This window comes from Candidatus Poriferisodalis sp. (genome assembly GCF_965208925.1).
Classification (GTDB): domain Bacteria; phylum Actinomycetota; class Acidimicrobiia; order Acidimicrobiales; family Poriferisodalaceae; genus Poriferisodalis.
Genome location: NZ_OZ242364.1, coordinates 1,206,661 through 1,263,191, shown reverse-complemented (window position 1 = coordinate 1,263,191; position 56,531 = coordinate 1,206,661). Strand labels below are relative to the sequence as shown.

Annotated in this window: 59 protein-coding genes, 2 tRNA genes and 1 pseudogene (1 of these 62 running past the window's edge); 23 read left to right on the top strand and 39 right to left on the bottom strand. The window is 67.4% G+C overall.

Translation table 11 applies throughout. The annotated features are described in order from the left end of the window. The 16 genes and pseudogenes from nuoI to ACOGI5_RS05510 all read right to left on the bottom strand — a co-directional run. Window positions 1–65, bottom strand: partial view of an NADH-quinone oxidoreductase subunit NuoI gene (gene nuoI, locus ACOGI5_RS05585; RefSeq protein ID WP_419863458.1) — the 5' end (the start) only. 619 nt of this gene lie to the left of the window's left edge; only the first 65 of its 684 coding nucleotides appear in the window; it begins with the start codon at window positions 63–65; its stop codon lies off the left edge, out of view. Further along, complete coding sequence (gene nuoH, locus ACOGI5_RS05580) at window positions 65–1,378, bottom strand: NADH-quinone oxidoreductase subunit NuoH (RefSeq protein WP_419863457.1); 1,314 nt, start codon at window positions 1,376–1,378, stop codon at window positions 65–67. The genes nuoI and nuoH overlap by 1 nt, the downstream gene beginning before the upstream one ends. Beyond that, window positions 1,375–3,864, bottom strand: a complete 2,490-nt coding sequence (nuoG, locus tag ACOGI5_RS05575) for an NADH-quinone oxidoreductase subunit NuoG (RefSeq protein WP_419863456.1) — start codon at window positions 3,862–3,864, stop codon at window positions 1,375–1,377. The genes nuoH and nuoG overlap by 4 nt, the downstream gene beginning before the upstream one ends. After that, entirely contained in the window at window positions 3,857–5,323 is a 1,467-nt protein-coding gene (gene nuoF, locus ACOGI5_RS05570; protein ID WP_419863455.1) for an NADH-quinone oxidoreductase subunit NuoF, read from the bottom strand. The genes nuoG and nuoF overlap by 8 nt, the downstream gene beginning before the upstream one ends. Before the next feature lie 70 nt (window positions 5,324–5,393). Then, window positions 5,394–6,023: an NADH-quinone oxidoreductase subunit NuoE gene (gene nuoE, locus ACOGI5_RS05565; RefSeq protein WP_419863454.1), complete on the bottom strand. Its 630-nt coding sequence runs from the start codon at window positions 6,021–6,023 to the stop codon at window positions 5,394–5,396. Further along, window positions 6,020–7,309, bottom strand: coding sequence for an NADH-quinone oxidoreductase subunit D (locus tag ACOGI5_RS05560; protein WP_419863453.1), 1,290 nt, complete (start codon window positions 7,307–7,309; stop codon window positions 6,020–6,022). Before ACOGI5_RS05560 ends, nuoE begins: the two co-directional genes overlap by 4 nt. Continuing rightward, the gene (locus ACOGI5_RS05555) at window positions 7,306–7,836 is read right to left on the bottom strand and encodes an NADH-quinone oxidoreductase subunit C (RefSeq protein WP_419863452.1); all 531 of its coding nucleotides are present in this window, start codon (window positions 7,834–7,836) and stop codon (window positions 7,306–7,308) included. Before ACOGI5_RS05555 ends, ACOGI5_RS05560 begins: the two co-directional genes overlap by 4 nt. A 151-nt stretch (window positions 7,837–7,987) precedes the next feature. Beyond that, window positions 7,988–8,450 (bottom strand): annotated as a pseudogene (locus ACOGI5_RS05550) (NADH-quinone oxidoreductase subunit B); the annotation flags it as partial. Window positions 8,451–8,485: 35 nt separating this feature from the next. Continuing rightward, window positions 8,486–9,058 carry an NADH-quinone oxidoreductase subunit A gene (locus tag ACOGI5_RS05545; RefSeq protein ID WP_419863451.1) on the bottom strand — a complete coding sequence of 191 codons (573 nt, stop codon included), beginning with the start codon at window positions 9,056–9,058 and terminating at the stop codon, window positions 8,486–8,488. Window positions 9,059–9,127: 69 nt separating this feature from the next. Continuing rightward, entirely contained in the window at window positions 9,128–10,024 is an 897-nt protein-coding gene (locus ACOGI5_RS05540) for a hypothetical protein (RefSeq protein ID WP_419863450.1), read from the bottom strand. Continuing rightward, window positions 10,021–11,160, bottom strand: coding sequence for a c-type cytochrome (locus tag ACOGI5_RS05535; protein ID WP_419863449.1), 1,140 nt, complete (start codon window positions 11,158–11,160; stop codon window positions 10,021–10,023). Before ACOGI5_RS05535 ends, ACOGI5_RS05540 begins: the two co-directional genes overlap by 4 nt. Continuing rightward, window positions 11,153–12,043, bottom strand: coding sequence for a ubiquinol-cytochrome c reductase iron-sulfur subunit (locus ACOGI5_RS05530; protein WP_419863448.1), 891 nt, complete (start codon window positions 12,041–12,043; stop codon window positions 11,153–11,155). The genes ACOGI5_RS05535 and ACOGI5_RS05530 overlap by 8 nt, the downstream gene beginning before the upstream one ends. A 12-nt stretch (window positions 12,044–12,055) precedes the next feature. Continuing rightward, window positions 12,056–12,823 carry a menaquinol-cytochrome c reductase cytochrome b subunit gene (locus ACOGI5_RS05525; protein WP_419863447.1) on the bottom strand — a complete coding sequence of 256 codons (768 nt, stop codon included), beginning with the start codon at window positions 12,821–12,823 and terminating at the stop codon, window positions 12,056–12,058. 27 nt (window positions 12,824–12,850) lie between these two features. Then, complete coding sequence (gene extP, locus ACOGI5_RS05520; RefSeq protein ID WP_416246634.1) at window positions 12,851–13,567, bottom strand: selenite/tellurite reduction operon b-type cytochrome ExtP; 717 nt, start codon at window positions 13,565–13,567, stop codon at window positions 12,851–12,853. A gap of 147 nt (window positions 13,568–13,714) precedes the next feature. Beyond that, window positions 13,715–14,131: a 4Fe-4S dicluster domain-containing protein gene (locus ACOGI5_RS05515; RefSeq protein ID WP_419863446.1), complete on the bottom strand. Its 417-nt coding sequence runs from the start codon at window positions 14,129–14,131 to the stop codon at window positions 13,715–13,717. Between the two features lie 11 nt (window positions 14,132–14,142). Continuing rightward, window positions 14,143–14,577 (bottom strand): hypothetical protein, encoded by a 435-nt coding sequence (locus ACOGI5_RS05510; protein ID WP_419863445.1) that lies wholly within the window; start codon window positions 14,575–14,577, stop codon window positions 14,143–14,145. Window positions 14,578–14,883: 306 nt separating this feature from the next. On the opposite strand from ACOGI5_RS05510, the gene ACOGI5_RS05505 reads away from it, so the two are divergent. Together ACOGI5_RS05505 and ACOGI5_RS05500 are read left to right on the top strand one after the other, a co-directional pair. Continuing rightward, the gene (locus tag ACOGI5_RS05505) at window positions 14,884–15,663 is read left to right on the top strand and encodes a c-type cytochrome (RefSeq protein ID WP_419863444.1); all 780 of its coding nucleotides are present in this window, start codon (window positions 14,884–14,886) and stop codon (window positions 15,661–15,663) included. Between the two features lie 9 nt (window positions 15,664–15,672). Next, entirely contained in the window at window positions 15,673–16,938 is a 1,266-nt protein-coding gene (locus ACOGI5_RS05500) for a geranylgeranyl reductase family protein (RefSeq protein WP_419863443.1), read from the top strand. 12 nt (window positions 16,939–16,950) lie between these two features. Here the strand turns inward: ACOGI5_RS05500 and ACOGI5_RS05495 are convergent, their stop codons facing one another. The 10 genes from ACOGI5_RS05495 to ACOGI5_RS05450 all read right to left on the bottom strand — a co-directional run bounded on the left by ACOGI5_RS05495 (window position 16,951) and on the right by ACOGI5_RS05450 (window position 26,420). Continuing rightward, window positions 16,951–18,237 (bottom strand): glutamate-1-semialdehyde 2,1-aminomutase, encoded by a 1,287-nt coding sequence (locus ACOGI5_RS05495; protein ID WP_419865440.1) that lies wholly within the window; start codon window positions 18,235–18,237, stop codon window positions 16,951–16,953. Between the two features lie 116 nt (window positions 18,238–18,353). Then, on the bottom strand, window positions 18,354–19,121 hold the full coding sequence (locus ACOGI5_RS05490; protein WP_419863442.1) for a uroporphyrinogen-III synthase: 768 nt from the start codon (window positions 19,119–19,121) through the stop codon (window positions 18,354–18,356). After that, a complete protein-coding gene (gene hemC / locus ACOGI5_RS05485) occupies window positions 19,114–20,028 on the bottom strand; it encodes a hydroxymethylbilane synthase (protein WP_419863441.1) in 915 nt (304 codons plus the stop codon). The genes ACOGI5_RS05490 and hemC overlap by 8 nt, the downstream gene beginning before the upstream one ends. Window positions 20,029–20,039: 11 nt before the next feature. Beyond that, window positions 20,040–21,299, bottom strand: a complete 1,260-nt coding sequence (locus ACOGI5_RS05480) for a glutamyl-tRNA reductase (protein WP_419863440.1) — start codon at window positions 21,297–21,299, stop codon at window positions 20,040–20,042. Between the two features lie 207 nt (window positions 21,300–21,506). Continuing rightward, complete coding sequence (locus tag ACOGI5_RS05475; RefSeq protein ID WP_419863439.1) at window positions 21,507–22,331, bottom strand: SAM-dependent chlorinase/fluorinase; 825 nt, start codon at window positions 22,329–22,331, stop codon at window positions 21,507–21,509. A gap of 31 nt (window positions 22,332–22,362) precedes the next feature. Next, window positions 22,363–23,154, bottom strand: a complete 792-nt coding sequence (gene proC, locus ACOGI5_RS05470; protein WP_419863438.1) for a pyrroline-5-carboxylate reductase — start codon at window positions 23,152–23,154, stop codon at window positions 22,363–22,365. A gap of 154 nt (window positions 23,155–23,308) precedes the next feature. Beyond that, window positions 23,309–23,794: a YbjN domain-containing protein gene (locus ACOGI5_RS05465; protein ID WP_419863437.1), complete on the bottom strand. Its 486-nt coding sequence runs from the start codon at window positions 23,792–23,794 to the stop codon at window positions 23,309–23,311. Further along, window positions 23,791–25,053: a glycosyltransferase gene (locus ACOGI5_RS05460; protein ID WP_419863436.1), complete on the bottom strand. Its 1,263-nt coding sequence runs from the start codon at window positions 25,051–25,053 to the stop codon at window positions 23,791–23,793. The genes ACOGI5_RS05465 and ACOGI5_RS05460 overlap by 4 nt, the downstream gene beginning before the upstream one ends. 72 nt (window positions 25,054–25,125) lie before the next feature. Continuing rightward, on the bottom strand, window positions 25,126–26,142 hold the full coding sequence (locus ACOGI5_RS05455) for a hypothetical protein (RefSeq protein WP_419863435.1): 1,017 nt from the start codon (window positions 26,140–26,142) through the stop codon (window positions 25,126–25,128). Between the two features lie 14 nt (window positions 26,143–26,156). Further along, window positions 26,157–26,420, bottom strand: coding sequence for a MoaD/ThiS family protein (locus tag ACOGI5_RS05450; protein WP_419863434.1), 264 nt, complete (start codon window positions 26,418–26,420; stop codon window positions 26,157–26,159). 73 nt (window positions 26,421–26,493) lie between these two features. Between ACOGI5_RS05450 and ACOGI5_RS05445 the strand changes: the two genes are divergently transcribed. Next, complete coding sequence (locus tag ACOGI5_RS05445) at window positions 26,494–27,198, top strand: histidine phosphatase family protein (protein WP_419863433.1); 705 nt, start codon at window positions 26,494–26,496, stop codon at window positions 27,196–27,198. Between the two features lie 53 nt (window positions 27,199–27,251). On the opposite strand, the gene ACOGI5_RS05440 is transcribed toward ACOGI5_RS05445, so the two are convergent. Continuing rightward, window positions 27,252–27,446, bottom strand: a complete 195-nt coding sequence (locus ACOGI5_RS05440) for a hypothetical protein (RefSeq protein ID WP_419863432.1) — start codon at window positions 27,444–27,446, stop codon at window positions 27,252–27,254. Between the two features lie 79 nt (window positions 27,447–27,525). On the opposite strand from ACOGI5_RS05440, the gene ACOGI5_RS05435 reads away from it, so the two are divergent. The 3 genes from ACOGI5_RS05435 (at window position 27,526) to ACOGI5_RS05425 (ending at window position 28,430) form a co-directional block, all read left to right on the top strand. Then, window positions 27,526–27,598, top strand: a tRNA-Lys gene (locus ACOGI5_RS05435). Between the two features lie 60 nt (window positions 27,599–27,658). Continuing rightward, a complete protein-coding gene (gene dut / locus ACOGI5_RS05430) occupies window positions 27,659–28,093 on the top strand; it encodes a dUTP diphosphatase (protein ID WP_419865439.1) in 435 nt (144 codons plus the stop codon). Window positions 28,094–28,145: 52 nt separating this feature from the next. Further along, a complete protein-coding gene (locus ACOGI5_RS05425) occupies window positions 28,146–28,430 on the top strand; it encodes a hypothetical protein (RefSeq protein ID WP_419863431.1) in 285 nt (94 codons plus the stop codon). A gap of 15 nt (window positions 28,431–28,445) precedes the next feature. Here the strand turns inward: ACOGI5_RS05425 and ACOGI5_RS05420 are convergent, their stop codons facing one another. Then, complete coding sequence (locus ACOGI5_RS05420) at window positions 28,446–29,285, bottom strand: potassium channel family protein (protein WP_419863430.1); 840 nt, start codon at window positions 29,283–29,285, stop codon at window positions 28,446–28,448. A 156-nt stretch (window positions 29,286–29,441) separates the two neighbouring features. Here ACOGI5_RS05420 and orn point away from each other — a divergent pair, with 156 nt between their 5' ends. From orn to ACOGI5_RS05375, 9 genes are all read left to right on the top strand, one after another. Then, the gene (gene orn, locus ACOGI5_RS05415; RefSeq protein WP_419865438.1) at window positions 29,442–30,050 is read left to right on the top strand and encodes an oligoribonuclease; all 609 of its coding nucleotides are present in this window, start codon (window positions 29,442–29,444) and stop codon (window positions 30,048–30,050) included. Window positions 30,051–30,081: 31 nt separating this feature from the next. Continuing rightward, on the top strand, window positions 30,082–31,170 hold the full coding sequence (locus tag ACOGI5_RS05410) for an MBL fold metallo-hydrolase (protein ID WP_419863429.1): 1,089 nt from the start codon (window positions 30,082–30,084) through the stop codon (window positions 31,168–31,170). A 112-nt stretch (window positions 31,171–31,282) separates the two neighbouring features. After that, on the top strand, window positions 31,283–31,525 hold the full coding sequence (locus ACOGI5_RS05405) for a hypothetical protein (protein WP_419863428.1): 243 nt from the start codon (window positions 31,283–31,285) through the stop codon (window positions 31,523–31,525). 129 nt (window positions 31,526–31,654) lie between these two features. Continuing rightward, entirely contained in the window at window positions 31,655–32,008 is a 354-nt protein-coding gene (locus tag ACOGI5_RS05400) for a WhiB family transcriptional regulator (RefSeq protein ID WP_419863427.1), read from the top strand. A 197-nt stretch (window positions 32,009–32,205) separates the two neighbouring features. Then, entirely contained in the window at window positions 32,206–32,946 is a 741-nt protein-coding gene (locus ACOGI5_RS05395) for a TlpA family protein disulfide reductase (protein ID WP_419863426.1), read from the top strand. A gap of 54 nt (window positions 32,947–33,000) precedes the next feature. Further along, window positions 33,001–33,915: a cytochrome c biogenesis CcdA family protein gene (locus ACOGI5_RS05390; RefSeq protein WP_419863425.1), complete on the top strand. Its 915-nt coding sequence runs from the start codon at window positions 33,001–33,003 to the stop codon at window positions 33,913–33,915. Between the two features lie 6 nt (window positions 33,916–33,921). After that, a complete protein-coding gene (locus tag ACOGI5_RS05385) occupies window positions 33,922–34,620 on the top strand; it encodes a poly-gamma-glutamate hydrolase family protein (protein WP_419863424.1) in 699 nt (232 codons plus the stop codon). 19 nt (window positions 34,621–34,639) lie between these two features. Further along, the gene (locus ACOGI5_RS05380) at window positions 34,640–35,059 is read left to right on the top strand and encodes a fluoride efflux transporter FluC (RefSeq protein ID WP_419863423.1); all 420 of its coding nucleotides are present in this window, start codon (window positions 34,640–34,642) and stop codon (window positions 35,057–35,059) included. Continuing rightward, on the top strand, window positions 35,056–35,385 hold the full coding sequence (locus ACOGI5_RS05375) for a CrcB family protein (RefSeq protein ID WP_419863422.1): 330 nt from the start codon (window positions 35,056–35,058) through the stop codon (window positions 35,383–35,385). The genes ACOGI5_RS05380 and ACOGI5_RS05375 overlap by 4 nt, the downstream gene beginning before the upstream one ends. Window positions 35,386–35,420: 35 nt before the next feature. Here the strand turns inward: ACOGI5_RS05375 and serS are convergent, their stop codons facing one another. Further along, the gene (gene serS, locus ACOGI5_RS05370; RefSeq protein ID WP_419863421.1) at window positions 35,421–36,674 is read right to left on the bottom strand and encodes a serine--tRNA ligase; all 1,254 of its coding nucleotides are present in this window, start codon (window positions 36,672–36,674) and stop codon (window positions 35,421–35,423) included. An 82-nt stretch (window positions 36,675–36,756) separates the two neighbouring features. Here serS and ACOGI5_RS05365 point away from each other — a divergent pair, with 82 nt between their 5' ends. Then, entirely contained in the window at window positions 36,757–38,511 is a 1,755-nt protein-coding gene (locus ACOGI5_RS05365) for a uracil-xanthine permease family protein (protein WP_419863420.1), read from the top strand. Window positions 38,512–38,516: 5 nt separating this feature from the next. Continuing rightward, the gene (locus tag ACOGI5_RS05360) at window positions 38,517–40,265 is read left to right on the top strand and encodes a UGSC family (seleno)protein (protein WP_419863419.1); all 1,749 of its coding nucleotides are present in this window, start codon (window positions 38,517–38,519) and stop codon (window positions 40,263–40,265) included. A 36-nt stretch (window positions 40,266–40,301) separates the two neighbouring features. On the opposite strand, the gene ACOGI5_RS05355 is transcribed toward ACOGI5_RS05360, so the two are convergent. The 8 genes from ACOGI5_RS05355 to ACOGI5_RS05320 form a co-directional block, all read right to left on the bottom strand. Next, window positions 40,302–40,685 (bottom strand): cytochrome C oxidase subunit IV family protein, encoded by a 384-nt coding sequence (locus ACOGI5_RS05355; RefSeq protein WP_419863418.1) that lies wholly within the window; start codon window positions 40,683–40,685, stop codon window positions 40,302–40,304. A gap of 11 nt (window positions 40,686–40,696) precedes the next feature. Beyond that, a complete protein-coding gene (locus ACOGI5_RS05350; RefSeq protein WP_419863417.1) occupies window positions 40,697–41,380 on the bottom strand; it encodes a cytochrome c oxidase subunit 3 in 684 nt (227 codons plus the stop codon). Further along, window positions 41,373–43,475: a cytochrome c oxidase subunit 4 gene (locus ACOGI5_RS05345; protein ID WP_419863416.1), complete on the bottom strand. Its 2,103-nt coding sequence runs from the start codon at window positions 43,473–43,475 to the stop codon at window positions 41,373–41,375. The genes ACOGI5_RS05350 and ACOGI5_RS05345 overlap by 8 nt, the downstream gene beginning before the upstream one ends. 13 nt (window positions 43,476–43,488) lie before the next feature. Further along, window positions 43,489–44,640, bottom strand: coding sequence for a cytochrome c oxidase subunit II (gene coxB, locus ACOGI5_RS05340; protein ID WP_419863415.1), 1,152 nt, complete (start codon window positions 44,638–44,640; stop codon window positions 43,489–43,491). Window positions 44,641–44,669: 29 nt separating this feature from the next. Next, a complete protein-coding gene (locus tag ACOGI5_RS05335; RefSeq protein ID WP_419863414.1) occupies window positions 44,670–45,458 on the bottom strand; it encodes a hypothetical protein in 789 nt (262 codons plus the stop codon). A gap of 7 nt (window positions 45,459–45,465) precedes the next feature. Next, window positions 45,466–46,086, bottom strand: a complete 621-nt coding sequence (locus tag ACOGI5_RS05330) for a cytochrome c oxidase subunit 3 (RefSeq protein WP_419863413.1) — start codon at window positions 46,084–46,086, stop codon at window positions 45,466–45,468. After that, window positions 46,086–47,852 carry a cbb3-type cytochrome c oxidase subunit I gene (locus ACOGI5_RS05325; protein ID WP_419863412.1) on the bottom strand — a complete coding sequence of 589 codons (1,767 nt, stop codon included), beginning with the start codon at window positions 47,850–47,852 and terminating at the stop codon, window positions 46,086–46,088. Before ACOGI5_RS05325 ends, ACOGI5_RS05330 begins: the two co-directional genes overlap by 1 nt. 181 nt (window positions 47,853–48,033) lie before the next feature. After that, a complete protein-coding gene (locus ACOGI5_RS05320; protein ID WP_419863411.1) occupies window positions 48,034–48,933 on the bottom strand; it encodes a heme o synthase in 900 nt (299 codons plus the stop codon). Window positions 48,934–48,969: 36 nt separating this feature from the next. On the opposite strand from ACOGI5_RS05320, the gene ACOGI5_RS05315 reads away from it, so the two are divergent. From ACOGI5_RS05315 to ACOGI5_RS05290, 6 genes are all read left to right on the top strand, one after another. Continuing rightward, window positions 48,970–49,995: a COX15/CtaA family protein gene (locus ACOGI5_RS05315; protein WP_419863410.1), complete on the top strand. Its 1,026-nt coding sequence runs from the start codon at window positions 48,970–48,972 to the stop codon at window positions 49,993–49,995. A 115-nt stretch (window positions 49,996–50,110) separates the two neighbouring features. After that, window positions 50,111–50,428, top strand: coding sequence for an ATP-dependent Clp protease adapter ClpS (gene clpS, locus ACOGI5_RS05310; protein ID WP_419865437.1), 318 nt, complete (start codon window positions 50,111–50,113; stop codon window positions 50,426–50,428). Between the two features lie 59 nt (window positions 50,429–50,487). Continuing rightward, window positions 50,488–50,976 (top strand): DUF2017 family protein, encoded by a 489-nt coding sequence (locus ACOGI5_RS05305; protein ID WP_419863409.1) that lies wholly within the window; start codon window positions 50,488–50,490, stop codon window positions 50,974–50,976. A 215-nt stretch (window positions 50,977–51,191) separates the two neighbouring features. Then, the gene (locus tag ACOGI5_RS05300; protein WP_419863408.1) at window positions 51,192–52,490 is read left to right on the top strand and encodes an ATP-binding protein; all 1,299 of its coding nucleotides are present in this window, start codon (window positions 51,192–51,194) and stop codon (window positions 52,488–52,490) included. A 58-nt stretch (window positions 52,491–52,548) separates the two neighbouring features. Further along, a tRNA-Glu gene (locus ACOGI5_RS05295) sits at window positions 52,549–52,621 on the top strand. Between the two features lie 170 nt (window positions 52,622–52,791). Next, complete coding sequence (locus ACOGI5_RS05290) at window positions 52,792–53,454, top strand: recombinase family protein (RefSeq protein ID WP_419863407.1); 663 nt, start codon at window positions 52,792–52,794, stop codon at window positions 53,452–53,454. 884 nt (window positions 53,455–54,338) lie between these two features. Here the strand turns inward: ACOGI5_RS05290 and ACOGI5_RS05285 are convergent. Beyond that, window positions 54,339–54,749 (bottom strand): hypothetical protein, encoded by a 411-nt coding sequence (locus tag ACOGI5_RS05285; RefSeq protein ID WP_419863406.1) that lies wholly within the window; start codon window positions 54,747–54,749, stop codon window positions 54,339–54,341. Between the two features lie 207 nt (window positions 54,750–54,956). After that, window positions 54,957–56,192, bottom strand: coding sequence for a hypothetical protein (locus tag ACOGI5_RS05280; protein WP_419863405.1), 1,236 nt, complete (start codon window positions 56,190–56,192; stop codon window positions 54,957–54,959). Between the last annotated feature and the right edge of the window lie 339 nt (window positions 56,193–56,531).

The following is a 56,531-nucleotide window of genomic DNA, read 5'->3' as shown; positions in this document are numbered from 1 at the left end:
TCGGTGGTGACCCGCTCGCCGAAGAGCTTGCCGAACGTGACCTTGAAGCCGTCGAGGTAGCCCATCAGCCTCCCCCTGCTGTGTTGCTGGGCGTGCCGCGGGGCGGCGCCGAGCCGGCGGGCGTGCGGTCCGGGGGCGCAGCGCCGGCGTCGAAGTCTTCGTCGATGTCGTCAACTCGACGCTTGGCAGCCCGCAGTGCTGCTGCCAGCAGCGCCCATCCCAGCGCGAACGCTGCGGCGCTCACCGCCAGCGTCACCACCAGCTGTTGCGCCAGGTTCCAGCCCTCCTGGTCGGATACCAGCTGCCGCAGACCCAGGAACATCAGCCAGAACAGCATCACCGGGATGAGGACCTTCCATCCCAGCGACATCAGCTGGTCGTAGCGCAGCCGAGGCAGCGTGGCCCGGAACCACACGAACACGAACAGGAAGGCGAGCACCTTGACCAGGAACCAGACGGTGGGCCACAGCCACGTCAGGCCGAAGAAGATGGGTCCTGCCGGACCGCCAAAGAACAGCGTGACCATGATCGCCGACATCGTGATGACATTCATGAACTCGGCCAGGAAGAACAGCGCGAAGCGGATCGAGGAGTACTCGGTGTGGAAACCGCCTACGAGCTCCTGCTCGGCCTCGACGAGATCGAACGGCGGGCGGTTCAGCTCAGCAGTTGCAGAGATGAGGAAGACGACGAACGGCACGATGCCAGTCGTCAGGATCAGCCAATTGCCGATGCCGCCCGCTTGGTCCGCCACGATGTGCTGGGTGGACAGGGAGCCAGTCACGATCACCGCCGCGACCACGGCCATGCCCAGCGCGGCTTCGTACGAGATGGCCTGTGCCGAGGCCCGTACCGATCCGATGAGCGGGTATTTCGATCCCGAAGACCAGCCCGCCAGCATCACGCCGTAGACGGCCACTGAAGACATCGCGAGCAGCAGCAGAATGCCGACCGGCGGATCGGCCACCTGCAGGATGGTCTCCTTGCCGAAGAGCGTGACCGTGCCGCTGCGAATTCCCGTGGGAGCCGACGCCGGGTTGGTGAAGACGCCGCCGATCGGCACGATCGCGAAAGCGACGAACGCGGTGACCGCCGAGATGTAGGGCGCCAGCCGGAAGACGAGGGGGTCGGCATTGGCGGGGCGGAGGTCTTCCTTGAAGAAGAACTTCACGCCGTCGGCGAAGGCCTGCAGCAGGCCCCACGGTCCGGCCACGTTGGGACCGATGCGGTGCTGCATGTCCGAGATCAGCTTGCGCTCGAACCAGATCATGAACATGGTGGCGACCAGCAGTGCAGCGAACGCCACGAGCACCTTGATGCCCATGATGCCGATGTCGCCCCAGTCGACCCCATCGGCAAACAGCGGATCCCCAGTCATCTCGACGCCTCGCCGGCGCGGGTCTCGATCCGCACGTCGGTGACTGGGGCCGTCACGTCGATCAATGCCCCCACATCGATGTGAGGCGAGGGGAACAGCACAGCGACGTTGCCGCGGGCGATGCCGGCGTCGGCCACGATCGGCAGCCGCAGCGCGCCGCGGTCGGAATGCACCTCGACTTCGGTGCCCGATTCGACACCCACTCGCTCCAGGTCAACCGGGTGCACGCGCATCACCGTTTCGGCGGCCAGCGACGCCAGCGCCGGCGTCTGGCCGACCGTCACGCCACCGTCGTACAGCTTGCGGCTGCAGACCAGGCGGAGGCCGTAGGCGTCTCGCGCTGGCGCCACGTGTTCGGGCGGGAACTCGGGCTCGAAGGCCGCTCCCGGCGCCACCACGCCGTCAGCGGCAAGGGCCGGGCCGGTCACCCCAGCATGCGTGGTGCATACAGTCGCGATCTCTGCAGTTATCTCTTCGACCGACAGGAAGCCGAGGTCGCCGCCGCACAGCGCGGCCAGCTCGGCAGCGATCATCCAGTCGGGACGCGCTGAGCCCGGCGCCGTCACCAACTCGCCGACGGCCGAGACGCGTCCCTCCAGGTTGGTCGTGGTGCCCGATTTCTCCCCGAACACGGCGGCAGGCAGCACGATGTCGGCTTCCGCCACCGATTGGCTCACGAACGAGTCCACCGCCACCACCGTGCCCGCGCCCGACACGCCGAGGCGCGCCAGCATGCTGTCGGGGAAGTCAGTCAGGGGATCAGCGCCGAGCAGGAAGAGCACGTCGATCTCGCCGGAGGCGGCTGCGGTGAGGATTCCCGTGGCGTCGTGCCCGCGTTCGCCAGGCAGTTCTCCCCACGCCGTCGCGAGCTCCGGCGGCGGGCTGGCGCTCAGTGCCCGCCCCGGGAGCATCCCGGGCGCCAAGCCCATGTCGAGCGCGCCGCGGACGTTGCCGCGGCGTGCGGCGACGAGGAAACGGGCGTGGGGGACGCGGGCGCTGATCACCGAGGCCACCTCGGCCGTCGCCTCGGCCGACTCCGACACCGACGAGCGGCCCAGCACCACGACGACCGATCCAGATGCCAGCTCGCCGACCAGCGGGTCGTCGCCGTCGAGCAGGTTCCGCAGCACCGACGCCGCCTCGCCGCCTCGGCACTGCTCGGCACGAACTGCGTTTCGCGTCAGACCAGTGGTGGCCGGAGCAATCTCGACCAAGCGGGTGGTGCCCGCTCGCGCCGCGCCGCGCAGGCGCAGGTGCAGCACCGGCAGCTCCTCGCGGAGGTCTCCGCATACCAGCAGCGTCGTGTCGGCGTTGCACGCCTCATCGATCGTCGCTGCCGGCAGGCCCACCGCCAGCTCTGCGGGCAGCCCATCGCCGAGCTGCGCATCCACGTGGTCGGTACGCAGCACCGTGCGGGCCAGTTTCGACCAGGCGTAGGCGTCCTCGTTGGTGCCGCGGGCACCGCCGAGCACGGCGATCGCGCCGGGTCGGGCCGCCCTGATCGCAGCAGCCACCGCACCGAGGGCATTCGCCCAGTCGGTCGGTTGGAAGCGTCGCAGCGGCTCATCGTCGGAGAGGTCCGAGGTGGTGCCCGACGGCGCGCGGGCCTGCAGCGGCGTCGTCACCCGGTTGGGGCTCGCCACTGAGCCGAAGGCAAAGCGACCCTTGTCGCACAGCCAGCCATGGTTGACCGGGTCGATGTCGACACCGAGATAGCGCACCAACTCGTTGCGAGACGACTGCACTGCGATCCGGCAGCCCACTGAGCACGTCGTGCAGGTGGACTCGGTCTCGACGAGATCCCACGGCCGCGCTTTGAAGCGGTAGGGCGCTGCGGTGAGCGCACCGACCGGGCAGATCTGGACCGTGTTGCCCGAGAAATACGACGAGAAGGGCTCGCCGGGGAAGGTGAGCACCTGGGTCTCGTTGCCGCGCTCGGTGAAGTCGATGAGCGGATCGCCGGCGATCTCATCCGCAAACCGGGTGCAGCGGTCGCACAGGATGCAGCGCTCACGGTCGAGGTGCACCAGCTCGGAGATGGGGATCGGCTTTTCGAAGTGCCGTTTCTCCTCGACGAACCTGGACTCGCCCGGGCCGTAGGCCATGGTCTGGTCCTGCAGCGGACACTCGCCGCCCTTGTCGCAGACCGGGCAGTCCAGCGGATGGTTGATGAGCAGCAGCTCGAGCACGCCTTCCTGTGCTCGCTGCGTGCGCTCGCTGGCGGTGTCAACCACCATCTGCGGCGAGACCGGGACCATGCAGGATGCCTGCAGCTGAGGCCCGCGGCCGGTGTCGATCTCGACGAGGCACATGCGGCACATGCCGACCGAGCTCATCCGCTCGTGGTAACAGAAGCGCGGGATGTGCACTCCGGCACGCTCCGCCGCTGCGATGACGAGTTCGCCCGGTCGCGCATCGACGGCGACTCCGTTGATCGTCACCTCGACGGTGCTTGGTGCAGCGTCGGCAGCCGCTGTGTCAGACACGGATGGACACCTCCGACACTGAACCGGATGCCGAGCTGCCAAGCAGGCCAGTGCTTGATGCCGAGCCGTGAGACGGCCCGGTCTCAAGATGCGCGTTCGGGGCCACCAGAGCCTCGAACTCCTCGGGGAACAGCGTCATGGCCGAGTGCAGCGGCGCGAATGCCGACGGACCTACGAAGCAGATGGTGGTCATCTGGTACGGGAACGGTTTCGCCTCGAGGCCTCGTTCGGGAACCGCGGCGTGAGGGAAGTCTCCCGGGCTGATCGAAGCGCCGACCTCGAGCAGCACCTCGAGATCGCGTGGTGTGCCCGTGCCGTCGCACACGCGCCGCAGCACCCGCTCCAGCCAGGTGGCCCCTTCCCGGCACGGCACGCACTTGCCGCATGACTCGTGCGCGTAGAACTTGGTCAACGTCAGCGCCGCGGCGGGGATGTCGGTGGTGTCGTCCATCACCATCACCGCGCCCGAGCCCAGCATCGAGCCCTGCGGGCCCACTTCGGAGGCCTCGAAGGGAAGGTCGAGCTGTGCCGGCGTGAACCACGGGGCTGAGCCGCCGCCGGGCACGAACGCCTTCAGCTCCCGGCCGGGACGCAGGCCTCCGCAGTAGTCCTCGCCGTAGATGAGGTCACGGAACGTGGTGGTGCCGTTGGTGATCTCGTACACGCCGGGGCGCTGAACGTGACCGCTGACAGCGATCATGCGCGTGCCCGGCGAGGTGGGCGTGCCGATGGCCGTGAATGCCGCAGCGCCGTTGCGCATGATCCACGGCAGGTTCGCCAAGGTCTCCACGTTGTTGACGATGGTCGGCTGGCCGTACAGCCCGATGGCTGCCGGGAAGTAGGGGGGCTTGAGCCGCGGCATGCCGCGGTTGCCTTCCAGGCTCTCGATGAGGGCCGTTTCCTCTCCCACCACATAGGCGCCAGCACCCCAGTGCAGCACGATGTCGACCGAGAAGTCGGTGCCGCAGATGTTGCGGCCTACCCAGCCGGCCTCGTAAGCCTCATTGAGGGCCTGCGCGACACGCTCCTGCGCGACGGCCATCTCGCCGCGTATGTACAGGAAGCACTGCGACAGCCCGACCGCATAGCAAGCAATGAGGCATCCCTCGATGAGCTGATGCGGATCCAGCTCCATCAGCAGGCGGTCCTTGTAGGTGCCCGGCTCGGACTCATCACCGTTCACGACGAGGTAGCGGGGCCACACCCCTGGCGGGCAGAAACCCCACTTCACGCCTGCAGGAAAGCCAGCGCCGCCGCGCCCGAGCAGGGTCGCGCTGCGAACCTCGCCGTGGACGTCATCGGGTGTGCGCCCCAAGGCGGCACGCAATCCCTCGTAACCGCCGGTAGCCAGGTAGCGCTCGAGCGTGTAGCTGTCGGGATGGTCGAATCGCTCGGTGACGATGCGGGGCGCGTCGTTGGCTACGAAACCAGGCGCGTGGGGAATCGTGTACGACGCCATCAGCTGAGTCTTCCGCTGAGTATGTCGCCGTCGGACGCGAAGCGGCCACCAACGCGGCGGCGGTCACTGTTCATCGCTCGGCCTCGCCGTTGCCTGCTGTTGCTGCCAGCCACACAGGCTCTTCGTTCACGTCTTCGGGAGGCACGGCGCCGACCGCTCGGCTGGCCGGGATGTGCTGCCGCACACGAGCAGTGACCCCGTGCGGCGGGATCTCTTCGTCCAGCGTGCCCGCAGCAAGGTCGTCAATGAGCTGGTCGAACCCGTCGGCGTCCACCCGGTAGCGGTAGCGATAGTTCACCTGCAGGCAGGGCGCCTCGGTGCAGGCGGCCTGGCACTCCGCGGATGCCAGCGTGAACAGGCCGTCGGGAGTGGTGCCGCCGGCGCGCACGCCCAGCCGCTCCTCGGCGTGTTCCATGAGCTCGGCGGCGCCGGCCAGCGCGCACGACATGGTGGCGCAGATGTTGACGAGGTACTTGCCCACGGGCTCCCGCTTGAACATCTCGTAGAACGAGCAAGTGCCAAGCACCTCGGCGGACGTGGCGTCGACGAGCTCGGCGATCTCCACCATCGCCTCGGGGGTGACCCAGCCGGCTTGTGCCTGTGCGACATGCAACAGCGGGATCATCGCCGACCGGCGCTTCGGGTAGCGGCCGATGATCTCGCGTGCCAGCGTGCGGTTCTCCTCAGTAAAGAAAGTCATCGATCTACCTCGCCCATGATCGGGTCGACGGAGGAGATGATGGCGATGGCGTCGGCCAGCAGGCCTCCGTACATCAGATGAGGCAGGCTCTGCAGGTTCACGAACGAAGGCGCCCGGATGTGCACCCGCTGGGGCTTGGGCCCGCCGTCGGAGACCAAGTAGCAACCCAGCTCGCCGCGCGGCGACTCGACCGCCACGTACGTCTCGCCGGGCGGCACCCGGAAGCCCTCGGTGAAGATCTTGAAGTGGTGGATCAGCGCTTCCATCGACTCGTCGATGCGAGCCCGCGGGGGCGGCGTGACCTTGCGATCCTCGGTGCGGTAGGGGCCCTTCGGCATCTTGTCCAAGCACTGCTCCACGATGCGCATCGACTCGCGGATCTCGTTCAGGCGGATGGAGTACCGATCGAAGGTGTCGCCGTAGGCACCCACCACGACGTCGAAGTCCACCTCGTCGTAAGCCAGGTACGGCATGGTGCGGCGCAGGTCCCAGGCCTCGCCGGTGCTGCGCAGCAGCGGCCCAGTGGCCGACATGGCGATGGCCTCGTCGGCAGTGATGACGCCGACGCCTTGAGTGCGGTCTCGCCAGATCGGCTGACCGGTCATCAAGGTGTCGAACTGCTCGAGCCGCTCGGGCAGCACCGCCAAGATGTGCTCCACGTCGTCTTGCCAGCCGTCGGGCAGATCGGCTGCCACGCCGCCGGGACGGATGTAGTTGTGGTTCATCCGCAAGCCGGTGACGCTCTCGAAGAACCGCAGGATCTCCTCGCGTTCACGCCAGCCGTAGAGCATCATTCCGACTGCGCCGAGGTCCATGCCGTTGGTCGCGAGAAACAGCAGATGGGAGCTCATCCGGTTCAGCTCGCACATCAGCATGCGGATCCACGTGGCTCGCGGCGGGATCTCCGTTCCCAGCAGATCCTCGACCGCGAGGCAGAACACCAACTCGGTGAACAGCGGCGAGGCGTAGTCCATGCGGGTGACGTTCGTTGGCCCTTGCAGGAACGTGAGATCTTCGGCGGTCTTCTCCATCCCGGTGTGCAGGTATCCGATGATCGGCTTGGATCGCAGCACCGTCTCGCCCTGGAGCTCCATCGCGATGCGCAGCACGCCGTGGGTGGACGGGTGCTGCGGGCCCATGTTGATGAGCATCGGCCCGTCGCCGGGCTCAGATGCGATCGCCGCTGCGTCATCGTCGACAACCGCTGCATCCAGCGCAGCCTCTTCGGAGATGCGCAGCACGGCATCCGTCGGTCGGCGGATGGCGGCAGCCGTTGCAGTGCTCATCGGCCTTCCACCGCCTTGAACTGCACCGGGATCGCGCCGATGGCGTAGTCCTTGCGCAGCGGGTGACCTTCCCAGTCGGGCGGCATGAGAATGCGGCTCGGATCGGGGTGATCGCTGAAGCTGATGCCGAACAGGTCAGCCGCTTCACGCTCGGGTGCCTCGGCACCCGGGTACAGGCCGACTGCGGAGGGCACCTGCGGATCGTCGGCCGGCACCTGGGTGCGGATGCGCAGCCGGCGCCGACCACGGAGATCCAGCAGATTCACCACCACTTCGAAGCGCTCCGGCTCGATGCCGGGCGGCACCGTACGACTGCGATTGGTGAGACCGTCCACGGCACACACGTCCACGCACAGCTCGAAGCCATCGGCAGCGGCCATGCCCAGCACATCGAGATACTCGTCGCGGCTCGGATGCAGCACGTGCTGTCCACGCTCATCAGTGCACGGCACGCCGAACATCATCGGACCCTCAGCGGCTTCCGCCGCTGGCGCGTCGGTGTCGGCTGCTGCAGCTTCATCTGCCATCAGCGCGCCGCCGGGCTTGACTGCGGCACCCCATGTGCCGCCGGGTTCGACTGCGGCACTCCATGTGCCGCTGTGCCTGACTGCGGCACTCCATGTGCCGCCAGTTCCACAGCAGCGCCGCCGCCGCGCTCGGCCCGGCGCTGGGTCAGCTCGCCGGTGCGGATCTTCTCGTGCAGCGCAAGGATCGCATGCAGCAGCGTCTCAGGTCCCGGCGGGCAACCGGGTGCATACATGTCGACCGGGACGACCTGGTCGACGCCCTGCACGATGGCGTAGTTGTTGAACATCCCGCCGCTGGACGCGCACACACCCATCGACAGCACCCACTTGGGCTCCATCATCTGGTCGTAGATCTGGCGCAACACGGGGGCCATCTTCTGGCTCACGCGGCCCGCCACGATCATCAGATCGGCTTGACGGGGCGATGCGCGGAACGTCTCCATGCCGAAGCGGGCCAAGTCGTAGTGAGCCGTGCCCGTCGCCATCATCTCGATGGCGCAGCAGGCGAGCCCGAAGGTGGCCGGCATCAGGCTGCGTCGACGTGCCCACTTCACCAACTCCTCGACCGGCGCGGTGAAGACGTTGTGCCCGAGCCCGGCGAGACCGTCGTCGATGCCGAGTCGCGACTTGAGGTCGTCGATCCCTGCCATCAGCCTGCCGCCGTCCCGCTGCTGGGTTGGCCGGCGCCACTCCATGCGGCATCGTGCTGGCCTGCACTGATCAATGCAGTGCTGTGCTGATCTGCGCCGCTCCATGCGGCGCTCGGGACATGTTCGCGACCGGTCAGCCCGACCGTGCGCACGCCCTGGACTCCGCTGCGGCTGGCCGGCGGCAGCGGGAGAACGCGGCGCTTGCGCGGGCCCCACTCCAGCCCGCCCATCGCCAGCTCATAGACGAACGACAGGAAGAAGATCACGACGAAGATCAGCATCGCCATGAATCCGAAGAGGCCAAGCTGGCCGTTCGCGACCGCCCACGGGTACAAGAAGACGATCTCGATGTCGAACATGATGAACAGCATCGCCACGAGGTAGAAGCGCACCGGGAATCGCTCGGGAATGGCGGCCTGGTCGACGATGCCGCACTCGTACGACGCCAGCTTGGCATTCGTGCTGCGCTGGGGTGCCAGCAGCCGCGATGCGATGATGCTCACCAGCACGAACAGCACAGCGAGCACGCCGAGCACCAACACCGGCAGGTATTCCGCCAAGCCGCTGTTCATGCCCGGGACCCCCTCGGCGCGTCGGTGATCAGATGCCGGCCCCAGTCTGGCCCAAGAATGGGCAACTGTTCACTGGCCCGCAGCTTCGCGCACCGCCCAGATCGCCTGATCCCGTCGATGCAGGTGGTAGCAGCCCAGGCCGAACAGCAGGGCGGAGAAGATCGTGAGCAAAGCCGGGCGAAGCCGCACGCTGCCGTGGTCACGCACCAGCACCACCGAATACACCGGCTCGTTCTCGTCGATCTGGGGCTCAGGCACCACGATCTTTCCGTCGTCGCCGAACAGGTTCGGATCGATCTCGACTCTCGGCTGGTATGGCTGGATCTGCACGACGGCGTAATGCGGCTTGCCTCTGCTCGGCAGGAAATACTGCGTGACGACGTTGTCGGGGATGCTGAGAGGCCGGTATCTCTCGCCGCCCCGGATCAGCACCCGGTACGTCTTGTATTGGTCCGCGGCCGAGAACAGGCACGAATTCACCGCCAGCAACCGGCGCGGGTCGGCACCGCCGCAGACGACATGTCCATCGGCTGCCGAGCGGGCGTCGGCTGCGAACGCCTGAGCCTGGACAATTTCGGGATCGACGACCTCGGTGGCATCGTCATCTGATGCGTCCTCGACGGCGATCTCGATCCAGCCGCGGGGCGGCCGATCGACCGGGACGCCCTCGAGCTGCTGCACTTCGTCGACCAGCACCGTCGCGGGATTGGAGGTGACCTGCAGCACGTTCCAGCCGGGCTGGCTGCCGATCCATCCGATGCCGAACACCCACCACACAATGGACATCAGCAGCATCCAGCCCCACAGCCCGGTCCATGCAACCAAGAAGCCGAGTCGCACCCCGAGATTGGTGGCCAGCAGCAAGTACACCGATCCGCACAGCACGGCGATGCCGATGATGACGGCCAAGTATCCGGTGAGAACCGGATCCCAGCTGACGATGCTGAGAAGGTACGAGGCGGTCATCCGTCGTCTCCCGCTCCGTGCAGCAGATCGAAGCCGACTGCGGCCTGGCGCTGCGGGTCAAGGTTGCGTTCGTAGGCGGCAATCGCGCGGATCTCGCGCTCGCTGAGCACCCGTCCAAAGCCGGGCATGCCGTAGTTGCCGAGACGTGCGAACTGACCGTAGGCCACGTTGTCCGCGGCGCCATCGGAGATGAACGAGACGTGGTCTGCCATGTCCGGGAACAGCCTCCGGAGGCTCACGCTGTTGAGCGCCGGTCCGTAGCGTCCGGCGCCGTCGGGACCGGGAAGCACCTCAATCGCTCCGCCATTATTGGGCAGCTGGGCGCCGCCGCGGCCGGGCCAGCGCGGCGTGTGGCACCGGGCGCAGTGGAGGTCGAACAGGACCTCGCCCTGCGTCACTGCCGGATTCGTCTCACGCTGAGCCGCAAACTCCGTTTCGTAGCGGGCCGCAGCCCGTGCCTGTGCCTCCTCGTCGGTGATCCTGTTGTCCCACAGCCATGCCACGAGGTCGTCGATCTGCTGGTCGTTGTACGGACCACCACCGTCGAGACCCCACGCCGGCATCACGCCTCGGCCGAACACCAGGATCTGCCGCACCTCGCTGACCTCGTCCAGATTCTCGGCATCGGTGTCGAAACGCGTGAACACGTCGTCGAGCGACGGTGCCTCCCACGTCGTGTTGATGACGAATGACTCCTTGTCGGAAAACTGGTGGCCGATGTCGAGCACCACTGGCGCAAAACGCGCGCCGCCGAGATCAGCGCCATGGCAGTCGAAGCACTCCGCTGCCGTTGCAACGGCCTCACCGCGGCTCACGGCCGCTTCGGAGAACGACGTCTCCGCACCTGAACGACGCCCGCCTTCGAGCATCCAGTAGACGGGCAGCACGAGCGCCATGATCAGCAGCATCAGAACGCCGAATGCCTGGACCTTCTCCAGCCGGCGTCCCTCGAGTTCCTCGTCGTCGGGCAGGTTGCCGCGGTTGGGCGCAAGCTCGATCTCGCTGCCCGCCTCGGCCTTCGCCTGGCGAATGTTGACAAAGACGTAGATCGCCCAGCCGACCACGACCACCGCCAACAGCACGATCGCGATCGAACGCTCCGTGCTGACGGCCAGCATGTGGCTCAACTCAGGCACAGTGCGGCCCCTCGAGGCCCTGGCCCGTGGAGTCGGTTCCGATCGCCGGTCCCTGTGACACAGTGCCCGTGTCGACGAAGACGTTGCCGCCCTCGATGGTCACCGGGAAGCGATCCATGCCGCGAGGTGCCGGACCGGACTTCTTCTCGCCCACGCGGTTGTACTTCGAGCCGTGGCATGGGCACTCGAACCACTGCGAGCTGCCGCACACCGGCACCTTGCAGCCCAGGTGCGGGCAGACCTGCCACAGCGCGACGTAGCCCAGCCGCATGCCGTCGAGAATCGCACCGCCGTACACCGTCTCGGCGTTCGACAGCGTCGCGGAATCGGTCGGGTAGGGCTGGATGTAGCTCTGCGCCTCGGAGAAGTACGAGAAATTCTCGGCCGGCGTGGACGACGAGATCGCCTCGTCGACCGATGCGACCGTGCCGATCTTGATCTTCGAGCCGAACCCGCCTGTCGGGCGCGGCCAGAGGAAGGCGAGCATGGCGGCATTGAAGGTGCCCAGACCGGTCGCCATCAGCATCACCGAGGACCGGTTCAGGAACTGCCGGCGGGTGACACCCACCTCGTCGGAAGGCGGCGGCGCCCAGTCCTGCGGCAGCTCCGGCTCGGCGGTGGCGACAGGCGACGGCCGGCGCTCGGCGGCCACTGCGCGTTCCAGCTCTTGTGCTTCGGCGCTCACACCGAACGCACCGGCGTCGTCGCCAGCAGCGGCATCGTCGCCGGCGGCGCTGGCTGCCAATTCGTCCCGCCGGCGGGTCTCGCGGGACAGGTGCCCCAGGCCGGTGGCATCCCGGCGCCGCAAGGAGACGAACGCGACCACGGCACCCAGCACGACGATGACCGGGATGGCAATCGCGAGAATCGTTCCGGTGGACATGCCGACGTGCTCCTACAGGTGGAAGATGCCGTGCAGACCGGTGTCCCACGGGTAGGTGAAGTTGAAGCCTTGCCCCCGGAAGAACGAGCCGATGATCACCAGCACTGCCCAGAACATGAGGTGGATCGTCTGGACGGAGATGGCGAACTTGCGGTCTTCGGGGCGCAGAGACGGGTTCTTGTCGACGTAGGGGGCGAAGGCCAGCAGTATCAGCGCGACGCCAGGGATCGTGACGCCGGCGATCATCGGGTCGAACATGGTGAGCAGTTCCTGCAGGCCCAGGAAGTACCACGGCGCTTTGGACGGGTTGGGCGTCTCGTTGTGGTTGGCGAGCTCCAGCAGCGGTGCGTTGATGAACAGCGAGAAGACCAGCGTGAAGGCCGTGATGAACAGCGCCGCGGTGAATTCGGCAGCCAGCAAGTGCGGCCACACGTGGACCTTGTCGCCGGGGCTGGCCTTGACGTCCTGGATCGAGCCTGACTTGACGACCGTCAGCAGCCGGTGAGTGTTGCCTGCGGGCCCTCCCATGAGCGGCGGCAAGGCGGTGGCCACTCCGCCACCTGCAGCTGCAGGGCCGCCCGCCGGGGCCATGCCCGCCACCGCGGGCGCACCGCCGGGTTGCTGGCTGGCTTCCAGCAGTGATCGGGGGATCGTGACACCGTCATCGTCGTCGGGCTGCGCGGCAGCCGGCGCTTCGCCCTCGCCGCCCGCGGGCGCGCCGGTTGCGCGGGCCCTCGCTTCGGCGCTCCGGCGCAGGAGGTGTTCGGGGATCTCAGTCATGCTGATGGCTCGGGACGTTCAGGCTTCCTACAGCGGCCCCGAAATGCCTCCGTCCTTTCTCACTCTCCAGAAATGGATCGCCATGAAGATGACGATGACGAAGGGGAGCATCAAGACGTGCAGCACATACCAGCGCAGGAGTGTCTCTGCTCCGATCTGCTGGCCGCCTAGTAGTACGAAGCGGACTTGTTCGCCGAAGACCGGCGTGAAGCCCATCATGTTCGTGCCCACCGTGACCGCCCACAGCGCGAGCTGATCCCACGGGAGCAGATAGCCGGTGAAGGCGAGCAGCAAGGTGAGCTGCAGCAGCATGACACCGACGACCCAGTTGAACTCTCGCGGCGCCTTGTAGGCACCGTGGTAAAAGACGCGGGCCATGTGCAGGAACACCGTGATCACCATGAGGTGCGCGGCCCATCGGTGCATGTTGCGCACGAGCAGGCCAAACGCCACCTGCGTGTGGAGGCTCTCGATGTCTGCCCACGCCGCCGTGTCGGTCGGCCGGTAGAAGAACATCAGGAAGATGCCCGTGATCGTCAGCAGGATGAACAGGAAGAAGCTCAGACCGCCCAGGCACAGCGTGTAACTCACCTTCACGGCGTGCCGCTTCACCTTCACCGGGTGAAGGTGGTACAGGACGCTGTTCATGATGACGTAGGACCGGTTCCGGGGGCTGTCGGTGTAGCCCTTGCGGAAGATCGACCCGGGCCGGAAGATCGACGTCCAGAACTGGCTGTCCTGCATCCAATCGGCCGCCTGCTGCTGCGCGTTCTGGAGACGCTGCGGCAGCTTCGGCTTGGTATCGGGGGACTCGAGCGTGTTCGCCATATCTCTTCGATCTAGGTGGACCGTGTCCTTCGCAGTCTCGGCTGTACGAGCATTCCCGCCGGCCTACAGGCGCATTCCGTACGCATAGCCGTGGGTGTGGGTCCGGCCGTGGACGTCGCCCTCCGGCGGCGGATTGTTGCTGACTCGCCCGAGCGTGATCACACCGGTCGGGCAGCGGTCGACGCACAGCGCGCAGCGGGTGCACACGTCGTCGTCGATGATGAAGATGGCGTTGTCCGTGGGATCCAGACCCGGCAGGTCCACGCCGACGGCCTCGTCGACTGCCTCAGTGGACACGTACCAGATGCACTTCCACGGGCAGATATCCACGCAGCCCTCGCATTGGATGCACTCGGACTGGTCGATGTTGATGAACTGCTTCGGCTTGACGGCCGCATCGAGGTACGAGGCGTCTACCTGCTGCAGCAGGTAGTCGTCCCGGAACTTGGGCATCGGCGGGTTCGCGTCGTTCGCAGCCATTCGTCGCGCTCTCAGTTGCCCTTGACCAGGGGACGGCCGTAGTCGGAGATCGGCTCGGCAGCGGGTTCGGCCTTGTCGCGTTTCTGCCACCACATCGCCAGCACCGGCAATCCGATGAACGCGATCAGGTGCTCGATGACCACCACGATGTCGCTGACCTTCTTGAGGTCGATGCGCGTCGGCGGGAACGTGATCGGCGAGGTCATGAACTGGCCTTCGGTGACCAGGAAACGCTCCACCGACCAGCCCCACTCGTTATCCGTCAGACGGATCCAGCGGTCGGGCACGATGCCGAACACCAGCAGCATCAGCATGAAGACGTAGGCGGCTCCGAGCATGGCCTCGCCCCAGGTAGTGGGACGGTCAGTCGGGCGGCGCTTGCCGTACCACACCAGCAGGTAGACCATCAGCGCGGTGACGAGGATCGATGTGACGAGTGCAACCACTCGGTGTTCCTCCCGCGTTCTCCCGTCGGCGTGTCAGGACTGTTGCGAACCGGCCCAATCGATGATGCATCGAGTGCGTCAGCCGCAGCGAGACCGGGGCAAAGATTACCGGCGCCCCGGCCATGGCGCGTGATGTTCTAGCACGACAGCCAGCACTCGCCACAATCGGGGTCGAGTGGTTGCTGCGCTACCGGCGCGGCTGCATGGCAGACTTGCGCCTCGGTGCGTTCGGGCGCGTATCGTGCCCTGCGAACTTGGCACTGCCGCTGTGCCAGAACCCCTGGGGGCAACCCCGCGGAGGATCCTGTGACCGAAGTTCCCGAGTACCTGCTGGAGCGCTCGCGACAGCGTCGCATCGCGCTGGGGGTCCTCGAAGACGACGGCAGCGGTGGCGGCGGTGCTGCGAGCGCAGCGGCACCCGAACCCGGAGCAGCTGCGGCCACCGGCCCGACCCAGGCCGAGATGATTGCCGCCGCGCGCGAGGCGGCACAGCTCGAAGTCGAACCTGAAGCTCCGCCCGATCCGTCATGGGTGCTCGCAGCCCAGACGCGCCATCGGATTCCGATCTGGGTGCTGCCCGTGCTGTTCTGCCTGCCGCTGTGGGCGTTTGTGTACGTGAAGCTGACCGAGCCGCCTCCCGAACCGATCACCGCCATCAACGAGGGCGCGACCACCTACGCAGTGCGGTGCTCGAGCTGTCACGGCGGCGACGGTGCTGGTTCCGATGGGGGCTTGGTGGGGCGCCCGCTGTGGAACGGCGAGGTGCTGCTGACCTTCCCGAACCTGGACGACTCATTCATCGAGTGGATCTCGGTGGGCTCCGAAGGCATCGGGCTCGGGCAGGTCTACGGCGACCCCAACCGGCCCGGCGGCGCACACATCTCCGGCGGCAGCGACAACGCGGCGGCCATGCCTGCGTTCGGAGATGTGCTCAACGAGCATCAGCTCTATTCGGTCGCGCGCTATGTACGCGAGGTGATCGGCGGTGAAGCGATCAGCGACGAAGTGGCAGCCGAGCGCGATGCCGAGTGGGAGCATCTCGGCGGCGGCGCCCTGTCCGGCGGCGGGGGTGGCGGCGGCCACTAGCGCCATGCCTTGAGGGAGACGCTCGATTGCGACGCGCTCGTCGTCGGTGGCGGGCCGGCGGGTTGTGCGGCCGCGTACTGGCTCGCGCAGGCGGGACGAGACGTGCTGCTCATCGAGCGGTCGACCCATCCGCGCGAACGCGTCTGCGGCGACGCGCTCACACCGGTCGCTGTGGCCGAACTCATCGACATGGGCTGCGATCCGAGCGTTGCGCGCTGGCATCGGCATCACGGGCTGCGGATCACCGCCCACGGGCAGAGCCTCGAGGTGTCGTGGCCCCAGGGCGAGAGGTGGCCCGGCTATGGCGTCGTGGTGCGGCGGGCGCGCCTCGACGCGCTGATGTTCGCCAGAGCACAGTCGGCGGGCGCGCGCGTGCTCGCCGGCACGGAGGTCACGGCTCCGCTGATCACCGACGGTCACCTGCGTGGCTGCATGGCTCGGGGTGGCAGCGGAGCGCCGCATGAGGACGTGATTGCGCGCGCTCGCTATGTCGTCATCGCCGACGGTCCGCGTTCGAACTTCGGCCGGGCGCTCGGCACCGTACGCACCCGGACTTACGCGCAAGGACTGGCGATGCGGGCTTACTACCCCACCCCGCGCCACGCTGAACCGTGGATCGAATCGGTCTTTGCGTTGGCCGATCGCGCCGGGAGCCAGCTGCCGGGTTATGGCTGGGTGTTCCCGGTCGGAGATGGCACCGCCAATGTAGGAGTGGGCCTGCTCAGCCATCACTACGGGAACGAGGCCATCTCCCTGGAGCACCTCTTTGAACAGTGGACCCGGCAGATACCGGAACACTGGGAGATCGATCCCGCCGGGCCGCGCAGTGAGCCCGCAGGCGGCCGATTGCCGATGGGAGGATCGGTACGCCCGCGCTCGGGACCGAATTGGGTTGTGGTCGGCGACGCAGCAGGCAGCGTCAATCCCTGGAACGGCGATGGCGTCGGCCCGGCACTCGCAACCGGCCGGCTGGCAGCCGAGGTCATCGGGCGAGCGCTCGACGCCGACGACGGACTCGAGCTGCGGCGTTACGAGGCTGTGCTCGCCGCGCGCTGGGAGCGGTACCACCACCTCGGTCGGCTGACTACCCGCGCGCTGGGCCGGCCCGGGCTGATGAGGAAGCTGACACAGCTTGCGATCCGCTCCCCCCGCATGGGGAACCTAGCCATGCGCGTCTCGACAGATCTGCTGCAGGGCCGAGCCGGTCCGCTCGGCTCCCGCGGCATCTACCGGGCGGCTGCCTGGATGGCGCGGCTCTGGCGGGACCGCACCTGAGCGCTGGCTGCGTCAGGCCTGCGACGCGGCTGCAGCGGCGTCGGCGATCCGAACGAGGGCTTCGTCGATGATGTCGGGCGAGTGGGCGAGGCTGACGAAGATCGCCTCGTAGGCACCGGGCGCGAATGCCACGCCGCGCTTCAACAGCTCGGCATGCAGGCGGGCGTAGGCCTGCTCATCGGTAGTACGGGCATCGTCGTAGTCGACCGGAATCCAGCCGGGCTCGACGGCCGAGCCGCAGTACAGGCCTACAAGCGTGCCGACCTGGACGACGGCGGCGTCGAAACCTGATCGTGTCAGCGCAGCGCGCAAGCCGTCGGCGAACTGACCGGCGCGGGCCTCCAACTCGGCATAGGCCGCCGGCGTCAGCAGGTCCAGCGCCGCGAGGCCGGCTGCGGTCGCGAGCGGGTTTCCCGACAGCGTCCCTGCCTGGTACACCGCGCCGGTGGGCGCCAGAGTCTCCATGATCTCGGAACGGGCGCCGAGGGCGCCGATGGGCAGGCCGCCGCCGATGACCTTGCCGAAGCACGAGATGTCGGGCGTCACACCAAATCGCTCGGCGGCACCGCCGCGGCCCAGGCGGAAGCCGGTGATGACCTCATCGAAGATCAGCAGTGCACCTGCGTCATCGCAGGCTGCACGCAAGCCCTCCAAGAAACCGGGCGCCGGCGGCACCAGGCCCATGTTCGCCGCCACGGGCTCCACCACGACCGCAGCCACCCGGTCGTCGAGCTCAGGCACCTCGTTGTACGGCGCGACGACCGTGTCGGCAACGGCACTCGGTGGCACGCCGGCCGAGCCCGACAGGCCCAGCGTGGCAACACCGCTGCCGCCTGCAGCCAGCAGCGCGTCGGCGTGGCCGTGGTAGCAGCCAGCGAATTTGACGATGCGGGGCCGGCCTGTGCATCCCCGTGCCAGCCGCACCGCGGTCATGGTGGCCTCGGTGCCGCTGCTCACCAAACGCACCTGCTGCACGCCGGGCGCGGCCTCTGCGATCAACTCAGCAAGCAGCACCTCTCGCTGCGTCGGTGCGCCGTACGACGTGCCGTCGGCCGCCGCCTTGGCGACGGCATCGGTGACCGCCGGGTGGGCGTGACCCAGGATGATCGCCCCGTAGGACTGCACGAAGTCGAGATGCCGGCGGCCTTCGACATCGATGACGTACGGCCCTTCGGCTCGCGCAACGAAGTACGGCATGCCGCCGACCGACCCGAACGCCCGCACTGGCGAATTCACGCCGCCGGGAATCACACGTTGAGCAGCCTCGAACAGGTCGGCGTTCGTCGAACGCGGCTCGATCACGGCCTCGCAGCGTAGGCCACGCCCCTGCCTGCAGTCGCTGTCGAAATACGGGCCGAGCCGCGAACCGAAGCGGGACCCAAGCGAACCATGACCACCGTTGCACCGCGGCTGTATCAGCGATGCGCCGCGGCAACGACGGCTTCTACGAGACCGTCATCGGTGGGACGTGCAGCCACTGCTGCTACGCGCAGGTCGGCTTCGGCACATGCAGCTGCTGTCGTGCTGCCGATGCAGACCACTTGACCGGTGACCGCGTCGCTGCCGATCTGCGACATGTGGCCGCGCACGGCCGACGGCGAGGCGAACACCACGGCATCTGCGCCGGACACATCGGCGACCAGATGATCAGACAGCGTGGGCGTCACGATGCGGTATGCGCTCACGGCATCGACGTTCCAGCCACGGGCACGCAGCCCATCGACCAGCTCCGGCCGGGCCTGTGCCGACTGGGGCACGAAGCACCAGTCGTCCGCGCGGGGTTCAGGAAAGGCCCCAGCGAGTCCGGCAGCATCGTGCCGTTCCGGCACCAGCGTGACCGGTCGGTTGATCTCGGCCTCGACGCGCGCTGCCGTGGATGGTCCGACAGCCGCCGTGCGGATGCGTGCGAAGCGGCGGCGAACACCGCGCCGGTCTGCACGAGCGAACGTGGCCGCCACCGCATTCGAGGATGTGAACGCGACCCAGCTGTACTGCTCGAGGCGCAGCAGGGCATCATCGAGCGGCTGGCCGCCGTCGAGCGGGGGCACCACGGCGATAGCGGGTGCCACCACCACCGTCGCCCCGTGTTCGCGCAACGCCGTCGCCAGCGAGCTGGCCTGGTGCGAAGCCCTCGTGACCACGACGGTGCGGCCGGCGAGATCGCTGAGGGGGCTCTCAGGCATCGTCAGCCCGGCTGGCCCATGCGGTTGCGTCTGTGCCGGTTCGGGCCATGAGCTCACGGGCCAATGCAGCGCCCAGCGACTCGCCGTCGACGTCGCTGCGGGTCATGCGCTCGATGCGGCCCTGGTCGGGGGTCGCCAGCAACGCAATCATGCTCAGGCGTCCGTGGGCATCGACGGTGGCATGGGCGCCTGTGGGCAGGTCGCAGCCGCCTCCCAGCGTTCGCAAGAACGCGCGCTCGGCACGCACGCATCGTGTCGTCATCTCGTCGATGATCGCGCCGGCGGCAGCAGCCCCCTCAACGTCGTCAGCGCGGTGCTCGATCGCGATGGCGCCCTGCCCTGCTTGAGGCACGAGCTCGTCGGGGCTGAATCGCTGGGCGATCCGGTGCGACTCGCCGAGACGCTCGAGCGCTGCCGCCGCCACGATCACGGCATCGACATCGGGCTGGGCGGCCGCGGCGACGCGACGTGCCATGTTGCCGCGCAGACCGGTGAAGCGCAGATCTGCGCGCAGTGCCGCTAGCTGGCACTGGCGACGCTGTGATCCGGTCGCCACTACCCCGCCGCGGGGAATCTCGTCGAGCGCCAGGCCGACGAGCGCGTCGCGCGCGTCGCCCCTCGCCAGGCAGCCCGCCAGCGTCAAGCCCGGGGTCGGCTCGGAGCGCATGTCCTTGGCACTGTGCACGGCCATGTCGGCGCGTCCATCGAGCACTGCTGCTTGCACCTCGGTCACAAACACGCCCCTGCCGGACATGTCAGAAATCGGCGTGGACAGGTCGAGATCGCCGGCGGTGCGCACGGGCACGAGCTCAATGTCGCCCAGGGCGGATCCGGCTGCCTCCAGCGCGGTTGCGACGGCGCGCGCCTGCCAGGTTGCCAGCGGGCTCGATCGTGTCGCGATCCTCACGCGATCAAGATCTACAGATCGAACAGGTCGCGCACTGAGTCTGCGAGCCGGTCGCCCTTGGCCTTGCCTGCCGCGGACCTCAACGCCACGGTGGGCTGATGCATCAGCTTGTTGACGAGCGCGGCGGTCGCGCGCTCGAGCGCCTCGCGTGCATCGTCGTCGAGATCGGGGTGGGCCGCCAAGGCACGTGCGAGCTCGGACTGGCGCACCGCTTCGGCCCTGCCACGCAGGGATTCGATGAGCGGTGCCATCTCCCGGGCAGTTCGGTCGGCGGAGAAACGCTCCGTCTCGTCGGCCAGGATCGATTCGACTGCCGCCACTTCCGCTTGCCGGCCCGCCTGACCGACTTCGGCGAACCGGGACAGGTCGTCCATGTCGAGGAGCGTGACACCCGGAAGGCGAGCTACCGCCGGGTCGACATCACGTGGCACGGCGATGTCCACGATCAGCAGCGGGCGGCCGGCACGTCGCTCGATGATCGCTCCGACGCTGGCGTGGTCGACGATCACCGAACTGGCACCGGTGGACGTCAGCAGCAGATCTACCTCGACCAACGCATCTTCCAGGCTTCCGAGCGGCAGGTGGCGGCCGCCGACCCGAGCTGCCAGGGCCTCGGCGTGCGAGGGCGTGCGGTTGGCTACCTGCACCGCTGCGGGACCGGCTGCCGCGAGTGCGACGATCATGCCCTCGGCCATCTCGCCGGCGCCTACGACGAGCACCTGAGCATCCTCCAACGTGCCGAGATGGTTCTTGGCCATGCTCACCGCCGCGTGGCTGATCGAAGCAGTCCCGCGAGCGATGCCAGTCTCGGTGCGTGCGCGCTTGCCGGCACTGATGCTGTGTCGAAAGAGATGATTCAGCACCGCGCCCGCTGTGCCCTCAGCTCTCGCCGTGTCCCATGCAGTGCGGACCTGGCCCAAGATCTCGTGTTCCCCGACCACGGCGGATTCCAGGCCGCTGGCCACACGGAACAGGTGACGCGCCGCGTCGTCGTCGTAGTGGACGTAGAGGTGGTCGGACAGTTCGGCGGGTGCCGCACCCGACAGCGTGCAGAAGAAATCGCGCATCTCGCCGAACGCCGCATGGAATTTCTCGGCCACGACGTAGGCCTCGGTGCGGTTGCAGGTGGACACGACGACGGCCTCGCTGACGTTCACGCACGATGCGAGATCAGCAAGACGTTTCGGCACGTCGGCGGCGGCAACCGTGCAGCGCTCCAATAGCTCAAGCGGTGCGCTGCGATGGCTCACGCCCATGACAACGATGGACACGAGGACTACCCAGGGTTCGGAAATGCGGCCCGCACAGTCTCGCTGATCCGGCACCCCGTTTCCACGCGCTTGACGAAGATCGCGTGACGAGTATGACCTCAGAGGGGGTCAGTCGAGGGCTACGAGCAGCTGAATGGTGGCGGCCAGCAGGATGACCGCAGCGAGCAGGGCCAGCACCAGCGCTGTACGGGGTCTCACGTCACCCGCTCATGCAGCGGCGCGCAGCCGCACTTCGGTGCCTACCGAGAAGCCGAGATGAGCCGCGCTCCCGCCGGCGACCGTCAACTCGAGCAAGCCGAAGGGATCGTCGCACAGTGCAAGGCCACTCGCGCCTGCCGGTCCCGCAGACTCCAGCCGGACCGATTGCGAATTCGCCTCCGCGGGCTGTGATGCACTCGCGCCCGCCGTCCATTCCATGACCAGGTGATCGCCGAGGGCCGCGAGCGTCTCGCGGTCGACGTTGAGCTGCACCGTGCCCCAGCGCGTCACCGACAGCACTTCGGCGGTTACTGAACCGTCGTCTTCGACGCGGGGCACCGCAACGAGCGACGGCAGCAGCAGCGAGGGGTCGATCGGCGCGCCCAACGATTCGATGGATGCCCCGGCCGCCAGCCCGCCGGCTGCCGGCGCGAGCACATCGCGCGCCGGGTGGAGCACCGATTCGGGATCGCCGCAGCCGGCGGTGTTGATGCGCACCGCGATGTCCGCGCCACCGACCGCCGCTGTGGCCGCCGCCAGCACTCCGTTGTCCGGGCCGACCAGCATCGACTGGCCGTCGCCGACAGAGACCGCGATGGCGGGCCGGTCCAAGCGGCGTCCCACCGATGCGAGCACCACGCCCGGCGCAAGGTGCGGCACGCTGCGCGCCAGCATCAACGCCGCCGTGCGCGTGTCACCCGGATCGATCTCGTGACACAGGTCGATCACGGTGGCATGGGGAGCGGCCTGGCGCACGATCGAATGAATGACGCCCACCGACTCGTCTGCGGTGCCCAGATCGCTCAGGCACGTGATCGTGCCGAAACCTGTCATGGCCGGGGGCTGCCCCGCTCTGGACTCTGGGTCACGCCGAGCCGAGTTCGACGGAGCGACGCGTGGCGGCTTCGACGGCCGCAGCGAATGCGGCGCGCACGCCGTGGCGCTCCAGTTCGCGCAGCCCAGCCGCGGTCGTGCCGCCCGGCGATGTCACGTCGGCTCGCAGATCGGCCGGCGAACGTCCCTCGGCCAGCAGCGTCGCGGCACCCAGCAGTGTCTGGTTGGCCAATTCCGTTGCCACCGGTCGGCCCAGGCCCATGAGCACCCCCGCCTCGATCATCGCCTCGGCCACCAGGAACACGTACGCCGGCCCGGATCCCGACAGACCGGTCACCGCATCCATCAGGTGCTCGGGGACGCGCACGACGCGGCCTACTGCGCCAAGGATCTCCTCGGCCCATCCGAGGTCGTCTTCGGTGGCTCGGTCGTTGCCGCAGATCGCTGCCGCACCCTCCGACACCAGTGCGGGTGTATTCGGCATGGCACGCACGATCGGAGTGCCGGTGCCGGCGGCAGCGGCCAGCGTCGGGAGCGTGACTCCAGCGGCGATCGAGAGGATGCGGTCGGTGCCAGCAGCCGCGACCGCGGCGGCAACGGTCGGAATGACGTCGGGCTTGGTGGCCAGGATGGCGCCGGAAGAGGTCGCGACGTCACCGGAGACAGCGACGCCGTAACGGTCGGCCAACTCATCACGGCGCGCGGCAATCGGCTCAGCGACGCAGATGCTCTCGGCGCTGCGGCCGGCCGCGAGCAATCCGCCCAGCAGCGCTTCGCCCATCTTGCCGCCGCCGACGATCAGCAGTTCGACCCTGTCAGCCATGCGGTCACGGTACCGGACGGCATCAGGACCGCTGCCGAGCCCAATGGCAGTGCCGGGGCACTCGCGGTGAAGTGGGACACTTCCCTGCGGCCTGCCGGCGAGTGCCCCGGCAAGAACCAAATCAATCAAAACTCAATGAAACATGTCAAACGATTTACGACGTCGATGGCTGGAAGCCCAGCCGGATCAGCGTCGTGAAGTCACGCTCGATATACGCCCAGAGCGACCCGACGATCCGGTCAAGCTCGTCTTCGTCGACGCAGTGGGTGGGCAGCTCCCCTGTCAGGTACACGGCATCCTCGGGGCCGACGCCGTATTGAGCGCCCACCAGCGAATAGTTGCGGCGCAGAATGAAATCGGCCACCTCCTCCGGTCGATGCTGCGGCGTCGGGAGGACGTAGGACTCATAGGCCAGCGTGCGCTGGCGCAGCGTCAGCCAGATGGCGATGACATCACGCGATTCGCCCGCCAGACGCACGTACCAGCGCCGCGGCACCTCGAGGTCACGGGTCACGTCGAGCAGCATCGGGCGCTCGTCGGGAGCGCCATCGGCCTGTGAGCGGGCCCAGTCGGCGAGCCAGTCGTCCATGCGGGCCTCGAGTCGATCGAGCTCGGCATCGGTTGCCGGCCGGCGGGTCACAGGCAGGCGACGAGCTCGCGCCGGGCCGCGGTGTCGAGCACTTCGAGCGCCGCGGCCGCGCTCGCGCGCCAGCTGTAGCGCTCGGCTCGGCGAGAACCGGTATCGCCGAGGCGCAGCGCCAGCAGCGGATCCGCGAGGATGTCGATCACCCGATGGGCGAACGCGTCGCTGCTGCGGTCGGCGATGAGGTAGCCGGTATCGCCCTCGACGACGTTGTCGCGCAGGCCGCCGACGTCGGACGCGACGACCGGTGTTCCGCACGCCGCGGCCTCGAGCGCCACCAGCCCGAACGATTCCGAGCGGCTGGGCACCAGGCACACGTCGGCGGCCCGGTAGTAGGTCGACAGCAGGTGGTGCGGCAGCGGATCGACGAACCGCACATGATCTGCAACGGCCAAATCGTCCGTCATGGCTTTCAGGCGCGACAGCGTGGCCTCGCCGCGCGGACCACTGGGCCCTCCCACAATGACGAGTTGGGCTCGGGCGCCCGCCGCGCCGGCAGCTCTCGTGGCTGCGAGCGTCTCAACAGCCAGCTCGGCGCCCTTCAACGGCTGCAGGCGACCCACGAACAGCAGCACCGGTCCTGGCGGCAGGCCGATCGCCGCGCGCGCGGCATGGCGCTGACCGGGCGCGAACATGGCACGGTCGACGCCGGGTGTCAGCACGTGGAGACGCTCGGGCGCAATGTCGTACAGCGACCTGAGCTGGGCCGCCTCAGCGTCGCCGGAGGTGAACACGGCGTCCGCACAGTCGATGACTCGTTGCTCTGCGTCACCGCGGTGGCGCGGCTCGGCGTCGCCAGTGCTCGTCTTGACGCGGCCCAGCGTGTGAAACGTGACGGCCAGGGGAATGTCCAGGCGGTGCTTCAGTCGGTGTCCGGCCATGCCGCTCAGCCAGTAGTGAGCGTGAATTGCGTCGACCGGTCGGCGTGCGAGGTGCTCGCCGACCCTGCCGGCAAATGCTGCGACGACCGCCGGCAGGTCATCCTTGTCGAGCGACGGGGCACCGGCATCAACGTGGGTGACCGTCACCCCCGACTCCACCTCGAGCTGGTCGGGCTGAGACGGATCGGTGCGGCGTGTGTAGATGTCGCAGTCGACGCCGAGATGCGCTAGCGCGGCAGTGAGTTCGCGCACGTACACGTTCAAGCCGCCGCCGTCGCCGCTGCCGGGCTGGCGCAACGGCGAGGTGTGCATGCACAGCACGGCGACCCGTAAGACGCGTCCAGGCATCCGGGGGTCGGGAACTTCGTTGGCCACGGCCGATAACGCTACGCAGATCACTGCGGCGTCACGAACTGAGCACGTCACGGCGCCGCGCGCATGAGGCGTTCAGACGGCGAGGAGTCCCAAGCCCCACATCCACGCTAGGGCCGTGACGCTCAGCGAATCGAGCCTGCGCACGGCCCACTCGGTGGCCAGTCGCTCCCACGCTCGCTGGAGCCCGCCGGCGGGCTCCGACGCACGGCGATCGGCGGCTGATCGACGGTCGGCGTACTGCTCGCCTGCCTGGAGATGCTCTCGACGTGCAGCGAGCGCAGTGTTCGGCCGGGCGAGCGCGGGGCCGAGCGGCAGCGTCAGCGCCGCGAGCACGCCGAACCTGATGACATCGGTGGGTGCAAATGGCGGCACGCTCAGGCCGGTCAGGGCGAAGACCGCGATCACGGCGGCGACTGCGCCCGTCAACGGGCCGCGCAGCCCCGGGCGTCGACCCGACGCGGCAAGGTGCGCGCTGGCGTCGTAAGCGGCGGCCGCGCTCACGAGCACGAGTGCCGCTCCCAGCGAGTAGCGAGCGACGGCCGCCAAGCATGCGGCCGCGACGCCGACCTGCATCCAGGTGCGAATCAGCATCCCTGCACCGGCCAGGAGCCGCAGCGGTGACGCCTGCATCGGCGGCACGGCACCGCCGTCGGAACGGCGGGGTCGCAACGCCGCGACCACGATGAAGCTGGCGGCGACCGCCGCACCCACAACGACTCCCGCCAGGCGGGTGTCGAGGACACCTGCGAATCCGACTGCACCGGCGAGCGCAGCAGCGGGCAGCCGATGACTCTGGGGAAGCACCAGCGGTGCGGCAGCCTGGGGCCGCGCCCCCGCTCGGCTCGACGATGGGCGTGCTGCTCCGGCGCGGCTGCGAACGCCCGCAGCTTGCCAGGCGCCGAGCATGGCGACCACAGTCAGAGCGATGCCAAACGTCACCGCCCCGGCCCACACGGCACAGATCAGCCCGGCGAACCAGATCAGCCCGCCGCTGATGGTGGCATCACCCAGTTCGGCCGCAGGGCCGAGCCATTGCGCTGTCGCGGACGTTCGCGGCCGCGCCGCCTCGCGGTCCGGCGACGCTGCCACCGTGCAGCCGCCGCTCAGCCGCCCGATACGGGCGGCAGGACGGCGATCTCGTCTCCGGTGCTGAGCCGCGACTCCCCGAGCGCCGGCTCGCCGTTCAGCCAGACCCTGCTGGCTGCCAAGACAGCGCTGAAGCTCTCGCCGAAGCTCGCCTTGGCCCACTCCAGCGCCTCGCCGACCGAGGACGCCTCGGTCTGGGCGGTGCCGACGCCAGCCGCTTCGCGCGCCCCCGCGAACAGGCGGATCGTCACCGTCGGCATCGCCGCGATGCTACCGACCACGTCCCGGAGGCAACTCGGACGGGCCACTGGGCTCACCGCTGCGCCGTAAGCGCAGCCTCTAGGGTCGGGCGCCGTGACACAGCATTCAGAGTTGCTGGCGGTGCGGCATGGTCAATCCGAATGGAACCTGCGTGGCCGCTGGCAGGGACAGGCCGATCCTGCATTGACCGGGCTCGGCGAGCGGCAGGCGGAGATCGCCGCCGACGCCTTGGCAACGACACTCGCTGCCGCGGACGACAGCTGGCGGACGCCCGTGATGCGGGGGCGCGATCTGCACACCGGTCGGCATGCGTTCGACCTGCCTGCATTCGACCTGATCGTGTCCAGCGATCTGCAACGGGCGCGGCGGACCGCTGAGATCATTGCCAAGCATCTCGGCGTGAGCGACGTCGTGACCGATGAGGCGCTGCGCGAGCGCAGTGCGGGACCCTGGGAAGGCCTGACCCGGGCCGAGATCGACGAGGGCTGGCCCGGCGATGTCGCAGCGAGGAGGTGGCCGCCCGGCTTCGAGTCTGAAGACAGCATTGCCCGGCGGCTGCTGCCGGCGATGCGACGGCATCTGTCTGTCTGCGGTCGCGTCCTGCTGGTGGGCCATGCCGGTGTGCTCAAGACGATCGACGCGCGGGTGGGCCTCGGCGACGAGCGGGTGCCGAACCTGGCAGGCCGCTGGTTCTGGCTCGACGGCGCCGCTGCGGACGCCAATTGGAACTGGGATCAGCTGGAGGCCCGCAACCGGGTCGAATTGGTTGCCTCTGACATCGATCTCATGATCGAGTAGCAGCGCCGGCGAGCAGGCTCGCCTGTTCGCACCAGCTCCCAGGACACCGCTGCTCAGGACTCAGCGAGCCAGGCCGTTGCCACCTCGGGATCGATGTCGTCGTCGGCCAGCAGGCTCAAGGTTCGTTCCGCTCGTGCCAGATCATCCTCGATGGCATCCAGCTCGGCGTCGCTGAACAGATCCGGTTCGGATGCCGCAGTGGGCAGAGCGGCAGAAGGTGGTGCTTCGGGCCCGGATCCTTGGGTCACTGGCGTCAGGCTAGAGCGCGAACCCCGCCAGTAGCCTCGACATGAGTGCCGGAGCGCCGGATCGGCGCCTGCGGACATCGGGCCGCTAGCTCATCGGGTAGAGCAGGGGACTTTTAATCCCAAGGTGCCGGGTTCGAGTCCCGGGCGGCCTACCGCAGCGACAAATCGCGAGCATCGAGCCAGCTCAGGCCTCACCTACAGTGCTCGCCGTGGTGGCAGTTCCGATACGACGCCTGGACCCCGATCTTCCGCTGCCGGCGTACGCCAAGCCCGGTGACGCAGGATGCGACCTGCTCGCCGCCGAGACGGTCACGCTGGCCGCAGCCGGCGGCCGGGCAATGGTGCCGACCGGCATCGCTGTGGCAATCCCGCCTGGCTATGCCGGCTTCGTGCAGCCTCGCAGTGGGCTGGCGTGGCGGCATGGAATCACCTGCGTCAACTCGCCCGGCTTGATCGACAGCGGCTACCGAGACGAGCTGCGGGTGCTGCTTCTAAACACCGATCCCAGCGAGCCCTACGAGATCCAGCGCGGCGACCGGATCGCACAACTGGTCATCCAGCGCGTCGAGCAGGCTGAGTGGCACGAGGTGGATTCTCTCGACGAGACCGAGCGGGGTCTCGGAGGATTCGGGCATTCAGGTCGCTGACGCCAAGCATCGTTCGCCATTGCTGTCACACCCCATCGGTAGCCATGAACCCATGACGACGAAGCCGCCGCCGCTGACCCTGTTCGATGCATCCCAGTTCGAGTTCGAGACCGATCAGACAGCCAAGACGCCTAGTCGGGTTCAGTCCGCGGGGCTCCACATCGGTGGCTTCGCTGCCGCGGGATTGGCCCGGAGGGTCGTCGCCGACGCCGACGCGGCGAAGGCCCGCAGGCGCCGTGCGCGGGCGCGCCTGGCAAAGCGTCGCTACCTCGCCGACACCGATGGCTACGAGCGCATCGAGCAGACTCGCCGCGCCCTGCACCTCGTGGCCGACTGAATCACGTGGTCGCGGTCAGCGGCTGGGCGCCGGGCCCGACTGGCCCGCGCCGTCGTCGGTCGCGTCCCGACGCAAGGCAGCAGCAGCCATGTGCGCTCCGCCGATCTGGTGCGGGTTGATGACGCGATCGGCGCCTGCTTGGCGCAGCTTCGGCAATGCCTCCGGCGAGTTCGCTCTCGCCACGATGAACAGCTCTGGGCACAGCGCTCGGGCGCTCAAAGCGACATAGAGATTGTCGGCGTCTGAATCCAGGGCCACCACCAGCGCACTCGCCCGCTCGATGCCGGCGTCTTGCAGGGTGCTGTCGTGGGTGGCGTCGCCGGACAACATGTGCAGATCGCCGGAGTCGATGTCGGCGTCTTGGTCGATGAGCACCACCTCGGTGCCGGCATCGATCATGGCCTCGGCGATCGCCTGGCCGACTTGGCCGTAGCCGCAGATGACCGCGTGACCGGAAAGACTGTCGATGGAGCGCTGCATGCGCCGCCTCCTGATGTGGTCGTCGAGCCGTCCCTCGAACAGCATCTCAATCACGACGCCGATGGTGTAGAGCGACGTGCCGGTGCCGAGCAGGATGAGAGCGATCGTGAAGAGCTGGTAGCGCGCTCCTACGCCCGCCGGATCGCTGTAGCCGACGGTCGAGACAGTGATGACCGTCTGGTACAGCGCGTCGAGCGCTCCCAGCCCCAGCAGCACATAGCCGGTGGTGCCGGCCGCCAGGACGAACACGAGAACGGTGACCCCGACGACGAGCCGATCGACGGGTTCGAGACCTCCGGAAAACAGACGCCGCCGCGATGCCCTGCGAAGTCGCGGACCCTGGCGCGCCTGCCGCCGTCCCAACACGCCCTTCATCGATTGCACGCTATTGCGACCAGCGGACCGGGTCATGACTTCGACGATGCGCTGCCAGGTGGGCCTTCCCGCCGCCGAACCAATTGTTTCCCGCTCTTGTTCGCTGGCGCTCACGGGCCGCTCGGGCCACGGCTTCGCCTCTACGATGCAGCCGTGATGGTCTGGCTGGACTTGGAGATGACCGGACTGGATCATCGCCGCCATCGCATCGTGGAGATCGCGACGGTTATCACCGACGACTCGCTGGCAATCGTCGCCACCGGTCCGTCGCTGGTCATCGGGGCGACACGGGCAGATCTCGACGCGATGGACGCTGAAGTCCGCACGATGCACGAGGCGACGGGATTGCTCGACGAGATCGCGGTGTCGCAGATCAACGTGGCCGACGCGCAAGAGCGCACGCTCGCGTTTGTCAGCGAGCACGTTCCCGAGCCTCGCACCGCGCCGCTGTGCGGGAATTCGATCGGGACCGACCGACGCTTCCTCGACCAGTACATGCCCGCGCTGGAAGAGCACCTGCACTACCGGGTGGTCGACGTGTCGTCGATCAAGGAACTCGCCAAGCGCTGGCGGCCAGATGTCGCTGCGGCCTGGGCAGATCTGAGTCGATCCCGCTCCGGCACCACCAAGCACCGGGCTCTCGACGACGTGCTCGAGAGCATCGACGAACTGCGCTTTTACCGCGACCAGTGGCTCGAGCCGGGTGGAACCGGTTCGGCCGCCGAGGCGGCCGCGGAGTCCGACACAGAATCGAACGCTCCTTAGAAGGTTGGGGCGGCTCGCTAGTCTGCACCCCGTGTCACGCCCGACTCGCGAGGAGCAGATGCCGCCCGACGGCAAGATCACTGAACTCGCGCCCGACGTGCGCCGGTTGCAGCTGCCCATGTCGATGCCCGGTCTTGGACATGTGAACTGCTACATCCTCGACGACGATCGCGGCGCCGCCCTCGTCGATCCGGGCCTGCCGGGCCCGGCCAACTGGAAGGCGCTCATGGCCGGGCTGGCCGAAGCCGAGGTACCGCCCGAACGAATCCACTCGATCATCGTTACCCACAGCCACCCGGACCATTTCGGGGCTGCTGGACGCTTCCATCGGGAGTACGGCGCCGATGTGGTCACCCACCGTCGATTCCGGCTGTGGTGGGACACCGCGGACGAGGACGAAGAGGCGCTGGAGCCGGTGTCGTCCGACGGCGAGAACAACGAGCTCGTCGCCGACCCGGTGTACAGCGGGCGAGACACCGGTCCGGGCGGCCCCACGCCATGGGGCGGGCAGCACTACAAGATCCCGCTGCGCGCCAAGATCGGCTACTGGGCGATGCGCAACGGCTGGGGCAGTCGTTGGTTCGCCACGCCCCACCCCACCCATCGCGTCGAGGACGCTGACCGGATCAAGCTGGCGCGGCGCGAGTTCGTGGCGGTGCACACCCCCGGCCACACCATCGATCACCTGTGCCTCTTCGATCCCGAAGGCGGCCTGATGATCTGCGGCGACCATGTGCTGCCGACGATCACGCCGCACATCTCTGGCATCACCACCGCGCGCGACCCCCTGAAGGACTTTTTCTCGAGCCTGGACCGGGTTGCCAGCTTCGAGGGTGTCACCCTGGGCTTGCCGGCTCACGGCCAGCCGTTCACTGACCTGAGTGGACGTGTCGAAGACATCAAGCGCCACCACAACGAGCGGCTCGACCTGCTGCGCGAATCATCTGATCGCCTCGGCCGCGCTCCCGTGCAGGACTACATGAAGCAGCTGTTCAAGGAACGCTCGTGGGGTCCGATGGCAGAGTCGGAGACGTTCGCTCACCTCGAGCATCTGCGCTACATCGGCGAAGTCAGCGTCTCCCGGCGTGCCGATGACGTCCTCGAATACGAGTTCGACTGAAAATAACTTGACACGGCCTGCCGGGACGTGGTGCTGTTGGCGCCGCTGCGGCCTATCGTCGGGTATCCGCAGCTGGCCAGTTGCCCCGACCCTTTGTCCGATTGGATCCCCAATGTTCGACCACGGCGCCTACACCACAGCGCGTGCCTGCGGGTATCGCGTACCGGTGCCGGCAACTGGCGTGCGCTGTTGGCGGCCGGTCACGCGCATGCGGGAGCGCGGCACGGCCATCGGCCTGCTCGCGGCGGTGGGTCCCATGCCGATCATGTTCCAGCATGCGGTGCGCGGTCACGGTGCCAACCCGACGGCAACGACCAAGCGTCACCGCCTGCGGCCCTCGGAGTTTCTGATGTAGTCCACTGAGACACCAGAACTCTCCGAACGGCCGCTGGGACAACCCGGCGGCCGTTTTGCGTTTCCGGTGCATGCCCCGACACCACTGCCCCCGAATCACAACTGCTTCACAAGACACAGGAGAAAGCTCATGCTGGAACTGGTCATCGACAACACCGACAACACAGCGGCCCTCACCAATGAGGGCTGGCGCGCACGGGGTCGCTGCCGCGACCTCGTGGGCACCCTGACGCCGCTGTTCTTCTCGGAGAACTTCTACGAGATCGCCCGCGCCAAGGCCATCTGCTCGGCATGCCCGGTGGTGAGCGAGTGCTTCGACGCCGCCAAGGCACGCCACGAGCCGTGGGGCGTGTGGGGCGGCGAGCTCTTCGAGAACGGGCGGGTCTGCAAGGACAAACGCCCGCGCGGGCGGCCGCCCAGAAGCGGCCACCCGCAACTCAGGATCGAGGAGGTGCCTCTGCCTCCCGACTTGGCCCGCGCCTGAGTCTTCCCCTGCTCAGGCGCGTCCCCGAGACGGCCCGCCCCGGCGGACTGAAGCTGCCCGAAATGGGCGGCTGGCAGCCCCGGGGCGGGCCGTCGAGCGGTGATGCGATGCAGCCCTCGCTGCTTGTCGGCGCGGCCGCATTGCCGCTGCCGTCCTGAATCAATCGCCGCAAGGGGCACAAGTAGCCTCGCCCCTGCATGGAGTCACCGAGCGGCGCACGCTGGCGAGCACAGCTCAGAGGCTGGCGCGGCGGGTTGTTCGCCCTGCTCGGCCTCTACGCACTCGGTGCGACAGTCTTCCTGCTCGCGGGCGGCGGTCGACCCGCCATGACCTCACTAGTGGCGATGGAAGCCGAGGTCGAAGGCGGCGATGCTGCGGCCGATGCCAGCCAAGCCAGCTCAACTGACCCCGCCAGTACCGATGGGGCTGCAACTGATGCAGCCGGGTCGGTTTCCACAGCCGCCGCAGCGTCGGAACCGCCCCCGGCGTGCAACGACATTGACCCCGTCGACCACGACATAGATCCGAGCCTGACCGGCGTGCACGCGCTGGGCTTCGTGACGCTTGATGAACTGCCCGCAGCATTCGCCGGATATGAGGGCTGCCCGCTCATCGTGAACTTCTTCGCGTCATGGTGCGTGCCCTGTGTCACCGAGATGCCCGACTTCGAACGCTTCTGGAACACTCATGGTTCGCAGGTAGCAGTGCTGGGACTGGCAGCCAATGATCGGCTGGAAGACGCCATTGCTACGGTGGCCGACCGCGGTGTGACCTACCCCACCGGGCTCGACGAGGGTGAGCTGTTCATCGACTTCGGCGGACTGGGCATGCCCACCACAGTGTTCGTGTCCCCCCAAGGCGAGATCCTGGAAACGCACAGCGGTCTGCTCACCCTCGACGACATCACCACCCGAGCAGAGGAGCACTTCGGGCTGTAGGCCCGAAGAAAAGACACAGCGGGCTGTAGGCCCGAAGAAAGGACACAGCGGGCTATGAACGGGGCACGACTCACCTTCGCCTTCACTGCTGGCATCGTGGCCACGGTGAATCCGTGCGGCTTCGCGATGCTGCCCGCGTACCTGTCGTTCTTCTTGGGCATCGACCGCCGCGCCAGCGAGGGCAGCTCCCGCGCCGGTGTCGGGCGGGCACTGGCCACCGGCGCCGTCGTCACCACTGGCATCGTGGTGGTGTTCGGCATCGTCGGCATCGCGTTGTCGGCAGGCCTGAGTGCGCTGCGCGACTACGTCCCGTGGGCGGCCATCGTCATCGGTGCCGGACTCATCGCGCTCGGCGTCGCGATTCTCGCCGGCTTTCGCCTGACGGCGTACCTGCCGAAATTCGAGCGCGGTGCGGGGGGCCGCGACATGCGCTCGCTGTTCCTGTTCGGCGTCAGCTACGCCATCGCATCGGTGTCCTGCGGTCTGGCGACGTTCCTCGTCGTGGTCACGGCCTCAGCAGGCGACGACAGCTTCGTCGGCGGCATCGTGTCCTTCGTGCTGTACGCGCTCGGCATGGGCATGGTGCTGACGTCGCTGGCGGTCAGCTTGGCGCTGGCTCGTGGCTGGCTGCTGAGCAAGCTGCGAGTGCTCATGCGGTACACCGACACGATCGCTGCAGTTCTGCTGATCGCGGCGGGTGCGTTCACCATCTGGTACTGGTTCATCGACCTGACCGACCGCGGCGGCGACGGGCTGGTCGTGACCGTCGAACGCTGGAGCAGCAGCCTGAGCAACTGGGTGGCCTCGGTCGGCGGCGTGCGGCTCGGACTCATCATGAGCATCGTGCTCGCCATCGGCCTCATGGCGATGCTCGCGACCGGCCGTCGCAGCGAGACGGCATCAGCGGGCGATGGTGAACAATTCACCGACCCAGACCAAGCAGACAGTGCCGCCGAGGTGCTGAACTAAGCCGCTGTGGCACTGCACCTGAAGGACCGCACGCTCCTCGATGCGGAGCGGCCATTTGCCGAGCTGCTCGGCCGGCCAGGTGTGACCGAGGTGCTGCGACTCCGCTCGCGATTCGGTTTCATGGCCTTTCACGGAGGGTGGCTCGAAGAGGTCACCGACGACATCGCCTCGGCAGCCGCCGAGCGCAGCGGCGCCTCGGTGTACGCATGCCTGCAGGGCCCTGACGATCAGTGGCACCTGCCCAGCCACTGCTTCGATCCCATGGATTCGCCTGTGCTGCGCGAGTTCCTCGACCACGTCGATGTGGTGGTTGCGGTCCACGGTTTCGGCAGCCCGCGGCTGCTGCGGGCGGTGCTGCTGGGCGGGCGCAACCGCACGCTCGCGTCCCATGTCGCGGTCCACCTGATCGGACGGCTGCCGCACTACGAGATCCTTCACCGTCTCGACGACATCCCCAAGTCGCTGGCCGGCCAGCACCCGCGCAACCCGTGCAACCTGCCCCGCCACGGCGGCGTGCAGATCGAGCTGCCACCCCGCATCCGCGGCAAGAGCCCCATGTGGACAGGATTCCGCGGTCCCGGACGGGTGCCTCATCACGAGGCACTCATCGAAGGCCTCGCAGCTGCGGCCCGTGCCTGGACCCTCGACGCGCAGACATCGAACGGCGGTCCGGTGTCAGACGCCGAGCTGGTGACGGCAGGCTGATCGTCGTCCAGAGCGCGACATGAACACTCAGCGGCGCATCGTTGCCGCCGTCGCTGCAGCCGGCGTCGTCGGCGCCGCGGCTAGATGGGCATTCACGACACGACTCGACAGCGATTGGGCCCTGCTGATTGCCAACGTCATCGGCTGCGGCGTGGTCGGCTGGGTGACCGCTCGTCACGAGCTAGTCCGGCGCCGCAGGCCAGCCGGCGCGGGCATCGGAAGCGTGGGCCGAAACGACGCCGGCCCCTCGGTTGGTCTGACGATCGGTTTCTGCGGGGCGCTGACCAGCATGTCAGCACTTGCGCTACAGCTCGCCGGGCACCTCGACACCGGCCACGTCGCAACGGCAGGAGCGTGGCTCGGCCTGACGATTGCGGCCTGCACCGCGGCATTTGTCGTGGGCCGCTTCGCTGTGCTCGCGAACGCGAGGCGGCCATGACGACGCTGGTTGTGGCGGTGGGCTTCGGCGTGGCCGCCGCGGCGGGCACGGTGATGCGCTGGAGAATCAGCACCGCGCTCGGACCAGGCGGAACGATGCTCATCAACATCGCCGGCGCTTTCGCACTCGGGCTGCTCGCGAGCACATCGGGCGCTGCGGCAACCATCCTCGGCACCGCAGGCCTCGGCGCCCTCACCACCGTCTCGGGGATCCTTCCCGAGTCAGCTCGACTTTCCCGCGCCAGCCCGCTGCTGGCCTTCGGCTACATCTCCCTGACGATCACCGGCGCCACCGCGGCAGCCGCCGCCGGCCTCGCTCTCGCCTGACTTCCAGACGCAGGCTGCAATAGCTGCGGGACCTTTCAGGCGGGAGCTGCGATCTCGGTGAAGTTGAGCCAGGGGTGGAGCACTTCTGGCACCGCGATGGAGCCGTCGGGACGCTGGTGGTTCTCCATGATGAACACGAGCGTGCGGCCGACGGCGCATGCCGTGCCGTTCAGGGTGTGGACCAGCCCGTGGCCGTCGCCGTCGAACCAGCGGGTGCCGAGGCGCCGGGCCGAGTAATCGGTGTAGTTCGAGCATGAGGTGACCTCGCGGTAGGCACGCTCGGACGGCAGCCACACCTCGAGGTCGTACTTCTTGGCCGCCGCGGCGCCCAGGTCTCCGGCCGCCACGTTGATGACCCGGTAGGGCAGGTCGAGCGAGCCGACGATTTCTTCCTGGATGGCCCGAAGGGCCTCCAGCTCGTCCCAGCTCGCCTCGGAGTCGCAGAACGAGAACATCTCCACCTTGTCGAACTGGTGGACACGGAAGATGCCGCGGGTGTCCTTGCCGTGGGTGCCCGCCTCGCGCCGGAAGCACGACGAGAAGCCGGCGTACCGCAACGGCAATTCGGCCCGCGCCAGGCGCTCGCCCCGGTGCAGGCCTGCCAGCGCCACTTCGGAGGTGCCGATCAGGAACAGGTCGTCGCCGTCGATCTCGTACACCTGGTGGCGGTCGGCGGGGAAGAACCCGGCCTCGACCATCAGCTCCTCGCGCACCAGCACGGGCGGCACGACGGGCAGAAAGCCGTTGCGCTCCAGCACGTCCATGGTCCACTGCACCAGCGCAAACTCCAGCCGCACAGCGGCGCCTTTGATGTAGGCGAAGCGCGTGCCGCTGTTGCGAGCCCCGGCCTCGGAGTCGACCAGACCGCTGAGCGCACCGATCTCGGCATGGTCGTGGGCGGGTGGGTCGCCCCGCTCTCCCACCTCGCGCACCGTCTCGAAGTGCTCCTCGCCGCCGGAAGGCACATCTGCCGCAGCGGGGTTCGGCACCTGCAGCGCCAGGTCGGTGCGGCGCTCGGTGGCAGCACGCTCGTCGGCTTCGAGTCGTTCCACCGCTTCCTTGTGGCGAGCTGCCTCGGCGATCTTGGCCGGGCGGTCTTCGGGGGCACTGCGTCCGATCTCGCGCGACGCAGCATTCTGCGCTGCCCGCGCCTGCTCGGCCTGGTGGGTGATGGACCGCCATGCTTCGTCGGCCGCGAGCACCTCGTCGATGAACTCCGGCGCGGTGCCTTTGCGGACGGCCCCGTCCCGGTAGGCAGCGTCGTCTCGAAGCCGGCGGAGATCGATCACGCCGGGTGAAGCTACCGGCGTCTGGGCCCGCGCCGGATCGGCGGTGCTTGCGCACGTGCCCGTCGCCCGCAAGCATCGCCAGATGCCAGATCATGCGCCGGCCCCAGACCGGCACCTCCGCTTCGAAGCCTCTGACACGCCCCCGCTGCCGCTCACGGCCGGGCTGGGCCTGCAGTTCGCCATCCTCGCCATTGCCGGCATCGTGCTGACTCCTGCCATCGTTGTCCGCGCCGCTGACGGATCAGACGCGTACCTGGCGTGGGCGGTGTTCGCCGCCGCAGCGATCAGCGGCGTCAGCACCATCACCCAAGCAGTCCGGTTCGGACGCATCGGCGCGGGCTATGTGCTGCTGATGGGCACTTCCGGCGCCTTCATCGCGGTCTGCGTCACAGCGCTCGTCGACGGCGGGCCGGGGCTCTTGGCCACGCTGGTCGTGGCCTCGTCGTTGTTCCAGTTCCTGCTGGCTGCGAAGCTCTCACTGTTCCGGCGGCTGTTCACGCCGACCGTGGCCGGGACCGTGGTCATGCTCATCGCGGTCTCGGTGATGCCGCTCATCTTCGACATGGTGGCTGCATCGCCCGAAGACGCTGCCGCAGCGAGTGCGCCCGTCAGCGCCCTCGTGGCTGTCGGTGTCATAGTCGTGATCGCGCTGAAGGCCCGCGGGAGCCTCCGACTGTGGGCGCCGGTCATCGGCATCGTGGCCGGATCGGTCGTCGCGGCATTCTTCGGGCTGTACGACTTCGATCGGGTTGCCGAGGCGGGCTGGATCGGCCTGCCGGACGGCGGCTGGCCCGGGTTCGACTTCACGTTCGGTTCAGAGTTCTGGATCCTCTTGCCAGGTTTCGTGTTTGCCACCCTCATCGGTGCGATCGAGACCATCGGCGACTCGGTGGCCATCCAGCGGGTGTCCTGGCGGCGGCCCCGGGCAGTCGACTACCGGGCAGTGCAGGGCGCTGTCGCCGCCGATGGCACCGGCAACCTGCTGTCGGGCCTGGCGGGCACCGTGCCGAACACCACCTATTCGATGAGCATCTCGGTCACCGAGCTGACCGGTGTGGCGGCTCGCCGGGTAGGCGTGGCCATCGGCACCTTCTTCATCGTGATGGCATTCGTGCCAAAGGCACTCGCGGTGGTGATGGCGGTGCCCGACGCCGTCGTCGCGGCATACGCAACGATCCTGCTGGCGATGCTGTTCGTGACCGGCATGCAGATCGTCGTCGCCGACGCGACCGACTACCGCAAGGGGCTGATCGCGGGCTTCTCGTTCTGGATCGGCGTGGGCTTTCAGAACAACGTGATCTTCCCCGAGTATCTCGATGGGTTCGCGGGCGGCTTCCTCCAGAACGGCATGACGGCCGGCGGGCTGACCGCGATTGTCCTGACGCTGTTCACCGAGGTCGCCCAGGCACGCCCCCAGCGGCTCCGCTGCGAGCTGGCAACGTCGTCGTTGCCGCAGATTCGGGTGTTCTTGGGGCGCTTCGCCGACCGCACCGGCTGGAGCCGGGCGATGTCGGACCGTCTCGAGGCAGTCGCCGAGGAGTCGCTGCTGACGCTGACCGACGCCGGAGGGTCCCCCAGCGCTGGCGAGTCTCGCGCCCTGCGGCTGACATTGAGCAAACAGGACGGCCGGGCCGTACTCGAATTCGTCGCCGCGGCGAGCGAGGAGAACATCGAGGACCGGCTCGCGGTGCTCGATTCGGAAAGTGTGGAGCGGCCAGTCGAACGGGATCTTTCGCTTCGAGTGCTGCAGCATCACGCCGCATCGGTGCATCATCAGCAATATCACGAGGTGGATATCGTGACCGTCCACGTTGACGTGCCCGACCCGAGAGACTGAGCCTCATGACTGAACCGTCGTACGACGTCGTCTGGCCCGGAGCACCGTCAGGCATCGAGCAGCGAGAGCTGGCGCCGAGGCTCGACACGCTGACCGGCAAGCGGATCGGGTTCCTGTGGGACTACCTGTTCCGGGGCGATGAGCTGTTCCCGATTCTCGAGCGCGAACTCGCTGCCCGTTATGAGGGAGTGACCTTCGTCGGCTATGAGACGTTCGGCAACACCCACGGCGGCGACGAAGCCGCGGTCATCGACCGCCTGCCCGACTCGCTGCGATCACGAGCTGTCGACGCCGTCGTGTCGGGCATGGGCTGCTGAGGCAGCTGCACGCCCGCCGTGGCGCGGGCAGCGGTAGCAGCCGAGACCGCGGGAGTGCCGTCGGTCTCGATCGTGTGCGAGAGCTTCGACGGCCAAGCCGCCGCTACCGCACGGGGGTACGGCTTCGAGCAGCTTCCGGTGGCGCTCACCGTGGGCCACGTGGATGCCCAATCCGCCGCCCAGATGACAGCCAACTTCGTCAATCACACCGTGGACGCCGTCGTCGAAGGCCTGACCGGAGCGTCCGCCGAACGCAACGGAACAAACGGAGCGGCTGCGCTCGGCAATCGGGACATCGGCGATCCGGCTGCAGTGGACCCGCACAGCACGGCGATCAGCGGTTCGGTCGACGAGATCAACGACGCCTTCGCCGAGCGGGGCTGGTCCGACGGGCTGCCGATCGTGCCGCCGACGCGGGACCGTGTCGAGAGGTTCCTGGCAGGCACGGGCCTGGATCCCCAGCAATCGCTGGGCCTCGCCCGCACCACCGGCAGGAACATGACCGTGTGGTCGGTGGCCGCCAATGCCGTCATGGCGGGCTGCGAGCCGGCACACCTGGGCGTGCTGCTGGCCGCGGCGCGCATCCTTGCCGACCCGCACTACGGCGCAGAGCACTCGGGCAACACCACCGGCGCCGACGCCCTGATGATCCTGGACGGTCCGAATGCGGCAGCGCTCGGCTTCAACTCCGGTGTCGGCGCACTGCGCGACGGCGTGCGCGCCAACACCAGCGTCGGCCGCTGGCTGCGGCTCTACCAGCGCAACGTGTTCGGCTTCACCGCGGCTGAGCACGACAAGTCCACCTTCGGGAACTCGTTCCGTGTCGTGCTGTGCGAGGACCAAGCCACGCTGGCCGACATCGGCTGGGATCCCGTCAGCGCCGAGTTCGGCTATGGCCCTGACGACGACGTGCTGACCATGGCCCGCTTCAACAGCGGTGCCATCGTCGGCAGCGTGTTCGGCTCGACTCCTGACGAGATCGTGCCGTACCTTGCCGACGGCCTGGCGCGGATCACCGGATGGGACCTCGGTCACCTGTACGGCCTCGGCCGAATGCACTACCGGCCGCTGCTGGTGCTGTCACCGATCCTGGCGCGCACCTGCGCAGCAGCCGGCTGGACCAAAGCAAACCTGGCCGAGGCCCTGTTCGAACACGCTCGCATCCCGGCGTGGCGCTTCGAGAAGCTCATCGGCGAGTGGACCAACCTGGCAGCAGGCCGCCCCCGGCTCACCGATGTCGTCGCGGCCGGCGACTTGCCGTCGCAGTTTGCCGAATCGGACGACCCGGACCGCCTGGTGCCGATCGTCTCAGAGCCGGCGAAGTTCGTCATCGCCGTGGCAGGCGACGCGAACCGCACCAACGCCTACGTGTTCAGCCACGACGGCCCCCACGGCGACTACACCGCCGCAGCGGTCGAACACCTCGGCCGCAGCTGACGGCCGGCGGCGCTGCGCGTCGCGGCGGCTCAGCGATCAGCAGCTGAGGCCGGGACTGAGATCGCAGCCGGCTGGGTCGGTCCAGAACAGCATTGAGGTGCCCATCGCCGCGTAGACCGCGATAGCGAGCACCAGCCCTCCTACGAACATCCACGTGAACAGCTTGTTGTCGAAGCGCAGGTGCATGAAGTACGCCACGACGATCTGGAACTTGACGACCATCAGTATCAGCAGCAACGGCACTTCCAGCGGGCCGACCCTGTCATCGAAGAAGTAGATCAGCACTTCGGCCGCCGTGAGCACGGCCAGCAGCAGTGCGACCTTGATGTAGCCCCAGTCGCTCAGGCCGTGGTCATGGTCGTCGTGAGCCTCGTCGGAGGGGTGGAGCTCTTCGGATGCGGCTTCGGTGGCGGTGCTCATCGCTGCACTTCCTACGGGATCAGGTACACGACCGCGAAGATCACGATCCAGACGATGTCGACGAAGTGCCAGTACAGGCCGATGATCTCGACGGTCTCTGCTCGCTCAGGACCGATGATCCCTCGATTGATCATCGCCCACAGCGTGACCAGCATGATGATGCCCAGCGACACGTGGACGCCGTGGAAGCCGGTCAACGTGTAGAAGGCCGACGACGAGATGCTGACGGTGAAGCCGAGGCCTTCCCGGTAGAAGCTCGTGAACTCGTACACCTGACCGGCGATGAACACGGCACCCTGCGCTGCAGTGGTCAGCAGCCACAGCTTGCAGCGCTCCATCTCGCCCCTGGCGATCGCCGACACCGCGAGCACCATGGTGAGCGAGCTCATCAACAGCACGAACGAACTCACCGAGGTGAACGGGATGTCGAACAGATCGGCGGCTTTCAGCGACCCTTCGCCCGACAGCGGTTGACGGTTGCGCAGCAACAGGTAGGTCGAGATCAACGCCCCGAAGAGCAGGCAATCCGAACCCAGGAAGGTCCACATCGTCAGCTTCTCGTTGGACAGGCTCGTGGTGGGCGGGACGATCTCGTAGTCGTCCCACTCCGTGCGCGGGTAGGCGATCTGCGGTTCGTCGCCTTCGGCCGGTTCGACGGCGGCCGCTGTGCTGCCGGTCGTGGGGGTGTCAGTCACCGGCGGCCTCCCCGTTTGGGGTGCTGGCGGTCAGCACGCCGTTCCCGTCATCATGGCCGTCGGGGCTGTCGTCATGTTGCCCGCCACCATGATCATCGTCGTGGTCGCCATGCCCGTCGTGGCCGTGACCGTGACCCGCATCGGGATCGGTGGCCGGCTCGAGGGTCCAACCGAACATGGAACCGACCAGCAACAACAGCCCGATGCCGGCGATCCACAGGTTGTAGATCAGCCCGAACCCGATGAGCGGCATGCCCATCGCCAGCACGATCGGCCAGTACGACGGCGACGGCAGGTGCGGGTGCTGATCGCCGATCTGGGCGATGTCGTTGCCGTAGGCAATCCGTCGCAGCTTGCCGGTCTCGTCGGGCTGGTATTTCTTGTGCCAGAAGTCGTCGACATCGCTCACCACGGGCACGTAGTCGAAGTTGTGCTCGGGCACCGGCGAGGGAATGGCCCATTCCAGCGTGCGGCCGTCCCACGGGTCGGCTCCGGCCCCCGGCTCCAAACCCCGGCGGTGGCGGCCCCACGTGCGGAAGATGTTGACGGCCAGGATCACCATGGCAATGAGCATGAAGAAGTAGCCGATGGTGGCGATCTTGTTCCAGAACTCGAAACCGTCGAATTCCCCATAGACGCTGTGGCGCCGGGCCATCCCCTGCAGGCCCACGATGTGCATCGGCCCGAACGTGACGTTGAAGCCCAGCAGCATCAGCCAGAAGTGCCAGCGGCCCAGCCGCTCGTTGAGGTGGTAGCCGAACGCCTTGGGCCACCAGTAGTACATGCCGGCGAACATGCCCATGAGCGCGCCGCCCACGAGCACGTAGTGGAAGTGCGCCACGATGAAGTACGTGTCGGTCTGCTGGGTGTCGGCGGGCGCGATCGCATGCATGACGCCGGACAAACCGCCGATCGTGAACATGGCTACGAGCGACACCGAGAACATCATCGGCACGGTGAAGCGGACCTTGCCCGCCCACATGGTCGCGATCCAGTTCAGGATCTTCACGCCCGTCGGCACCGCGATGAACATGGTGGTCGCCGAGAACGCCGCCACCGAGACCGGCCCCATGCCCGAGGTGAACATGTGGTGCGCCCACACGCCCCATCCCATGAAGCCGATGGCCGCACCCGACAGCACCACGATCGGGTAGCCGAACAGCGGCTTGCGGCTGAACACCGGCAGCGTCTCGGACACCACGCCGAATGCCGGCAGGATCAGGATGTAGACCTCCGGATGGCCGAATATCCAGAACAGGTGCTGCCAGAGCAGGGCATCGGCACCCGCGTCGACATTGAAGAAGTTGGCATCGAAGGTTCGATCGAACGTCAACAGGATCAGCGCCACCGTGATGACCGGCAGGGCGAACACCAGCAGGAACTGCACCACCAGGATCATCCAGGTGAACACCGGCATGCGCAGCAGGCTCATGCCCGGGCAGCGCATGTTGATGATGGTCACCAGCAGGTTGATGGCACCCAGCAGCGAGGCGATGCCGGCAATCTGCAGGCCCAAGGCGTAGAAGTCCATGCCGTGGCCAGGGCTGTAGGCCATGCCGGTGTTGGGCGCATAGGCGAACCAGCCGCCGTCGGCGCCGCCGCCCAGGAACCAGCTGAGATTCAGGAAGATGCCGCCGAAGAAGAAGATCCAGAGGCCCAGCGCGTTCATGCGCGGGAAGGCCACGTCCCTGGCGCCTATCTGCAACGGCACGAGATAGTTCGCGAACGCGTTCGCCAGCGGCATGATCACCAGGAAGACCATGGTGACGCCGTGCATGGTGAACAGCTGGTTGTAGAAGTCGGCGCTGATCACCTCGCCGTCAGGCGCCCACAGCTGCAGGCGCACCAGCCCGATCTCGAGGCCGCCGATCAGGAACCAGAACAGCGCGAGGGCGCCGTACATGATCCCGATCTTCTTGTGGTCCACCGTGAAGAGCCACTCGCGCCAACCGGTCGCGTGCGTGGGACGAGCGAAGACGCCGGTACGCGGGGAGTCGTCGTGATCGGAGGTGCCGTCAGCCACCTCGAGCTCGGTGCCCGGTCCAGAGCTGTCCGGCAGATCAGGGCTTTCCGGCTGATCGGTGATGATTGCCATCAGGTCGTCCTCCTCAGCCTGCGCCGGCGTTCGTCGCGGGCAGCACCGGCTCGCTGCCAAGGGTCTGCAAGTAGGCCATCAGGTTGTCGAGGTCTTGATCGGTCAACACCTCGGAGAAATCCAGCATGCCCTGCTGGTTGTCGGCACGAGCCGGCTTCATGTCGGGCGCGTTGCGCACCCACTCACGCAGCTCGGCAAGGTTGAGCTTGAGACTTCCGTCGGGATTGCGCAGGTATTCCCCGTCGGGCCCGGTCTGGTAGGTCTCGTACAGCGCTCCGGCAAAGGCCGTGCGGCTCATCAGGTTGGTGAGATTCGGTGCGATGCCCGCGAGCAGGTTCGCATTGCCGCCGGCTGCGCTCTCGTAGGCGCCGTCGACGACATGGCAGCTGATGCAATGGGTCTCGAACAGCGCCGCACCGGCAGCTTCGGGTGACTCCTCAGCAGGCGCCGCTTGCGCCGCCTCCTTGCCGGCGAGCTGTTCTTGCACCCAGCGATCGAAGTCGGCGGGAGTGAGCACGATGGTGCGCATCTGCATGTTGGCGTGGCTGAGCCCGCAGAACTCCACGCACTCGCCGTAGAAGATGCCCGGCTCGTCGGAGCTGATCCGCCACTCGTGTATCCGGCCGGGGACAGCGTCTTTCTTGCCGTTCAGCTGGGGGATCCAGAACGAGTGGATGACATCGTTGGAGTGGATCTCGAGGTTGACCTCTTCCCCGGTCTGGATCACCAGGTCGTTCGCGGTGACGATGTCGTAGTGGCCGTCTTCGTCGAGGTCGTAGCTGAACTGCCACCACCACTGCTGGCCCTCGACCTTGATGGTGCGCCCGTCTCCTTCGGAGGCGAGCGCGAACACCGTCGGCAGCGTGTAGATCGTGAGGAACACCAGCATCGCCGTCGGGATGAGCGTCCAAGTCAACTCGGCCTTGCGATTGCCGTGGATCTGCGGCGGCAGGTCGTCGGGGTCATCGGTGGGCTTGGCCCGGAACTTCACGATGATCACGGCAACAGCGGCAGCCACGAAGATGCCGACGCCGACCGCCATCCAACCCGACAGGCGCATGAGGCCGTCGATGTCGCGGGCTTCTTCGCCGATCGGCTTGGTGGCATCGAGGCGACCGGTGGCGCAGCCCGCCAGCAGCAAACCCAGCAGCGCCAGTATGGCCACGAAACAGCGTCGAGCGAAGCGAGCGCCCATCACTCGTGCCCTCCGTCCGATTCGCTCATCTCGCCTGATCCGCCGGCGCCATGATCGTCGGCCTCACTGTGACCATCTGCTTCGGCGTGGCCGCCATGGTGATGGAACTCACGCTCGCCGATCACGGCTGAGGTGATGCCCGCGACGATGAGCGCAACGCCGCCCAGCACCAGCATGGACGCCGTGACGGCGCGTCGTATCTGCGGCTTCGCGTACACGACGAAGGCGAACGCCAAGATCACCGCCGCGATGACGATTGCCGCAAAGCTCGCCGCCGTCTTGCTGACGGTCAGGAAGATGCGAGAAGCGAGCACCACCGGTATGGCGATGCCCAGCGCGCCGTAGAGCGAGATCTCAAAGGGCCGCAGCAGCCGTGCGCGTTCGATCGCATTCGACTCTGCATCGGTGGACAGGTGCTCCGCCCATGCGCTCATGGTCCACTCGATGGCGGAGATCAGCAACAACGCCACGCCCGCAATGGTGAGCAGTGAGTCGGTCACCAGCCCCACCATGAGCACGCCCATCCCGACCGCTGCCATGATCGGCCAGTACGCCGGGGTGGCGCGATGGACGTGCGAGTGCTCCCGGTCGAGCGAGTCGCCGTCGCCCACCGTCAGCGCCAGGGCGAACAGCAGGGCGAAGGCCCCGGCAGCCACGCCGAGCACGATCGTGGCGTACATGACCACGTGACCGGTGCCGTCCATGCCCGTGAGCACGCCCACCGCCACCGCGGCTGCGGCCGCCAACGCGATGCGCCCGGCGAAGTACCTGCTGGCGATGCCGACCATCGATCCCCTACTTCACCACGTACACGACGTACCAGGTGGCGGCCCACGCAAGTACGGCGAAGTCCCAGAAGAAGACCGCTGAGCCCAGCGGCGTCGAACGGTCGCGGCCCACACTGCCGCCCAGCGAACGGAGCGTCATCAAGCCCAGGTAGAACATCCCCACGATCAAGATGGCCAGCGAGAGCCCGGTGACCGCGAACGCCAGGGTCGCCCATTCGCTCGAGCCGATCTCGAGTTCCATTCGGTTCAGGCTGAACATCACCATGTTGAAGAAGGCCAGCCCCATCACCAGGGTGAGCGCCATGCCCACCCAGGTGTGACCGCGTTCGCCGCGGCCGCTGGCCCACACCGCCCAGTGCGCCGTGACGACGGAGACCAGCAGGGTGATGAGCGCGTAGACGAGCTGCGGATTCGGCACCGACTGGCCGGCGAGCCAGTCGTGGCCGGGGTCGATTCCCGATGCATGCCGCCGCGCCATGTAGTGGCCCAGTGCGCCGGCGACCGCCATGGCCCCGGCCGCGATGGCGAAGCCGGTGCCGACGAGCTGGCTGCGGGGGCGCGGCGGCGGGCCGGGAACGCTGTAGCGCCCCGGCTGCGGAGCTTCGACGGCGGTCGTCGTGTCTGCCATCAGGCCGGCACCTCTTCCGCTTCGCGTTCGGCTGCGGCCCCGGTTCCGTTGAACCCGTTCGGGTTGAGTTCGGCGTCGAGCAAGGGAGTTCCCGAGGTGAGTTCGGGCAGGGCAGCAGCGGGACCGAGCGGGGGCGGCGAGGGCAGCAGCCATTCCGGTGTCAGCCCGTCCCACGGGTCGGCCTCGGTTTCGGCGCCCTTGCGCAAGGCCACGCTCACGAGCAGGTTCAGCACTACGAGCGCCACCCCGGCCAGCACGATGACGACGCCGACTGCGCCGAGCGCCGACAGGCCTTCAGCGCCCGCATCGTCGACCTGACCGGCATAGCGAGTAGTGAGCAGCGGCGCGCCGTAGACGAACTGCGGCTGCTCGGTGAAGACGCCTGACAGCGTCGGGCCCAGCCATGTCAACAGGGCGCCGCCGCCGATCGCCAGGAGGCTGGCGAACCCGGCAAGCTCAGACAGCCGTCGGCCCCAGATCTTGGGTGCCCACCAGTGCAGCGCAGCCAGCCCGCCGAGCAGCCCGGCGCCGTAGATGAGCAGGCTCTGCTGGCCGGTGACCCAAGTGGTGAATCGCAGCGGAGCATTCCCATCGGTGCCGCGTCCCGCGATCTGCAACCAGTCCACGCCGGCGCCGATCAGGCCCACCAGCGCCGCCACGGCGATCAGCGTTCCCGCGCCGAACGCAGCCACCACCGCCGTGTTGGGCCGCGTCAGCGATACTGCGCCGCTGCGAGGCCGCGGCCGGTTACGGCTCTGCCACAACGTGAATCCGAGCAGCGCCAGCAAGCCCGAGACTCCTGCGAGGGCGCCCGCATACAGGCCGACCAGCACGATGCCCTCGAGACCGTCGACGATGTCGGCGCCCTCATCGGTGATGCCGAAGTTGGCCCACGCGCCGAAGCCGAAGAGCCCGACAAGTCCCATGGTGAAGTAGAGCGCCAGCGGTTCGAAGACCCAGCGGCGTGCGGCGGCCAGCATGATCTCGGCGACCACGCCGAGCACCGGCACCACGTAGATGAACAGCTGCGGCGTGCGGTACATCCAGTCGATGCGCGACCAGATGCCGTAGTTGCCGCCCAGGAAGCGGGGACCGTAGCGGTGCTCGATGTAGAGAATGACGATCTGGCCGAGCACCACGCCGAGGCTGACCACGAGCATCGACGCAGTGACGAGCGCCGACCAGGCGAACGGCGGGGTGCGGTCCATGTACATGCCCGGCGCACGCATGGTGAGCGTGGTGACGGCAACACAGATCGCGCCGGTGAGCAGCGAGATCACGAGCCCCGCGACGGCCAGCAGGTGCAGGTCGACCCCGTCAGAGAAACCGCCCCCGGGACCGCCGTTGGCGACATACGCCCCCACCAGCACGCCCGCCGACACCAGCCAGCCCCAGAACGACAGGGCGGCTGCACGCCCGAAGGCCACGATCGGCGCTCCCACCTGCAGCGGCACCACATAGATGGCGATGCCCAGGAACAGCGGGATGAGCATGCCGAACACCAGGGCATCCCGGGTGAACGTGAAGACCTGCACGAACGAGCCGGCGCTCAGGACGGTGTGCCCGCTGGACGAGGCCAGGTCGAAGCGCACGAGCAGATCTGCGACCAGGCCGGCCAAGGCGAACAGCAGCGAGCAGGCGATGAACAGCCGGCCGATGCGCTTGTGGTCGGCGGTGTTGAGCCAGCCGAACGCCGTCGGGTCTTCTGCCGGTGTGGTCCCGGCAGATCCCCCCGAATGCGTCGCTTCGGTAGTGGCGTCGGTCATGCGGCGATGTGGTTCCCGAACTCGGCTGGCAGCGCCGCTTTGGGGCGACGCCAACGGCGCACTCTAGCGACCCGCAGCCCCCTCAACCAGATTGTTCGCCCCGCTCCTTCCCGCTCTTGTTCGCTGCGCTCACGGGCCGCTCGGGCCACGGCTTCGCCGAGCGGCTCAGCCTCTGGCTTCATTACCAGCTGAGCCGAACGACCACGTCGACAGCCATCGCCGCGAACAGCAGCCCCAGGTACGCGATCGAGGTGTGGAACACGCGCATCGCGGTCTGGGGTGTCAGCGCGCGCCACAGCGTCACCAGCTGCCATCCGAACGCGCCTCCGCCGGCCAACGCGACTGCCCAGTACAGGCCTCCGGCGCCGGCAGCCACGGCGAACCACAGCGACAGCGCGATCACCGCAAGGGTGTGCAGCGTCATCTGCACCAGCACGGAACGCTCGCTGGCCACCGACGGCAGCATCGGCACTTCAGCGCTGTCGTAGTCGTCGGCATAGCGAATGGCCAGCGCCCAGAAATGCGGGGGCGTCCAGAAGAAGACGATCGCGAACGCGATCCAAGCCTCGAGCGACAGCGTGCCGGTCACGGCCGCCCAGCCGACGAGTACCGGCGCAGCGCCGGCCGCCCCGCCGATGACGATGTTCTGGGCTGACGAACGCTTCAGCCACAGCGTGTAGACGAACACGTAGAACAGGCACGCAGCCAGCGCGAGCCCCGCTGCCAGCAGATTGGCGCCCCACCACAGAATCCCGAATGCTGCCGCTTCGAGCACCACGCCGTAGATCAGTGCAGCGCGCGGGGTCACCGTGCCGACCACCAATGGGCGGTGGGCCGTGCGTTCCATCGTCGCGTCGATGTCGCGATCGATGTACATGTTGAATGTGTTGGCGCCCGCTGCGGACAGCGTGCCGCCGACGACGGTGAACAGCATCAGTGCCACGGAGGGCACGCCGCGCTCGGCCACGAACATCGGCGGCACCGTCGTCACCAGCAGCAGCTCGATGATGCGCGGCTTGGTGAGCGCGACGTATCCCCGCAATGTTGATCCACGCAGTGTTGGGCGCAGCGCCGCCAGCATTGCTGTGAGGCTACGCGTCGCCCCTAACGTTTCAGCGTGAGATTGCCGGACCCGTCGCCGCCGCAGGGGCGCAGGCTGAATCCGATGCGCCCGCGAGGGCGCAGGCTGTACGTCACTCCCGAGCGTTTCGCCGTGATCGCGCGCTGGGCCCTGTGGTCCCTCGTGGCGATCGTGATCACCGGATCGCTCGTGCGGCTCACGGGCAGCGGCTTGGGATGCAGCGACTGGCCCAACTGCGAGCCCGGTGAGTTCGTACCGGCGGCGGACTTTCACGGCTGGGTGGAATTCGGCAACCGCATGGTGACTGGCTTGGTGTCAGCCGCTGTCGTCGTGGCTGTGGCGGCATCGTGGTGGCGGCTGCCGCGCCGCGGCGACTTGGTGTGGTGGTCGCTGGGCCTGGTGGCCGGCGTGATCTTCCAGATCGGTCTCGGCGCCGTGACTGTGCTGACGCACCTGTCCCCGCCGATCGTGATGTCGCACTTTCTGGCGTCGCAGGTGCTGGTGTCGGCCGCGGTCGTCTTGCAGCATCGAGCATCGTGGGAATCGCCGCCCGGTGGTGAGGGCACGATGCGGCTGCCGACCCAGGTCCGGACACTCGCATGGCTGGCCGCGACGCTCACGGCTGCGGCCCTGTGGACCGGGACAGTGGTGACCGGCACCGGACCGCACGGCGGTGACGAGCATGTCGAGCGCCTGCAGTTCGCCTTGCCGTCGGTGGCCCGCATTCACGGCATCACAGTGGCAGTCCTGGCTGCGGCCGTCTTGCTGCTCGCCTTGCAGGTGCGACGGCTGGCTGCGACGCAACAGGCCGGCGCGACGACCGAGCTCGGCCGGCGCGTTCGGATCGTGATCGGCGTGATGGCTGTGCAGGCAGCGATCGGGTACGTGCAGTACTTCAATGAGCTGCCCGTGCTGCTGGTGGCGCTGCATGTCGTCGGCGCGACGCTGCTCACGATCATGGTGACTCGCCTGCTGCTCGCAGCAGAGACTGGACGGCGCGCCTCAGCGGAGCCTGGCGTCGCCGGTTCGGTTGGCATCGCGGGGCGCGGCTTCCCAGAATGAACCCGTGAGCTCGACCGCTCCAGCTGTGGCACCCCGGCTAGCGCAAGCGCCAGCCCTGTCACCGCGGCTAGCGCAAGCGCCAGCCCTGTCACCGCGGCTAGCGCAAGCGCCAGCCCTGTCACCGCGGCTAGCGCAAGCGCCAGCCGTTGCCGACCCCGAGGTTGTCCGTGATCCGACCAGCGAGGACGAGCACAGCACCGACGTGCCGTGGGTGGTCCTGGTCTGGAACGATCCGATCAACTTGATGAGCTATGTCGTGTACGTGTTCCAGAAGCTGTTCGGCTACAGCGAGGCCAAGGCCACCGAGCTGATGCTGGACGTGCACAACAAGGGCCGTGCCGCAGTCGCGTGGGGTTCACGTGAGAAGGCCGAACTGGATGTCTTCAGGCTCCACGAATACGGCCTCTGGGCCACCATGCAGAAGGACAACTGAGCTGTGCTCGCGGAGATGCACCAGCGACTGAGCGGCGATGGCCTGCCTGCGGAGGCCCCGTGAGCGGCACACGGTTCGGCGCCCGCGGCTCGCTCGTGAGCGTGCACCTCGCCGACTGGGAACGCCGGCTGCTGGCCGAGATGGTGGGCGAGTTGCGATCCAACCTGCTCGACCACACGCCTGCACGCGACGGCGGCGATGGGCTGGATCCGTCATTGCGTCGCTTGTTCCCGCCCGCCTACCTGAGCGATCCCGACCGCGACGCCGAGTACCAGCGGCTGATGCGCGACGAGCTGCTGGCCGAGCGCTTGGACCATCTCGATCTGCTCGACAGCACGCTCGCCGCGGACCACCTCGACGACGAGCAGATCACCGCTTGGATGCAGGGCCTGAATGAGCTGCGCCTCGTGCTCGGCACCCAGCTCGACATCTCCGAAGAGGACGATCCCGCCGAGATGGATCCGCACGATCCCGCACAGCGGCCACGGCTGCGCTACCACTACCTCGGCGGGCTGCTCGCAGAACTCATCGACGCCACCCACCGCTGACCCGGCCCGGATCACAACTTGGGCTATGGAGTCAATCTTCGCGCTCATGCTGAGTGCGAAGACTGCGGTCTTGGTTCCTTGACGTACCCAAGCAGAAGAAATTCCTACGTCAAAACTCTTCAATTTCATACGTTTAAAACAGTAAATCTCCTACACTCAAAACCAAAGCATCGCTACACTGCACTCAAACAAGGACAATTTGCGGAGGCAGCTTCTTGCCCGATGAATCCTCAGAGCAGAGCGGCACGCTGACACCAGCGGGCTATCGCGCACGCGTCGCGGATCCTCTCATTGACGAACGGCTTCGCTCAGTCGGCGCAGTACTCATCGAGGGGCCCAAGGGCTGCGGCAAGAGCTGGACGGCACTCAACCACGCCCGCAGTGCCCTGCGCTTCGATGCTGATGCCTCTGCACGTCGGCTCGCCGAACTCAGCCCCGACGCCGTGCTCGAAGGCAACGCTCCCCGACTGCTCGATGAGTGGCAACTCGCACCGGCGATCTGGAACCACGTTCGTCACGCATGCGATCACTCGGCCGAACCCGGTCGATTCTTGCTCACTGGCTCAGCAGCTCCAGCCGATGACGTGACCCGGCACTCCGGCGCCGGCAGGATCGCGCGAACGCGCCTGCGGCCGATGTCACTCTTCGAGTCGGGTGCATCTCATGGACACGTCTCGCTCTCGGCCCTGCTCAACGGCGAGACGGTCTCGTCGAGACAAACCGACCTCGAGTTTCGCCGCGTCCTCGATGCGATATGCGTGGGCGGCTGGCCATGGCTGAGTGCTGTTGAACCCGCTGAGGCCCAGCGGCGACTCAGGGAATACGTCGACGACATTCGGCACACGGCCATCGACCTCGGCACCGGTCGCAGCCGCAATCCCGTTCTCATGGAGCGATTCTTCATATCGCTCGCGCGCCACACAGCTTCGACGACTCCGAACTCGCGTCTGGCTGCCGACGCAGGCGGCGAGAGCCCGATCAATCACCAAACGGCGCGCGCGTACGTCGACGCCCTTCACCAGCTTTTCGTCTCCGAGGATCTGCCCGCATGGTCGACCCATCTGCGCTCACGCTCACGTCTCGTGAAGTCACCGAAGCGACATTTCGTTGATCCTTCGCTCGCCGCGGCAGTGCTGCGCGCCAGCCCTCGGGGACTGCTCAACGACCTGAATACATGCGGGTTCCTTTTCGAGTCGATGGTGGTTCGCGACCTGCGTGTATATGCAGACGCGGCAGAATGCGACGTCTTCCACAGTCGACTCGACAACGGCACCGAGGCCGACGCCGTTGTCCAGCGGCGGTTCGGCGGGGAGTGGATCGCCGCAGAGGTCAAGCTCTCCCACTCACCAGAAACCACTGACCGGGCAGCCGACTCGCTCCGCCGATTCGTCGAGAACATTGACACCGCACACGTCGGCGACCCGGCTGCCTTGGTGGTTATTACGGCTGCCGGATACGCCTACACCCGTCCCGACGGGGTAGTCGTCACGCCGATATCCGCGCTTGGCCCCTGACTGCGCCCGCAATTGCGTCGTGGCCGTCTGCTCCTGCCGGCGTAGCCTGAGACGCCCTGCCCCCATCGTCTAGCGGCCTAGGACACCGGCCTTTCACGCCGGCGGCACGGGTTCGAATCCCGTTGGGGGTGCCGACAGCACGCTCGCAGTGGCGGAACTCATGGTGCACCTTCCCAGGTGCATTCCCTCAGCATCTCATCACGACGGCAGGTGCCTGCACAGGCGTAGCAACAAACATTCATATGGCATCGTTCATTCGCAGCCGCTATGTTGCCCATTTGTGCATGAACAACCGTACTCGATGGAATCAAAACGGGTCATCTCCTACGCCCGCGTGTCGACCGGCACACAAGCTGCCTCCGGCCTGAGCATCGACGCCCAACACCGCGCCGTTGCCGACGCCTCAGCTGCACGCGGATGGCGCGTGGTTGAGTGCGTCACCGACGAGGCGGTCTCAGGAACGGTGCCCACTCAAGAGCGTTGCGGGTTGAGTGCGGCGCTCGTGCAGCTCGACCGGGGCGAAGGCGAAGTGCTCATCGCGACGAGCGTCGATCGGCTCGCCCGCAACACCCTAGAGACGTTGCTGCTGTTCGACCACGCTGAGCGTTCCGGCTGGGAGCTGATCACCCTCGACGCTCCCGAGGGCGTTCGGACTCGCGGCGGGCGTCTGCTGGTCGGCATGCTCGCCGTTATCGCTGCCCACGAAGCCGGCATGGCCCAAGACCGCACGAAGGCAGCCCTGCAAGCTGCCCGACGCAACGGCGCCCGCCTCGGGAGGCCTCCGAGTCAACCGGAAGAAGCCCGTGCGCTCGCCATCCAGCTCCACGCCAATGGCTACAGCCTGCGTGAAACTGCGGCGGCGCTGGAGGTCGCAGGCATCCTCACCGCGACCGGCAAGGCCACCTGGCACCACTCCAGCATCGCCTCCCTGCTCAAGAGCAGCCAGGCCAGCGGCAGCGGCTAATCGCCCGTGGCGTAATCACCGATTGACCGCAGGATGTCATCCCACGTGACTCGTTGATCGCTGCGGTGGCCGAAGCACTACCGATCGGGGGACAGCGCCTCGGCGTCATCGCTCACGGCTTCACGATGATTCGCAGTGCTCACGGCTCTCGTCTTGGGCGTTCGGGGCTGCAACGTCGCAGCCAACGGAGAACTGCCAGCGCGATGACCCCCACAGAGAGGTAGCTCAGACAGAGGATGACCAGCGCCCAAGCGATCCCCATCGCCGAAACGGCAGCCGGCCCGAACACCGACAAGACGGCCAAGTGCACGAGCAGAACCGCCGAACCGATCAGCAACCGTTTGACAGATGGCGACAGGCCGGGCAGCGCTACCTCCCTGCGTGGTCGCGCCACAGGGTGACGGCGCTGCATCGACTTGGAGGCAGACGGCATTGCCGGTGTGCCGCTCACGATGGTGCCACGGTACTTCGCTGCGCCCAATGACCGCATCTGTCGAAGTAAGGCGGATGAGGATGTTGTGAGGCCCCGCCCTTCGTCGGGCGGGGCCTCTGAGGAGGGAACCCCGCAGGGATCCCATTCCGTCAAGCGCCGCAGCGCTCAGCGGACTCTGGCACTCCCCTGCCGACCAAGAGGAACAAACCGACTGCGAGGATCCTGCAGCGCCCTAGCTGCCGGCCCGCGCACTGATGCTGAGTGACTCAGCTAGTGGAACCGTCTACCTCGCTCACAGCTCAAGTTCCGGGTCGGACAGCGGTGTGGACTCGCTCACCGGACTTGGCTATTCCCCCTCTTGACGCGAACAGGCCGAGTGGTCCCGGTCGACACACGCGGCACCGGTCCGCACGCTGCGATGCTCGAAGTCGGCGTCCCGAACCGCAGCTGGCTAATCACGGCGTCGCCAGGCGCTCCCCGTCTCGCACACCGCAGCGCGCCGACGCCTAGTCCGCTCGTAGACCAAGCCAGCAAGCGCAACACCGAGAATGGCCAGGTATCCCTGCGATCTCGAATGCGGCACCCACTCAAAGACCAGCAGGCCGAAGCAGCAGACTTCGGCCAGCATCGCTTGCAGGTCCTTCGCTCTCGGCTCGCGACGCCGGATGCGTGCAACTCCCTCGTAGGTCAAGCCAGCAATCACGAGGCCGAGAATGACTATGTGTCGCTGTGATCTCGAATGGGACAGCCACTCAAAGGCCAGAACGCCCAAGTAGACGACCAAAGCCAGCTTCGCCCAGTGGAACCGACCACTCCCGCGCCCTTCTGCGGCCTGCTTCGGCGTCTCGATCCCCACGTCCACGATCTCAGAGTAGCTCGATGCGCTCACTGCAAAGCCTCCGGTGCATTGGCAAAATCGGATCTGTCACTGACCGGGGGTTCGCTGGCACCTGATCCCTGCCCACGATCGCACGCGTGCTTCGATGGTCATCAACGCAACTGAGTGGATGCGTCAGCCTGTACCCAGCCGGACGCTTGGATGCGCAGAATCGGGTTGTTCCCCCCGCTTCTAGCCCTTCGTGGCGCCCCAGTCCCAAGGGTTCCATGAAGGCTGCTGACCGCCTCCGGGCCGCTGCGGAAATGGGCGCGGCTGTGGGCGTCGGACCTCTTCGTCGTCAGACCCCGATTCCTCAGACGAGCCGCGGCCGTCGGAGTCCTGACCGTTCTCGTCGTTTTCGCCATCGTCGGCGTCTGGGCCGCTGCCGTCAATCGTCAGTTGTTCCAAGTAGCGCCCGCATCCGAGCCCTGACACAACGGATCCCCAGCCGGGAGCCGCCGCAGCTTTGCCCTTGCTTCGGACTAGAACAACGCCGAGCCACGCGCAATTGACGGTATTGATCGCATCATCCACGTGCGGGATCTCGTAGTTCCAAGCGTCTTGTATCGCTCGGCGAAGTTCTGCGTACGCCTGTTCTCTAGCCTCGGCACTTTCGATCCGACGCTCCCCCATCCTTGTGAAGTATCGGCCCAGTGCACCGCCGACGTCGGTGCCGCATCCATCCGGTGGCGGGACGGGGTCCTCGGAGTTATGAAGTGCATCGCGCGTCGCACTCATCCATGCCGCGCACGGGTCGGCAGTTGTGGTGGGAGTCCCGCCCCTGGGTTCGCAGTTGCCGCTGACGAATGTGCCGCTGGGACAATCGCCAGCATTTCCGTCGCTCTGGTCGTCGTCATTGCCCTCGTCGCTGGAGTCATCATCCTCGTCGTCTGAGTCTTCATCTGGCGTGGTGGTCGTCGTGCATGGCGGGCGCTGAATGGGGGTGTGGCCGTGGCCTGGGCTCCATGTGCCGGTCCCGCACGGCGGGGTGAAGCTGTGCGCGTGGCAGTTGCGGCCCGCGCCGCCGTTGGAATGCTGACCCGCCGGGCACGACGGCGGCTCCGGGGCGGGGCACGGCGGCCGTTGTATGGGGGGGTGGCCGTGGCCTGGGCTCCATGTGCCGGTCCCGCACGGCGGGGTGAAGCTGTGCGCGTGGCAGTTGCGGCCCGCGCCGCCGTTGGAATGCTGACCCGCCGGGCACGACGGCGGCTCCGTGGTAGTCGGGGCGGTCGTGGTGGTGGAGCGGGGTGATGTGTCGGGCGGCGGCGAGTAGTGGTTCGGCTGATGCACATGGGACACCTCGACCTGCCGGCAGTTGTATTCCTGCTGGGTGAGCGGGTCGTAGTCGCATCTCTCCTCGGTCTGTTCGTGCGCCGACGCGGGCTGCGCGATCACAGCCAGCGCCGGCACGGCAACCAGCAGCGCCATGAGCGCCACCGCAAGCCGTCGTATTGCTGATGTTGATATTCCAGTGGTCATCGCTGGAACCGGTCCTTTCTGTCGAGGAACGGTTCGTTTCAGCGACAGAACGGACGGCCCAGAACGGCCTGGGAGGCAGATGCGCGACCGCAGCGCGGCCGTGGTCTGGTGAGCCCCGGAAACTCAGCGAGTACGCGGGTCTGCGGCCGCTATGGAAGCCGTCAGGAGCAGCGAGACATCGAGCTCAAAGAATGGCTTGACAGGCTCGGGGGAGCTGTCTAGTCTACGAACGTTTGTTAGACAGCAAAATGCGTCCCTGACCAGCAGCTTTAGGGGAACCATCCCCTA

Bases quoted from the DNA above. Each gene is read 5' to 3' on its own strand.
- nuoF (WP_419863455.1), bottom strand. From the start codon at position 5,323: ATGGCGTCGTACACGATTCCCCACGCGCCTGGTTTCGTAGCCAACGAC.
- ACOGI5_RS05380 (WP_419863423.1), top strand. From the start codon at position 34,640: ATGAACACTCAGCGGCGCATCGTTGCCGCCGTCGCTGCAGCCGGCGTC.
- ACOGI5_RS05320 (WP_419863411.1), bottom strand. From the start codon at position 48,933: ATGCTGGCGGCGCTGCGCCCAACACTGCGTGGATCAACATTGCGGGGA.
- ACOGI5_RS05325 (WP_419863412.1), bottom strand. From the start codon at position 47,852: ATGACCGACGCCACTACCGAAGCGACGCATTCGGGGGGATCTGCCGGG.
- ACOGI5_RS05390 (WP_419863425.1), top strand. From the start codon at position 33,001: ATGAACGGGGCACGACTCACCTTCGCCTTCACTGCTGGCATCGTGGCC.
- nuoE (WP_419863454.1), bottom strand. From the start codon at position 6,023: ATGACTTTCTTTACTGAGGAGAACCGCACGCTGGCACGCGAGATCATC.
- ACOGI5_RS05395 (WP_419863426.1), top strand. From the start codon at position 32,206: ATGGAGTCACCGAGCGGCGCACGCTGGCGAGCACAGCTCAGAGGCTGG.
- ACOGI5_RS05330 (WP_419863413.1), bottom strand. From the start codon at position 46,086: ATGGCAGACACGACGACCGCCGTCGAAGCTCCGCAGCCGGGGCGCTAC.
- nuoH (WP_419863457.1), bottom strand. From the start codon at position 1,378: ATGACTGGGGATCCGCTGTTTGCCGATGGGGTCGACTGGGGCGACATC.
- extP (WP_416246634.1), bottom strand. From the start codon at position 13,567: ATGCAGGACAGCCAGTTCTGGACGTCGATCTTCCGGCCCGGGTCGATC.
- ACOGI5_RS05335 (WP_419863414.1), bottom strand. From the start codon at position 45,458: ATGGTCGGCATCGCCAGCAGGTACTTCGCCGGGCGCATCGCGTTGGCG.
- ACOGI5_RS05345 (WP_419863416.1), bottom strand. From the start codon at position 43,475: ATGGCAATCATCACCGATCAGCCGGAAAGCCCTGATCTGCCGGACAGC.
- ACOGI5_RS05540 (WP_419863450.1), bottom strand. From the start codon at position 10,024: ATGACCGCCTCGTACCTTCTCAGCATCGTCAGCTGGGATCCGGTTCTC.
- ACOGI5_RS05405 (WP_419863428.1), top strand. From the start codon at position 31,283: ATGTTCGACCACGGCGCCTACACCACAGCGCGTGCCTGCGGGTATCGC.
- ACOGI5_RS05425 (WP_419863431.1), top strand. From the start codon at position 28,146: ATGACGACGAAGCCGCCGCCGCTGACCCTGTTCGATGCATCCCAGTTC.
- ACOGI5_RS05560 (WP_419863453.1), bottom strand. From the start codon at position 7,309: ATGAGCACTGCAACGGCTGCCGCCATCCGCCGACCGACGGATGCCGTG.
- ACOGI5_RS05490 (WP_419863442.1), bottom strand. From the start codon at position 19,121: ATGCCTGAGAGCCCCCTCAGCGATCTCGCCGGCCGCACCGTCGTGGTC.
- ACOGI5_RS05400 (WP_419863427.1), top strand. From the start codon at position 31,655: ATGCTGGAACTGGTCATCGACAACACCGACAACACAGCGGCCCTCACC.
- ACOGI5_RS05545 (WP_419863451.1), bottom strand. From the start codon at position 9,058: ATGAACAGCGGCTTGGCGGAATACCTGCCGGTGTTGGTGCTCGGCGTG.
- ACOGI5_RS05290 (WP_419863407.1), top strand. From the start codon at position 52,792: ATGGAATCAAAACGGGTCATCTCCTACGCCCGCGTGTCGACCGGCACA.
- ACOGI5_RS05475 (WP_419863439.1), bottom strand. From the start codon at position 22,331: ATGACAGGTTTCGGCACGATCACGTGCCTGAGCGATCTGGGCACCGCA.
- ACOGI5_RS05530 (WP_419863448.1), bottom strand. From the start codon at position 12,043: ATGTCCACCGGAACGATTCTCGCGATTGCCATCCCGGTCATCGTCGTG.
- ACOGI5_RS05555 (WP_419863452.1), bottom strand. From the start codon at position 7,836: ATGGCAGATGAAGCTGCAGCAGCCGACACCGACGCGCCAGCGGCGGAA.
- ACOGI5_RS05525 (WP_419863447.1), bottom strand. From the start codon at position 12,823: ATGACTGAGATCCCCGAACACCTCCTGCGCCGGAGCGCCGAAGCGAGG.
- ACOGI5_RS05515 (WP_419863446.1), bottom strand. From the start codon at position 14,131: ATGGCTGCGAACGACGCGAACCCGCCGATGCCCAAGTTCCGGGACGAC.
- proC (WP_419863438.1), bottom strand. From the start codon at position 23,154: ATGGCTGACAGGGTCGAACTGCTGATCGTCGGCGGCGGCAAGATGGGC.
- ACOGI5_RS05375 (WP_419863422.1), top strand. From the start codon at position 35,056: ATGACGACGCTGGTTGTGGCGGTGGGCTTCGGCGTGGCCGCCGCGGCG.
- ACOGI5_RS05355 (WP_419863418.1), bottom strand. From the start codon at position 40,685: ATGAGCACCGCCACCGAAGCCGCATCCGAAGAGCTCCACCCCTCCGAC.
- ACOGI5_RS05280 (WP_419863405.1), bottom strand. From the start codon at position 56,192: ATGGCGCTGCTGGTTGCCGTGCCGGCGCTGGCTGTGATCGCGCAGCCC.
- ACOGI5_RS05365 (WP_419863420.1), top strand. From the start codon at position 36,757: ATGCCAGATCATGCGCCGGCCCCAGACCGGCACCTCCGCTTCGAAGCC.
- orn (WP_419865438.1), top strand. From the start codon at position 29,442: ATGGTCTGGCTGGACTTGGAGATGACCGGACTGGATCATCGCCGCCAT.
- ACOGI5_RS05420 (WP_419863430.1), bottom strand. From the start codon at position 29,285: ATGAAGGGCGTGTTGGGACGGCGGCAGGCGCGCCAGGGTCCGCGACTT.